We start from the raw sequence: 54,652 nt of genomic DNA, 5'->3' as shown, positions 1-54,652 counted from the left end.
CCGGCCCAAAGTCGCGCGGCGGCGGGCCACCCCGGTGGTTGTTTTGCGGGCCACGGTGATCGTCACTGCGATTGTCATGCTGGCCCTGCTCCGGGCCGCCGCGGTCGTGATCGTTGCGTTGATCATCACGCTGATCGGCGCTGGCCAGCAGCGGCGTCGCACTGATCATCAGGACGCCCAGACTGGCAATCAGACGTTTCGGCATTTTCATCGAGTCTTTCCTCACTGCACTGACAGCAAAAAGGGATTCAGAACGTGGTTCTGAATCCCTCGGTCTTGCTGGATTAGTCTGTGCCGCGAGGGGCTAATTCCTCTGTATCAGGAACTTTACCTTCAGCTGACGCGGGCCTTACGCACGCCTTCGGACAATGCCGAACACAGGCTCAGCACGCCGTCGATGGCTTGCGCCGGAGTGGTCGCGTTGGCGATGTGATCGATCAGCGCCGAACCCACCACCACGCCGTCCGCCAGCCGCGCGATTGCCGCTGCTTGCTCCGGCGTGCGGATGCCGAAACCGATGCTGATCGGCAGATCGGTATGCCGACGCAGACGCGCCACGGCTTCTTCGACATGTTCCAGAGTCGCGGCACCGGCGCCAGTCACGCCGGCCACCGACACGTAATATACAAACCCGGAACTGCCGTTGAGCACGCGCGGCAAACGCGCATCATCGGTGGTCGGTGTGGTCAGGCGGATGAAGTCGATGCCCGCGGCCTGGGCCGGGTCGCACAGTTCTTCGTTATGTTCCGGCGGCATGTCGACCACGATCAGACCGTCGACGCCGGCTTCTTTCGCGTCGGCGATGAAACGCGGCACGCCGTACATGTGAATCGGGTTGAAGTAGCCCATCAGCACCAGCGGGGTTTCGCTGTTTTCCTGACGGAACTCGCGCACCATTTGCAGGGTTTTGAGCAGATTCTGCTTGGCGCCCAAGGCGCGGATGTTCGCCAGTTGGATCGCCGGTCCGTCGGCCATCGGATCGGTGAACGGCATGCCCAACTCGATCACATCGGCGCCGGCCTTCGGCAGGCCCTTGAGGATCGCCAGCGAAGTGTCGTAGTCCGGGTCACCGGCCGTGACGAAGGTCACCAGTGCGGCGCGATTTTGTTGTTTGAGTTCGGCAAAACGGGTTTGCAGGCGGCTCATCAGTGTTTCTCCTGCTTAGCGGTTTCCATATGGTGCATGACGGTCTGCATGTCTTTGTCGCCGCGACCGGACAGGTTGACCACCATCAGGTGATCCTTCGGCAGCTTCGGTGCGCGTTTGAACACTTCAGCCAACGCATGAGCGCTTTCCAGTGCAGGGATGATCCCTTCGAGACGGCAGCATTTGTGGAACGCATCCAGCGCTTCGTCGTCAGTCACCGAGGTGTACTGGACGCGGCCGATGTCATGCAACCATGCGTGCTCAGGGCCGATGCCGGGATAGTCGAGACCGGCAGAAATCGAATGCGCGTCGATGATCTGGCCATCGTCGTCCTGCAGCAGGAACGTGCGGTTGCCGTGCAACACACCCGGTACGCCGCCGTTGAGGCTGGCCGCGTGCTTGCCGGTTTCGATGCCATAACCGGCGGCTTCGACGCCGATGATTTCAACGCTCTTGTCGTCGAGGAACGGGTGGAACAGCCCCATCGCGTTGGAACCGCCACCGATGCACGCCACCAGACTGTCCGGCAAACGACCTTCCTGAGCCTGCAACTGATCGCGGGTTTCCTTGCCGATCACGGCCTGGAAGTCGCGAACCATTGCAGGATAAGGATGCGGGCCAGCCACGGTGCCGATCAGGTAGAAAGTGCTGTCGACGTTGGTCACCCAGTCGCGCAGCGCTTCGTTCATCGCATCTTTCAGAGTGCCGGTGCCGGCGACCACCGGGATCACTTCGGCACCCAGCAGCTTCATGCGAAATACGTTGGCCTGCTGGCGCTCGATGTCGGTGGTGCCCATGTAGATCACGCAATCCAGACCGAAACGCGCAGCCACAGTCGCAGTTGCCACACCGTGCATGCCGGCGCCGGTCTCGGCGATGATGCGTTTCTTGCCCATACGCCGCGCCAAGAGGATCTGGCCGATGCAGTTGTTGATCTTGTGCGCGCCAGTGTGATTAAGCTCTTCGCGCTTGAGGTAGATCTTGGCGCCGCCGCAGAACTCGGTAAGACGCTCGGCGTAATACAGCGGGCTAGGACGTCCGACGTAATCGCGCTGGAAGTAGGCCAATTCCTCTTTGAACGCAGAATCTTCCTTGGCCACTTCGTACTCACGGGCGAGGTCGAGGATCAACGGCATCAGGGTTTCAGCTACGTAGCGGCCACCGAACGCGCCAAACAGGCCGTTGGCGTCAGGGCCGTTACGCAGATCGGAAGTGTTCGAAGTCTGGGTCATGGGTCGCTCCAGCTGATTTTCAAAAGAAGGCAATGGCGCCCACTCTACCCCTGACCTTCCAGACTGAAAACCGATAAGATCGCCGCAACCTGTCAGGAAAACTCACAGATCCCATGAGCCACGACCTTCCCCCGCTGAACGCCCTGCGCGCCTTCGAAGCCACCGCCCGTCTGAATAGCGTCAGTCAGGCTGCTGAACAGCTGCACGTTACCCACGGTGCGGTCAGTCGCCAGCTCAAGGTGCTTGAAGAACACCTCGGCGTCAGTCTGTTCATCAAAGATGGCCGCGGCCTGAAACTCACAGATGCCGGCATTCGCCTGCGTGACGCCAGCGGCGAGGCTTTCGAGCGTTTGCGCAGTGTTTGCGCAGAGCTGACCCAAAGCACCGCGGATGCGCCGTTCGTGCTCGGCTGCTCCGGTAGCCTGTTGGCGCGCTGGTTCATTCCACGTTTGGGACGCTTGAATGCTGATCTGCCGGATTTGCGCCTGCACCTGTCGGCCGGCGAAGGCGATCTCGATCCACGCCGTCCCGGATTAGACGCGTTGCTGCTGTTCGCCGAACCGCCATGGCCAGCGGACATGCAGGTCTATGAACTGGCCAGCGAACGCATCGGCCCGGTCATGAGCCCGCTGTTCAGCGGCTATCAACAGTTAACAGACGCCCCCGCCAGCGCATTGCTCGGCGAACCGTTGCTGCACACCACTTCGCGCCCGCAAGCCTGGCCAAGCTGGGCACAGCAAAGCGGCCTCGACGCGAAGGCGTTGAAGCTCGGGCAAGGGTTTGAGCATTTGTATTATTTGCTGGAAGCCGCTGTCGCAGGCCTCGGGGTGGCGATTGCACCAGAGCCACTGGTGGCGGAAGACTTGAAGGCCGGTCGCCTGGTTGCGCCGTGGGGCTTCTGTGAAACCCCGGCGCAACTGGCGTTGTGGCTACCCAAGCGCGCCGCGGACGGGCGCGCTCGGCAACTGGCGCAATGGCTCAAACATGAGCTGCGCCAGACGGATCACTCGCCGCGTTTGAACAGCAAGTAAGCAGCGACCAGACCCAGGGCGCCGACGGCTACACCGGCGGTGGTCCATGGATGTTCCTGAGCGTAATCACGGGTGGCGATCCCGGTTTCGCGGGTTTTCACTTTGACTTCTTCGTAGGCATCGCTGAGCAAGCTGCGCGAATGCTTCAGCGCGCTTTCAGCATTGCCTTTGAGCGCCTTGAGGGTCTTGCGCGACTCGTCCGAAGCGTCATCTTTGAGGCTTTCCAACGACTTGAGCAGACTCTCGATCTCCGCTTCCATGCTTTGCAATGAGGCTTTACGTAGAGAAGTGTTGGCCATGGTGGCTCTCCTGCATTGGTGATGAGTGGCGTGTGTTGATTGGGACTTCAGCGGTTCGAGAAAGTGCAGAAAATCTGAACTTCCCTTCGCCGGAGCCACCGAAATCAACACGGCAAATCGCTGCTAGGCTGTATTTCACACTTCAAGGAGAACACCATGAGTGACCATCACACGTACAAGAAAGTCGAGCTGGTCGGGTCGTCCGAGAACAGCATCGAAGAGGCAATCAACAACGCGTTGGCCGAAGCCAACAAGAGCATCAAACATCTGGAATGGTTTGAAGTGACCGAGACCCGTGGCCACATCAAGGATGGCAAGGCTGCGCACTTTCAGGTGACCCTGAAAGTCGGGTTCCGGATCGCCAGCAGCTGAGTTTGGTCAGTCTTCTGAACTTGCGCGCTGGCGGAGTGCCATAGGAATGGCAAAGCGCTACAGGGTGGCCGCGTCGGGTGAACAACCCGATGCCCGCCTCTTTTAATCCGACCAGGGGTGCGACCGATGAAGAAGTTTATGTTGGCTGTAGGTTTGTTGAGCCTTGCGGGTGGTGCGTTTGCTGCCGGCAAGCCTTGTGAAGAGCTGAAAGCCGAGATCGCGGCGAAGCTGGATGCCAAGGGTGTTTCCGGTTATTCGCTGGAGGTTGTGGACAAGGGCGCAGCGGCTGACGGCAAAGTCGTCGGCACCTGCGAGGGCGGTGCCAAGGAAATCGTTTACAAACGATAAGTCCAGATCACCTCTGTGGCGAGGGAGCTTGCTCCCGCTGGACTGCGAAGCAGGCCCCTGTTTTGGGGTCGCTGCGCAACCCCGCGGGAGCAAGCTCCCTCGCCACAATTCATTCAGAGGCCGCGCAAACATCAGCCCTTCATGACTTGCGCCAACAGCTCATAAGAACGCAGCCGATCCCCATGCTCATACAGATCGCTGGTAAAAATCAGCTCATCAGCCTGAGTCTGCTCAACCAGCACTTCCAGCTTCGCGCGGATTTTTTGCGGGCCACCGACCATCGCCAAGCCAAGGAAATCCCCCACCGCCTCGCGTTCATGCGGCAACCACAAGCCATCCATCGTTTTCACCGGCGGACGCTGCACCAGACTCTGCCCACGCATCAGCGCCAGAATCCGCTGGTACACCGAAGTCGCCAGGTAATCGGCCTGCTCATCGGTATCGGCCGCCACCAGCGGAACACCGAGCATCACGTACGGTTTATCCAGCACCGCCGACGGCTTGAAGTGATTGCGATACACGCGAATCGCCTCATGCATGAAGCGCGGTGCGAAGTGTGAGGCAAAGGCGTAGGGCAAACCGCGTTCACCGGCCAGTTGCGCACTGAACAGACTCGAACCGAGCAGCCAGATCGGCACGTTAGTGCCGGTGCCGGGCATGGCGATCACACGTTGATCCGGAGTGCGCGGGCCGAGGAAGCGTGCCAGTTCGGCAACGTCTTCGGGAAAGTCATCCGAGCTGCCGGAACGCTCGCGGCGCAAGGCACGGGCGGTCATCTGATCGGAACCCGGCGCGCGACCCAGACCGAGATCGATGCGTCCCGGATACAGGCTTTCGAGAGTGCCGAACTGCTCGGCGATCACCAGCGGCGCATGATTGGGCAACATCACCCCGCCGGAGCCGACGCGGATGGTCGAGGTGCCGCCGGCCAGATAACCGAGCAGCACCGAGGTGGCGGAACTGGCGATGCCGTCCATGTTGTGGTGCTCGGCGACCCAGAACCGCGTGTAGCCGAATTTCTCGACATGCTGCGCCAGATCCAGCGAATTGCGCAGCGCCTGCGCCGGGCTGCCGTTCTCGCGCACGGGCACCAGATCAAGAGTGGAAAACTTTACGTCGGACAGTTGCTTCATGAACCTGCTTCTCCGAATGAGGACGCAGGTTTGTTCTTGCCGAACAAAAACCTGCCGAATGCAATAAGCGTGTTCTATGGAATGAGGGCATATACCCGAGTTTCAATAGCCGACCGGAAATTTCCTACTAAAAAAGTCAACGATTCACCTGAGCTGAACTTTGACCCCGGGTCTATCCTCAGAACCCTTGCAAGCAAAAACCGCAATGGCGCGGCATTTCGCGCCTTATTCGAGGAGGCAACATGGCTATCGTGAAGAAGGCATCCGCACATTGGGAAGGTGACCTGAAAACCGGCATCGGCTCGATCTCCACTGAAACCGGCGTCCTGCGAGAAGCGCCGTACGGCTTCAAGGCGCGCTTCGAAGGCGGCAAAGGCACCAACCCGGAAGAATTGATCGGCGCGGCGCACGCCGGCTGTTTCTCCATGGCATTTTCGATGATCCTCGGCGATGCCGGCCTCAAGGCTGACAGCATCGACACCCAGGCTGAAGTCACTCTGGATCAAGTCGAGGGCGGTTTCGCGATCTCTGCGGTGAAGCTGATCCTCAAAGCGAAAATCCCGGGCGCCACTCAAGCGCAGTTTGAAGAGCTGAGCAACAAAGCCAAAGAAGGTTGCCCGGTCTCCAAGGTATTGAACGCCAAGATCAGCCTCGACGCTTCTTTGGTCAGCTGATGGCTTGAGCCGGATCAGAACCCGCCGGGCAAAAATGTGGTCGAATAGACGACAGCAGCTATCGCGCAACTTCGCGCGCGCTGTTCCAAGGAGCTTCAACCATGAAACGTTTTGCTTTGGCGGTTATCTGTGGCGTGCTGGCGACCTCAGCCTTCGCTGCGCCCAAGGATTGCGAAGAACTCCGGAAGGAGATCGAGGTAAAGATTCAAGCCAGAGCCGTGCCCTCCTACACTCTGGAAATAGTCTCGAGAGAAGAGGCCGCAAAACACGATATCGCCATGGTCGTCGGAACCTGCGATTACGGACGGAAGAAAATCATCTACCAAAGAAACGACAGCTGAGTCGCACTACGGCACGCAGTTGATTCGCCGTTCTTCGGCTACGATTCGACCTTCACGGTTGATCAGCCGGGCACTGGGGGTGAACGCCAGCGATCGTGCTTCGAGCCGGTAACGCTGGCCCGCTTGGAAATGTTCGTAAGGAATCGTCATGTAGCACAGACGTTCCTGCGGATCGGTGTCCATGCCTTGGCCACCGCCGAAAATCTCGAAATCGAAACGCACCGTCAGCTCATGAGCGCCGGGCGCGACTTGAAAAAAGCGCCCGTCACGCAGGCGCTGATTGTCCAGTCGCTCGGCCATCAGCACCTTGCCGCCGGGCGTAGGCATGGCGAAATCGACCCAGGCCATGCCTGGGTCGGCGGGTGGCAACGGTGTCTGGCAGCCGGCGATTACGCCAGCGGTCAACAACAGCATCAACTTGCGCATGATGGATGTCCGTGAGTCTGGGCATCCAGCATAACGCCGATCAGGTGCGCTGACAGCCAGCGGGTATGCCTTGGCCGACCACGTTGCGCTGCTCATCGTAGAGCCTGGCCCATGGGCGGAAACCGATGCTGCCGGCCTGCAACTGATAACGCTGGCCTGCGTTGAAATCCTTGAATTTCACGTTCAACTGGCAATCGCGCCACAGCGGCTCGGCATCGGGACCGATGTTGGTCGCCGCCACCGGGAATTGATAACGCACCGTCAGCTCATGGCTGCCGGGCTGTACCTCGAAATAGCGTTGGTCTTGATTAGCCTGGTTGTCGACTTCCAGCGCTTGCAGCGCGGTGTCCTGCTGCCGGGGATTCAGATCGATCCAGGCTTGCGTGGGGTCGGGGACGGGCATGCCGAACCCGGCACAACCGGCCAGCGTCAGCACGCCTCCTGTGAGTATCAACATGCGCATAGCGAAGCTCCAATGGGCGGGATAGTCTTGCGGGCAGACTTTCCGAAGGATTTCTTATTTTGAGCAGGCCGCTTCCAAGCCATGGGTTACTTGATCGCGTTTTGCCGATTTTGTTTCCGGCTATGTTGTTTTTGTTGCTCAACGGTTGTGCCAGCGTCAGCTACTACGGCCAGTTGGCCAGCGGTCAGCTGCAACTGCTGCGGGCGCGCGAGCCGGTGGAAAAGGTGATTGCCGATCCGGCCCGCGACGCGAAACTGCGCAGCCATCTGGCCCAGTCGCAGAAGGCCCGAACCTTCGCCAGCAAGCATCTGCACCTGCCCGACAACCAGAGTTATCGCCTGTACGCCGACATCGGTCGGCCGTTTGTGGTGTGGAATGTGTTCGCCACAGCGGAGTTTTCCCTGAGTCCGCAGAATCATTGCTTCCCGATCGCCGGGTGCGTGGCCTATCGCGGCTACTACAGTCAGAGCGCAGCACGCGGTGAAGCGGCGCTGCAGCAGTTGCGAGGCATGGACGTGTCGATTGGCGGGGTCGAGGCTTACTCGACGCTGGGCTGGTTCAACGATCCGATCCTCAACTCGATGATGGGCTGGGGCGATGAACGGCTGGCCACGCTGATCTTTCATGAATTGGCGCACCAACGTTTCTACGTGCAGGACGACACTGAATTCAATGAGTCCTTTGCCACGTTTGTCGAGCAGGAAGGCACCCGGCAATGGCGGGCGTTTCGCGGATTGCCGGCGGAAAACGATTCACGGCTGAAGCAGCGTGATCAGTTCATCCAGCTGATTCTCGACACCCGCGCAAGACTGGAAAAGCTATACGCCCAGCCACTGCCCGCCGGGCAGATGCGCGAGCGCAAAGCAGCGGAGTTTGAACAATTTCGTCGGGATTATCGGGTGGTGCGTGATAGCCAGTGGGCCGGGGACAAGCGTTATGACGCTTGGGTGAATGCGCCGTTGAATAACGCGCGGCTGCTGCCGTTTGGGCTGTATGACCAGTGGGTGCCGGCGTTTGCGGCGTTGTTCAGGCAGGTTGGGGGGGATTGGGTGAGGTTTTATGCTGAAGTCGAGAAGCTAGGCGACTTGCCAACTGTGCAGAGAAAAGCGGCTCTGAAAAAATTGGCCGGCTCATAGATGTATATCGACTGACTTGGCCTCATCGCTGGCAAGCCAGCTCCCACAGGGTTTGTGTCGGACACAACGTTTGTGTTCACCAACAATCCTGTGGGAGCTGGCTTGCCAGCGATTCTGATCAGCGCTGCAAAAATGCCTGATGCAACTCGGCGAGTGTTTCAAAGTGATAAGCCGGCGCCTCGGCACTCAGCTCTTCACGACTGCCAAACCCATACCCTACCGCCGCCGCATCCAGACCATTGCTGCGCGCCCCGATCAGATCATGCTTGCGATCACCAATCATCAGCGTGTTCGCCGGGTTCAGCCTCTCTTCAGCAATCAGATGCGCAATCAACTCGACCTTGTTGGTTCGGGTGCCATCCAGCTCACTGCCGTAAATCACTTTGAAGTGCCTGGCGAAATCGAAATGCCGAGCGATCTCGCGCGCAAATACCCAAGGCTTGGACGTCGCGATATACAGCTGCCGTCCCTGGCTACTCAAGGTTTCCAATAACGGCGTGACGCCATCGAACACGCGGTTCTCGTACAGCCCGGTGACCTTGAAACGCTCACGATAGAAATTCACCGCTTCCCACGCCTTGGCTTCGTCGAAGTCATAGAACTGCATGAACGCCTGCAACAGCGGCGGGCCGATGAAGTGTTCGAGCTTGGTCAGGTCTGGTTCGTCGATGCCGAGCTTGGCCAACGCAAACTGAATGGAGCGGGTAATGCCCTCACGCGGGTCGGTCAGGGTGCCATCGAGGTCGAACAGTACGGTCTGGTAATGCATGAAAATTCCTGGGTAATCGAGAGAACGGTCAGATCTGGTCGTAGCCTTCGGCCAGATGCAGATCCTTGAGCTTCACGTAGTTCGCCGCGCTGTAGGTGAAAAAGGCGTTTTCCTTGTCGGACAGCGGCCGAATCTGTTTCACCGGACTGCCCACGTAGAGGAAACCGCTCTGCAGACGCTTGCCCGGTGGCACCAGGCTGCCGGCGCCGATGATCACATCGTCCTCGACCACCGCACCGTCCATGACAATGCTACCCATGCCGATCAGCACGCGGCTGCCGACGGTGCAGCCATGCAACATGACCTTGTGGGCGATGGTCACGTCATCGCCGATCAGCAGCGGAAAGCCATCCGGGTTGAACGGGCCGGCGTGGGTGATGTGCAACACGCAGCCGTCCTGCACGCTGGTGCGCGCGCCGATGCGGATGCGGTGCATGTCGCCGCGGATCACGGTCAGTGGCCAGACGGAGCTCTCTTCGCCGATTTCGACGTCGCCGATCACCACCGCCGAGCCGTCGACAAATGCACCTTTGCTCAAGTGCGGGGTGTGATTCTGGTACTTGCGAAGGGACACGATTAGTTCTCTCTCTGTCGCCGATAGCTGCGGTGGATGTCGATTGTAATTAAGATGGGCGCATGTTTCTTCCAGCCAAGGTGCCATCCGTGAGCGTGAACAATCCTCTTTTGCAGTCCTACGACCTGCCGCCGTTCTCGACGATCCGCGCCGAACACGTGCTGCCGGCCATTGAAACCATCCTGGCTGACAACCGCGCCGCCATTGCCGAAATCCTCAAGACCCAGCGCCAGAACCCTACCTGGGCCGGGCTCGTGCTGGCGATGGACGAACTCAACGATCGCCTCGGCGCCGCCTGGAGCCCGGTCAGCCACCTCAACGCCGTGTGCAACAGCGCAGAACTGCGTGAAGCCTACGAGTCGTGCCTGCCAGCCCTGAGCGCCTACTCCACCGAGATGGGCCAGAACCGCGAGCTGTTCCAGGCTTATGAAGCCTTGGCCAACAGCCCGGAAGCCGCCGGGTTCGACGTGGCGCAAAAAACCATTCTGGAACACGCCCTGCGCGATTTCCGTCTGTCGGGTATCGACCTGCCGCAAGCCGAACAGCAGCGCTACGCCGAAGTGCAAAGCAAACTGTCCGAGCTGGGCAGCCGCTTCTCCAATCAGTTGCTCGATGCCACGCAAGCCTGGACCAAACACGTCACCGACGAAACCACCCTCGCCGGCCTGACCGATTCGGCCAAGGCGCAAATGGCTGCGGCCGCGCAAGCCAAAGAACTCGACGGCTGGCTGATCACCCTGGAATTCCCGAGCTACTACGCGGTGATGACCTATGCGCAAGACCGCGCACTGCGCGAAGAAGTCTACGCCGCCTACTGCACCCGTGCGTCGGATCAAGGCCCGAACGCCGGGCAGAACGACAACGGCCCGGTGATGGGCGAGATTCTCGATCTGCGTCAGGAGCTGGCCAAGCTGTTGGGTTTCTGCAGTTTCTCGGAGCTGAGCCTGGCAACGAAAATGGCCGAATCCAGCGATCAAGTGCTGAGCTTCCTGCGCGATCTGGCCAAGCGCAGCAAGCCGTTCGCCGCGCAGGATCTGCAGCAGCTCAAAGCGTATGCCGCTGAGCAAGGTTGTGCCGATCTGCAGAGCTGGGACGTGGGTTTCTACGGTGAAAAACTCCGAGAACAACGCTACAGCGTCGCTCAGGAAACCCTGCGCGCGTACTTCCCGATTGATAAAGTCTTGGGCGGCCTGTTCGCCATCGTTCAGCGTCTGTACGGCATCGAAATCGCCGAACTGAAAGGCTTCGACACTTGGCACCCGGACGTTCGCCTGTTCGAGATCAAGGAAAACGGCCAGCACGTCGGCCGCTTCTTCTTCGACCTGTACGCCCGAGCCAACAAGCGTGGCGGCGCGTGGATGGACGGCGCCCGCGATCGTCGCCGCACCCTCGACGGCGTGCTGCAAAGCCCGGTGGCCAATCTGGTGTGTAACTTCACCCCGGCCGACAGCGGCAAGCCCGCGCTGCTGACCCACGATGAAGTCACCACGCTGTTCCACGAATTCGGCCACGGCCTGCATCACCTGCTGACCCGCGTCGAACATGCCGGCGTGTCCGGGATCAACGGCGTGGCGTGGGATGCGGTCGAGTTGCCGAGCCAGTTCATGGAAAACTGGTGCTGGGAGCCGGAAGGTCTGGCGCTGATTTCCGGCCACTACGAGACTGGCGAGGCATTGCCGCAGGATCTGCTGGAGAAAATGCTCGCCGCGAAAAACTTCCAGTCCGGACTGATGATGGTGCGTCAGCTGGAATTCTCGCTGTTCGACTTCGAATTGCACGCGACCCACGGTGACGGCCGCAGCCCGCTAAAAGTGCTTGAAGGCGTGCGCGACGAGGTTTCGGTGATGCGTCCGCCGGCCTACAACCGTTTCCCAAACAGCTTCGCGCACATCTTCGCTGGCGGTTACGCGGCGGGTTACTACAGCTACAAGTGGGCTGAAGTGCTGTCGGCCGATGCCTTCTCGAAGTTCGAAGAAGACGGCGTGCTCAACGCTGAAACCGGTCGCGCGTTCCGCGAAGCAATTCTGGCGCGTGGCGGCTCGCAGGCGCCGATGGTGCTGTTCGTCGACTTCCGTGGCCGCGAGCCTTCGATTGACGCACTCTTGCGTCACAGCGGCCTGAGTGAGGACGCGGCAGCATGAGTGAGGCACCTGTGATTACCAAGAAGCGCTTTATCGCCGGGGCCGTGTGCCCGGCGTGCAGCGAGCCGGACAAGCTGATGATGTGGAACGAAGATACCGTTCCACATCGTGAGTGCGTGGCCTGCGGGTATTCCGACACGCTCAACGAACAGGGCTTGTCGGTTCCCAAGGAATTGGGCACGCGGGTCAACGTCAGCGCCATCAAGCCTGCGCCGGATAAGAAAGTGCAGGCTGTACAGTTTTTCCCAAACCCCAAGCTCGCGAAAAAGCCCGACGCGTAACGCTAAGTCAAAACTAGCTTGCACCGCTCATCGGTGCAGGGTGGTATCCGAGTAACACCTTCAACCTGCACTTGCTTCGTAGGCTGGCCGTTTCGCCATGCCTCGAAGGAAGCTGCCATGCCTGACCCAAATCCCCTCCTGCAACACTGGACGCTGCCGCCGTGGTCGGCGATCCGCGCCGAACATCTGCTGCCCGCGATCAACAGCATCATTGCCGATAACCGACGGATCATTGCCGAGGTCATTGCCAGCCAGGCCGACCTTCCCTCTTGGGATGATCTGGTGCTGACCGTCAACGAAACCGATGCGCGTCTCAGCGAGGTGAACTCCATCCTCGAAACCTTCTCGATGGTCAAATCCGACGATGCGCAATGGCTGGTAGAAAGCGCCAAAGGCCAGCTCGCCATCGCACAGTACCGAACCGAGAAAGCCAGCAATCGCTCGCTGTACCGGATTTTCCAACGCTTGGCGCACAGCCCGATCGCGGCCAATTTCGATGGGCCGCGCAAAGCGGCGCTGGCGCGAATCCTGAGCAAGTTTGAAGCGTCGGGCATTCAACTGCCCACTGCACAGCAGCAGGAGCTGGCACGACTGAATCGCGAGATCAGCGGATTGGAGCAGGTATTTTTGCACCACCTCGAGGGCTGGACGCAGACGTGGAGCAAGCGCATCGACAACGTCGCTCTGCTCGCGGGCGTATCGCCGGCGATGCGCGAGCGTCTGGCGCTTGCGGCCGGCCAGGCCGGACATGAGGGCTGGCTGATTCAGCTCGACCAGAATACCTTCCAGCACATTCTCAAATACGCCGAGAACCGCGCGTTGCGCCAAGAGTGCTTCATCGCCTACTCGACCCGGGCTTCCGACCAAGGACCGCTGGCCGGCCAGTTCGATAACGGTTCGGTACTGTCATCACTGCTCGCGCGGCGCCAGCAGAAAGCCCGATTGCTCGGCTATCAAAGCTTCGCGCAGATGCGCCTGGCCACGGAAATGGCCGATGACACCGGTACCGTCAGTGCTTTTCTGCAACGCCAGGTTGCGCTGCTGGCGCCGACACTTGAGCGCGATGCACAGACTCTGAAAACCTTCGCGCTGGAACGCGGGATCAGCCAGATCGAGGCGTGGGATCAGGATTTCCTCGCCGAACAATGGCGGCAACAGCACTTCCCCGGAGCGCTGGAAAACCTGCGTGAGTTTTTTGCACTGGACGCCACTCTGCGCCGGCTCTGCCTGTTCTGCGAGCGCATGTTCGGCATCCGCATCGTTGAGCAGACCGGCTTCGAGCGTTGGCATGACGGTGTGCGGTTGCTGGAAATCAGCGAACACGAGCAGGTCATCGGCTATATCTACTTTGATCCCTACCATCAGGAAAACGCGGCGGATTACGCCGGAACCGCGACCTTGCGCAATCGTCGGATCAGCGCCGAAGGCCGGCCGGCGCTGCCGATTGCTCTGCTCTACAGCAACTTCACCGCGCCAACCGACGCTCATCCGTGCTTGCTGGAGCATCTGGATCTGCGGGTGCTGTTGCATGAATTTGGCCATTGCCTGCAACAGGTGCTGACACGTTCGCCGCATCACAATCTGTCGGGCATTCTGCAGCTGGGGCATGACGCCGCGGAATTTTCCGGGCAGTTATTCGAGCAGTGGTGTCAGTCGCGAGAGTTTCTGCTTTGGCTCGGCGCGCATTTTCAGACTGGTGAGCTGCTGAGCGAATCACGCGTCGACGCAGCGCTGGCTGCTATTCAGGCTCATTCCAGCCGCCCCAGCTCAATGCTGCTGATGGGTGCAATGCTCGACTTCGAGCTGCACCGATCCCATGGCGATGGACGCACCGTCCAGCAGGTCTGCGCCGATGTGCAGCGCGCATTTCCACACCTGCAACTGCCCGAACCGAGCAGATTCGCCAACAGTTTCGACTACATGGTGACCAATTACGACGCCAGGGTTTACGCCTACGCCTGGTCGGGGGTGCTGGCCAGCGAGGCGTTCCAGCGCTTCACGGCGGACTGGGTGTTCAATGCGCAGACCGGTCGGGATTTTCGCGAAACGTTCTTCTCTCCCGGCGCGGCGCGCCCACTGCAGGAAGCCGTCGCAGCGTTCCTTGGCCGGCCAGTCAGCCTGCAACCAACAGCTACTTCAGATTGACCGTCTGAAACCAACTCTTCAGCGAACAGGTGGCGAAAGCGCTGGTGCTGCAATCACCATTGGCCAGCGCCGTGCGCAGCTTGTCGACATCAGCCTGCATCACGTAGCGAACATCATCCCGGAAATGGCCACTCTCGCCGAAACCGCCCTGGGTCATTTCACTCAGCGCGTCTTCCTTGCTCCAGCCCTGAATCACCACGCGATACATGGCCGCCATCAGGCCAGTGCGGTCGGAGCCGTGCTTGCAGTGCATCAACACCGGGCCGGTGGCTTCTGCAGCCTGAATCGCGCGCAGGGTCTTGAGTACGTCGCTGTCGTCGACGTGATTGGTGCGATAGGGCAACTGCACCTGGTTGATGCCGGGGGTCTGCAGCCAGTTCGAATCGGATTCGGGCAGAAAGTTGATGACCGTCGCGACCTTGAGATTTTTCAGCAACGGCACGGCGCCGCTGTCAGGTAGCGCACTGCGGTAGAGGGTGGGTGACATCTGGAACAGGTTGTATTGCACCTCGACCGGTTGCGCCCATTCAGTCGGCCGCACGGGCGCGGCCTCATCGGCCTGAACTGGAACGAGATGCAAAACTGCAAACAGCGAAAAACACACAGCGAAGACAGGACGCATGCTCGGTGGACCGTATAGGGATTGATCAATGGAGGCCTGAAGCTTGGGCCTGCGCCGGTCAAATCTCCGTGAGGCACTCGTCAAAGAATCGTGAATCACCGTCGTCCGGTTCGACTTTCATCGCAAATACCGGCTTTTTTCCGCTGAATCGGTTCATCGAGAAGCTTAGCCTGCTACCATTTGTCACACGATGTTGCAGAAGCCTGCCTTGTTCTCTGGACATTACGGCCACGTCGCAACCAAAAATTCTGAAGCCGTTCGCAGAAACGGCTGACAAACACCAATGCCTGATGAGGTGCACCCCATGTCTGATGCAGATCGAGACAACCCGCGGCGTGAGTTTTTGCGCAAATCCCTGACCCTGATTCCGGTAGTCACCCTTGCGGGCACCGGACTGGGCAGCAGCATGTTGCAAGCGGCGCCTGAAGCCGCACCTGCACCACACCCGGCACCAGCCAAAGCCCGCAGCGGCAAGTACGAGCCGAACTACTTCACAGCCGAAGAGTGGGCCTTCATCAACGCCGCCGTGGCGCAGTTGATCCCCAGCGATGCGCAAGGCCCAGGTGCCCTTGAGGCTGGCGTGCCGGAATACATCGACCGTCAGATGAACACGCCGTACGCCGCCGGTGCTCTGTGGTACATGCAAGGCCCGTTCAATGCCGACGCCGCGCCGGAAATGGGCTGGCAGAGCAAACTGGTGCCCAAAGACATCTATCGCCTCGGCATCGCCGCCACGGATCAGTGGACCAAAGCGCTCAACGGTAAAACATTTGCCGAGCAAGACAGCGCTACCCGAGACGATCTGCTCAAGCAACTCGAAGCCGGTAAACCGCAGTTCGACAGCGTTCCAGCGAAGATTTTCTTCAATCTGCTGCTGCAAAACACCAAGGAAGGGTTTTTCTGCGATCCGATCCACGGCGGCAATAAAGGCATGGTCGGCTGGACCATGATCGGCTTCCCCGGCGCCCGCGCCGATTTCATGGACTGGGTAGAACGCAACGAGCAGTACCCCTTCCCGGCAGTTTCGATTCGCGGCGAGAGGGCGTGAGCATGGCAACCGTAATGAAGAAGGTCGACGCAGTGATCGTCGGTTTCGGCTGGACTGGCGCGATCATGGCCAAAGAGCTGACCGAGGCCGGCCTGAATGTGTTGGCGCTGGAGCGCGGGCCGATGCAGGACACCTACCCCGACGGCAACTATCCGCAGGTGATCGACGAACTCACCTACAGCGTGCGGAAAAAACTCTTCCAGGACATTTCCAAAGAGACCGTCACCATCCGCCACAGCGTCAACGACATCGCCCTGCCGAACCGCCAGTTGGGCGCGTTCCTGCCGGGCAACGGCGTCGGCGGCGCCGGGCTGCACTGGTCGGGCGTGCATTTTCGGGTCGATCCGATCGAACTGCGTATGCGCAGTCACTACGAAGAACGCTACGGCAAAAGCTTCATCCCCAAGGACATGACCATCCAGGACTTCGGCGTCAGCTATGAAGAGCTGGAACCATTCTTCGACTTTGCCGAAAAAGTCTTCGGCACTTCGGGCCAGGCGTGGACGGTCAAAGGCCAACTGGTCGGCCAAGGCAAGGGCGGCAACCCTTACGCGGCGGATCGCTCCAACCCGTTCCCGCTCGAAGCGCAGAAAAACACCGTTTCCGCACAGCTGTTCGGCAAAGCGGCTACCGAAGTCGGTTACAAACCCTACAACCTGCCTTCGGCGAATACCTCGGGGCCGTACACCAATCCCTACGGTGCACAGATGGGTCCGTGCAACTTCTGCGGTTTTTGCAGCGGCTATGTTTGCTACATGTACTCCAAGGCTTCGCCGAACGTGAACATTCTGCCGGCGCTGAAGCCGTTGCCGAATTTCGAGCTGCGCGCCAACGCCCACGTGCTGCGGATCAACCTCGACAGCAGCAAGAGCAAAGCTACCGGCGTTACTTACATCGACGCTCAGGGTCGCGAGATCGAGCAACCGGCGGATCTGGTGATCCTCGGCGCCTTCCAGTTGCACAACGTGCGACTGATGTTGCTCTCGGGCATCGGTAAGCCCTACGACCCGGTCAGCGGCGAAGGTGTGGTCGGGCGTAATTTCGCCTACCAGAACATGGCGACGATCAAGGCGTTCTTCGACAAGGACACCCACACCAACAACTTCATCGGTGCCGGCGGCAACGGCGTGGCGCTGGATGACTTCAACGCCGACAACTTCGACCACGGGCCGCACGGCTTCGTCGGTGGCTCACCAATGTGGGTCAACCAGGCTGGCAGCCGGCCGATTGCCGGTACCTCCAATCCACCCGGCACTCCGGCTTGGGGCAGCGATTGGAAACGCGCGACCGCCGATTACTACACCCACCAGGTGTCGATGGACGCTCACGGCGCGCATCAGTCCTACCGTGGCAACTACCTCGATCTCGACCCGGTATACCGCGATGCCTATGGCTTGCCGCTGCTGCGGATGACGTTCGACTGGCAGGAAAACGACATCAAGATGAACCGCTTCATGGTCGAGAAAATGGGCAAGGTCGCCGAGGCCATGGGCCCGAAAGCCATCGCCGTGATCGGCAAGAAAGTCGGAGACCACTTCAACACCGCCTCCTACCAGACCACTCACCTCAACGGTGGCGCGATCATGGGCACTGATCCGAAAACCAGCGCGCTGAATCGCTACTTGCAGAGCTGGGACGTGCACAACGTCTTCGTTCCCGGCGCTTCCGCTTTCCCACAAGGCCTGGGTTACAACCCTACAGGGCTGGTCGCTGCGTTGACCTACTGGTCGGCGAAAGCGATCCGCGAGCAATACCTGAAAAACCCCGGCCCGCTGGTTCAGGCTTAAGGAGCGATGACCATGAAAAATTTCGTTATCGCAGCTTTGGCCTTGCTCGGCAGCGCTTCGATTCACGCTACCGAAGTTGATCAAGCGTTGATCAAACAAGGCGAATACCTAGCCCGTGCTGGCGACTGCGTAGCCTGCCACACCGCGAAGAATGGCAAACCGTTCGCCGGTGGCCTGCCGATGGAAACCCCGATCGGTACGATTTACTCGACCAACATCACCCCGGATAAAACCGGGGTCGGCGATTACAGCTTTGAAGACTTCGACCAGGCCGTGCGCCATGGCGTCGCGAAAAACGGTAGTACTTTGTACCCGGCGATGCCGTATCCGTCCTACGCGCGCGTCAGCGAAACCGACATGCAGGCGCTGTACGCCTACTTCATGCACGGCGTACAACCGGTGGCGCAGGACAACAAGGCCAGCGACATCCCGTGGCCATTGAGCATGCGCTGGCCGCTGATGGGCTGGCGCTGGATGTTTGCGCCGAAGGTCGAGGATTACAAAGCCGTGTCGGACGATGCCGTGATCAGCCGTGGGGCGTATCTGGTGGAAGGCCTCGGACATTGCGGCGCCTGCCATACGCCGCGTGCCCTGACCATGCAGGAAAAATCCCTGAGTGCAGCCGATGGCAGCAGTTTTCTGTCAGGCAGTGCACCACTGGAAGGCTGGATCGCCAAGAGTCTGCGCGGCGATCACAAGGATGGACTCGGCAGCTGGACCGAAGAGCAACTGGTGCAATTCCTCAAGACCGGCCGCAGTGACCGCAGCGCGGTATTCGGCGGCATGAGCGATGTGGTCACCCACAGCATGCAGTACATGACCGACGCCGACCTGACGGCGATTGCCCGCTACCTCAAATCGCTGCCAGCCAACGACCCGGCCGACCAGCCGCATCAATACGATGAGAAAGTCGCCAAAGCATTGTGGAACGGCGACGACAGCCAACGTGGCGCATCGGTGTATATCGATAACTGCGCGGCCTGTCACCGCACCGATGGCCGTGGCTACACGCGGGTATTCCCTGCGCTGGCGGGTAATCCGGTGCTGCAATCGGAAGATCCGACCTCGCTGATTCACATCGTGCTCAAGGGCGGCACCCTGCCGGCGACTCACACCGCGCCATCGACCTTCACCATGCCCGGTTTTGCCTGGCGTTTGTCGGATCAGGAAGTGGCGGATGTAGTGAGTTTTATTCGTGGCAGTTGGGGTAACAAGTCTTCAGCTGTAACCGCAAAGGAAGTTTCCAAGTTGCGCAGCGACGATATGACCACAACATCATCCGATGACCTTGGACAAGTGACTGATCACAACTAAGCACAATAACCCCTGCATGGAAAAACATGCAGGGGTTATGGTTTTTATCGAACAGGCTTAATCAAGGATTGATAATGCTGGCGTAAGCCTTTGCCAGTGCAGCCAATTTGGCTCGATCTTGCTCGCCCACTTCGCCGTCACGATCAACATCGTGCTCAAGACGACCGATGCTGAAGGTGTGCCCACCGTCTTTGGAGGTCGCGGTGACGAAAATCGGGTCGACTAGCATTTCAGTTTGCACGCCGGCCTCGGCATCCCAACCAAGTTCTTTGCGAGCAAGTTGCATGGACACCAGAGTATTGGGCTCCGATGGGCCAGGCTGCATAAGTTGCAGAAAAATACCGCGCGAATTAAAAAACGACATCATCAAATCCTTTTGTCTTTAATCTAATTAATTGTTGTGAAGCGAGGTGGATACTACGAACTTGATAGACATACGACCAGCCAACTTATGTTTCTTTAATTTACGCCGCTTTCAAACTTTCTATTTAAATAATTCATTTAACTAACTTGGTATTTTTGACCAATGGCCGAACGGTAGTGGATCACTCGGGGCTTTGCGGATACTGTATGGATGTACAGACCAAAGGATCCCCTGATGTCCAGTCTTTTGCCCCCGCGCGGTCGTGGCACCGCTACCAACCCGCACAATCGCTTCGCGCCGAACCGTTCGGTGGCCGAGGACGATGGCTGGTATCAGGAAGTGCCGCAAACCCAGGGCACCGAGGTGCGCATCGAAACCGCGAAATCCATCATCACCCGCAACACTTCGCCGGACCTGCCCTTTGATCGTTCGATCAATCCCTATCGCGGCTGCGAGCACGGCTGCATCTATTGCTACGCGCGGCCCAGTCACGCTTATTGGGACATGTCGCCGGGGCTGGATTTCGAGACCAAGCTGATTGCCAAGACCAACGCCGCGCAAGTTCTGGAAGAGCAGTTGGGCAAAAAAGGCTATCAGTGCGCGCCAATCAATCTGGGTTCCAACACTGATCCGTACCAGCCGATCGAACGCGAACACCAGATCACCCGCCAGACCCTCGAAGTGCTGCTGCGTTACCGCCATCCGGTGACCATCATCACCAAAGGCTCGCTGATCCTGCGCGACCTCGACCTGCTCACCGAACTGGCGCAACAGCGGCTGGTGGCGGTGATGATCAGCCTGACCACGCTCGATGACGAACTCAAACGCATCCTTGAACCGCGCGCTGCTGCGCCCAAGGCCAGGTTGCGCGCGATTCGGGTCATGCGTGAAGCCGGTATTCCGGTGGGCGTTTTGTGTTCGCCGATGATTCCGATGATCAACGACAGCGAAATCGAAAGCCTGCTCGCCGAGGCGCACGCAGCCGGTGCGCAAAGTGCGGCCTATATGATGCTGCGCCTGCCACTGGAGGTGGCGCCGCTGTTCGAGGAATGGCTGCAGGCGCACTACCCGCAACGCGCCGCCCATGTGTTGAGCCTGATCCGCCAGAGCCGTGGCGGCGAGCTATATGACAGTCGTTTTGGCACTCGCATGCGTGGCGAAGGGCCGTTTGCCGATCTGCTGGCCCAGCGCTTCGCCAAGGCGCTGAAACGACTGGGTCTGGATCGACGCGAAGGCTTCAATCTCGATTGCACTGCCTTCTGTCCGCCGGGTCGCCAGATGGCGCTGATTTAGAGACAATTGGCCTATGGTTGAGTGGAGGGATGTACTTGCCCGGTTAACGCCGGTCACGTTTTTTGTGACCTGGAACACACGTTCTAGAGCGCTTGATTCAGTTTGAGTTAAGTTTCGGCGGTTACCTTGTTCATCGAGTGACTGACGGGTCGGGATGACCCGGATGTTGAAAACAGCCACTGGCTTCATATCGGACTACAGGGGAAGAATCCCCGAATCCGCCAAAGAGGATGAATCATGAGTGACAAGGATAAACAGCCGTTGGCTGCGTCGGCGCAATCGCTCCCTGTGGCGGAAACCGCTGATGCAGCATTGAAGAATATCGTCGACGGCTTTTTGCATTTTCATCATGAGGTCTTTCCACAGCAGGAAGAACTCTTCAAAAAACTCGCCACGGCGCAACAGCCGCGCGCGATGTTCATCACCTGCGCTGACTCGCGCATCGTCCCCGAGCTGATCACCCAAAGCTCCCCCGGCGACCTGTTCGTGACGCGTAACGTCGGCAACGTTGTTCCGCCCTACGGTCAGATGAACGGCGGCGTTTCCACCGCGATCGAATACGCGGTACTGGCACTCGGCGTGCATCACATCATCATCTGCGGCCACTCCGATTGCGGCGCCATGCGTGCGGTGCTCAACCCGGACAGCCTGGAAAAGATGCCGACGGTCAAAGCCTGGTTGCGCCACGCCGAAGTGGCGAAAACCATGGTCCAGGAAAACTGTAACTGCGCCGACGAAAAAGAAAGCATGCCGATCCTCACCGAGGAAAACGTCATCGCCCAATTGCAGCACTTGCGTACCCATCCTTCGGTAGCCTCACGCATGGCGAACGGTCAACTGTTCATCCACGGCTGGGTCTACAACATCGAAACCAGCCAAATCAAAGCTTACGACGCGGATCAGGGTTGTTTCCTGCCGCTCGATGGCAGCCATCCGATCCCGGTGGCGACGCCCAAAGCGCGCTTCTAAATCCTCCTAAAAATCTGTGTGGTTTGACGCCGGCCGCTGTTTCAGCGGCCCGGCCTCGCCATGCCTGAAGAAAGCTTCGGGAGAATCACCATGCGTGCTGCTCAATTGAAAGCTGTACTGCCACGGGAGCTGCTGGCCTCGGTGGTTGTGTTCCTGGTGGCCCTGCCGTTGTGCATGGGCATCGCCATTGCTTCCGGGCTGCCGCCGGCCAAAGGTCTGATCACCGGGATCATCGGTGGTCTGGTGGTCGGTTGGCTGGCGGGTTCACCGTTGCAAGTCAGCGGGCCGGCGGCCGGGCTGGCGGTGCTGGTGTTCGAACTGGTGCGCCAGCACGGCATCGAGATGCTCGGGCCGATTCTGCTGCTCGCCGGTTTTCTGCAACTGGTGGCCGGGCGGCTGAAGCTCGGTTGCTGGTTCCGGGTCACGGCGCCAGCGGTGGTCTATGGGATGTTGGCGGGGATTGGCGTGCTCATCGTGCTGTCACAGGTGCATGTGATGCTCGATGCTTCGCCCAAGCCTTCCGGGCTGGATAACCTCACGGCATTCCCCGCTGCGGTGGCGCAGGCGTTGCCGTCACTGGGCTGGCAGGCTGGTTTGCTTGGCCTTTCGACGATTGCGGTGATGTGGCTGTGGGAGAAATTCCGTCCGCACTCGCTACGCTTCATTCCGGGTGCGTTGCTTGGCGTGGGTCTGGCGACCGGCGCGAGTTTGCTGCTGGCGTTGCAGGTCAAACGCGTTGAGGTGCCGGAGAATCTGGCCGAAGCCATCGACTGGCTGAAACCGGCTGACTTGCTCAGTCTCGCCGACCCGACGCTGCTGATCGCCGCATTCGCCGTTGCGTTCATCGCCAGCGCCGAAACCCTGCTGTCCGCCGCTGCGGTGGATCGCATGCACAACGGTGTACGTTCGGACTTCGACCGTGAGCTGTCGGCGCAAGGTGTCGGCAACATGCTCTGCGGCCTGGTCGGCGCGCTGCCGATGACCGGGGTGATCGTGCGCAGTTCGGCCAACGTTCAGGCTGGCGCGACCACGCGTTACTCGACGATTTTCCACGGTCTGTGGCTGCTCGGTTTCGTCTTGCTGTTGTCGAGCGTGCTGCAAAGCATTCCGGTGGCGAGTCTGGCCGGTGTGCTGGTCTACACCGGATTCAAACTGGTCGACCTCAAAGCCTTTCGTGGTCTGGGCCGTTATGGGCGGATGCCGATGTTCACCTATGCCGCGACGGCACTGGCGATCATCTTCACTGACCTGCTGACCGGTGTGTTGATCGGTTTTGGCCTGACGCTGGTGAAGCTGGCGTTCAAGGCTTCACGCCTGAAGATCAGCCTGATCGATCTGCCGCAGGACGGCGAAATGGAGCTGCGTCTGATCGGCGCGGGGACGTTCCTGAAAGTGCCGGCGCTGACTCAAGTACTGAGCACCATTCCAGCGGGCACGACGGTGCATGTGCCGCTCAACAATCTGAGCTACATCGACCATTCGTGTCTGGAGTTGCTCGAAGAGTGGGGCCGGGCGAATGCGGCCAAGGGTTCAAAACTGATGATCGAGTCGCGCGGGTTGAAGCGCAGGCTTGAGGGGCGGATTCGCACCACTACCGGGATTGGTTCGGCCGCTTGAAAAACCAGTGTGGCAAAAATGGCAAAAAACCCTGTGGGAGCTGGCTTGCCAGCGATGGCGGAGTGTCAGTCACCAAAGATGTCGACTGATCCGACGCTATCGCTGGCAAGCCAGCTCCCACAGGTGTTGAGGTGGTTCCGGATTACGCAGCAGGCTGATCCAGCTCCAGGCCCACGCCCAAACGGCGGCTCATGCACGGCCAGCGCTTCCACGCAGCGCCGGTATCCGGGCTGCTGAGTTTTTCGCGGTAGGCTTCCACCGACTCCTGCGAAAAGCTCTCGTCGTTGAGCATGCTGTCCACCGCGTGATGCACCACTTCATCCAGTTCATTGGCAAATTTCTCACCGAGCAACTGGTGAGCAATCAGGTTGGCGACCGTCATGTCCAAAGGGATCAGTGGCTGGCCGAAATGCTTGATGTACAGATCGTTGACCTCTTCGACAAAACGGTGCGCCAGGTAGGCTTCGTCCAGCAGTCGATCCAGACCGACCGGCGGCTGGAGAAAGTATTGTTCGGCGATTTTCAGCACCGGTTTGATCTGTGATTCGATTCCCGCTTCCTTGGCGACTGCATTGGCTGCTTCCAGCATGTCAGGTACTTCGTCGATGTAGGTTTCGACAAAACGCGTCAGTACAGCCTTGGCGCCTGTCTCAGGCAATTGGATCGACGGGTGCAGATGTGGCAGTTGTTCTTCCAGCTGACGTGTCAGCCGTCCGGTTTCGTTTTCGTGTTGTCGGGCTATTTGGATCTGCTCGCGCAATGCGGCGGTGTTCATGAAAACTCCAGGAAACAAGGCAATGAAATAGGGAAGACATAAGTTAGCTGGCTTACGAAAAATGCTAAGACGCATTTGTCATAATTATTTCATCCTTGAGACACCTGCGTTATATCGGTTTGCCACCACTCGTCTGCATCCTTCTCCATTCGTGCCCTTCAACGCAAGCTCCGGCTGTATCGATCATTTGCCTGCGCACATTGCAATTCCCAGCCGCTGTCTATACTCGCCAATGAATGGAGTTAGCTGATGACGCCCGACTGCCCACGCAGCAAGGCCCGGCGATTCAAGTTCGTAGTCTGATGCAGCCGCTCCCTTGCCGCAGGTGAAAGCCGGCGGGATAACAAGAACGATAAGGGGAACCCGCAATGATGCGACATCCACATGTCTGGATGGGCCTCCTGTTGTGGTCGATTTTCAGCCAGGCACAAGCGGCCTGGACTGTGAATATGGCGCCTGGAGCGACTGAAATCAGTCACGCAGTATTCGACCTGCACATGATCATTTTCTGGATCTGTGTGGTGATCGGGGTCATCGTCTTCGGCGCCATGTTCTGGTCGATGATGGTGCACCGCCGTTCTACCGGGCAGGTCGCCGCGAAATTCCACGAAAGCACCACCGTCGAGATTCTCTGGACCGTCGTCCCGCTGCTGATTCTGGTGGTGATGGCGGTACCGGCGACCGCCACCCTGATCAAGATGTACGACTCCAGTGAGCCGGATATTGATATCCAGATCACCGGTTATCAATGGAAGTGGCATTACAAATACCTGGGCCAGGATGTCGAATTCTTCAGCAACCTGACCACTCCCGCCGAGCAGATCCACAACAAGGAAGCCAAGGGCGAGCACTATTTGCTCGAAGTCGACAAGCCGTTGGTACTGCCGATCGGGGCCAAGGTGCGTTTTCTCGTGACCTCGGCCGACGTGATTCATTCGTGGTGGGTGCCGGCCTTCGCGGTCAAGCGCGATGCGATCCCCGGGTTCGTCAACGAAGCCTGGACCCGAGTCGACAAGCCCGGCATCTACCGTGGCCAGTGCGCCGAACTCTGTGGCAAGGACCACGGCTTCATGCCGATCGTGGTCGAGGTCAAGGAACAGGCCGACTACGAGAAATGGCTTGGCGAGCGCAAAGCCGAAGCCGCGCAACTCAAAGAGCTGACCAGCAAGGAATGGACCCTCGACGAACTCAAGGAGCGCGGCGACAAGGTCTATCACACCGCTTGCGTCGCCTGTCACCAGGCTGAAGGCCAAGGCTTGCCGCCAATGTTCCCGGCGCTCAAGGGCTCGAAAATTGCCACTGGCCCGATCAAGGATCACTTGGGCATCGTCTTCCACGGCAAGCCCGGCACCGCCATGGCGGCATTCGGCAAACAGCTCTCGGAAGTCGATATCGCAGCGGTCGTGACCTATGAACGGAACGCCTGGGGCAACAACAAGGGCGACATGGTCACGCCAAAAGAAGTGCTGGAGTTGAAACAGGCGGAAAGCCAATGAGCCGGTCTATCGCGTATTTCGTGAACCGGTCGGGGCCACGCGCCTCGACCAGCCCAGTCCACTCACGTAAAGGAGACCGGCCATGAGCGCTGTAATCGATGACCACGGTCATGCCGACCACGCCCACGGCCCGGCCAAAGGCCTGATGCGCTGGGTGCTGACCACCAACCACAAGGACATCGGTACGCTGTACCTGTGGTTTGCGTTCTGCATGTTCCTCCTCGGTGGCTCGTTCGCCATGGTGATTCGCGCCGAGTTGTTTCAGCCCGGACTGCAAATCGTCGAGCCGGCGTTCTTCAACCAGATGACCACCATGCACGGTCTGGTGATGGTGTTCGGCGCGGTGATGCCGGCGTTCGTCGGCCTCGCCAACTGGATGATCCCATTGATGGTCGGCGCGCCAGACATGGCTCTGCCGCGCATGAACAACTTCAGTTTCTGGCTACTACCGGCGGCATTCCTGATACTGGTTTCAACGCTGTTCATGCCCGGTGGCGGGCCCAATTTCGGCTGGACCTTCTACGCGCCGCTGTCGACGACCTACGCGCCGGAAAGCGTCACCTACTTCATCTTCGCCATCCACCTGATGGGCATCAGCTCGATCATGGGCGCGATCAACGTGATCGCCACCATCCTCAACCTGCGCGCCCCCGGCATGACCTTGATGAAAATGCCGCTGTTCGTCTGGACCTGGCTGATCACTGCGTTCCTGTTGATCGCGGTGATGCCGGTGCTGGCCGGGTGCGTGACGATGATGCTGATGGACATCCACTTCGGCACCAGTTTCTTCAGCGCTGCCGGTGGCGGTGACCCGGTGTTGTTCCAGCATGTGTTCTGGTTCTTCGGCCACCCCGAGGTGTACATCATGATCCTGCCGGCCTTCGGCGCCGTCAGCCAGATCATCCCGGCCTTCGCGCGCAAACCGCTGTTCGGCTACACCTCGATGGTCTACGCCACGGCGAGCATCGCGTTCCTGTCGTTCATCGTCTGGGCGCACCACATGTTCGTGGTTGGCATTCCGCTGGTGGGCGAGCTGTTCTTCATGTACGCGACCATGCTCATCGCGGTGCCGACCGGGGTGAAAGTGTTCAACTGGGCCAGCACCATGTGGCAAGGCTCGATGACCTTCGAGACGCCGATGCTGTTCGCAGTGGCGTTCGTGATCCTGTTTTCGATTGGCGGTTTCTCCGGACTGATGCTGGCTATCGCTCCGGCCGACTTCCAGTATCAGGACACCTACTTCGTGGTCGCGCATTTCCACTACGTGCTGGTGCCGGGAGCGATTTTCGGGATCTTTGCTTCGGCCTATTACTGGCTGCCGAAGTGGACCGGGCACATGTACGACGAAACCCTCGGCAAGCTGCACTTCTGGCTGTCATTCGTCGGCATGAACCTGACCTTCTTTCCGATGCACTTTGTCGGTCTTGCGGGGATGCCGCGACGGATTCCGGACTACAACCTGCAGTTCGCCGACTTCAACATGGTCTCGTCGATCGGCGCATTCATGTTCGGCGCCACGCAGATTTTCTTCCTGTTCATCGTGATCAAGACCATTCGCGGCGGCGTGCCGGCACCGGCCAAACCGTGGGATGGCGCCGAAGGTCTGGAATGGAGCGTGCCGTCGCCGGCGCCGTATCACACCTTCACCACACCGCCGGAAGTGAAATGAACAACCACCTCCCGGCTGACGCAATCCCTGTGGGAGCTGGCTTGCCAGCGATGGCTGCCTGTCTGACACACCGCACTGGCCCCATCGCTGGCAAGCCAGCTCCCACAGGGTTCTCCGTAGAAGGCAAAGATCATGGCTGATTCGATCTCGCTAAAAAAACTCGTCACGCGGCTGCTGGCTGTGGTGCTGGCGATGTTTGTTTTCGGGTTTGCCCTGGTGCCGATCTACGACGTGATGTGCAAGGCGTTCGGCATCAATGGCAAGACCGGTGGGCAGTACGCGGGCGAGCAGACCGTCGACACTTCGCGCCAGGTGCGCGTGCAGTTCCTGTCCACCAATACGGCCGACATGCCATGGGAGTTCTATCCCAAACATGACGAGCTGACAGCCAATCCCGGTGCGGTCAACGAGATGATTTTCATCGCGCACAACCCCACCGACAAACCGATGAGTGCGCAAGCTGTGCCAAGCATCGCGCCGAGCAATGCCGCCGCGTATTTCCACAAGACCGAATGCTTTTGCTTCACCCAGCAAGTGCTGCAACCGGGCCAGCGCATCGAGATGCCGGTGCGGTTCATCGTGGACCGCGACATGCCCAAGGAAGTGAAGCATCTGACGCTGTCCTACACGCTGTTCGATATCACCGCCCGACATCCACCGGTGGCTGTACACACTGGCGGTTAAGCGTGCCCGATAAGGAGAACAATAAATGGCAAGTCATGAGCACTATTACGTTCCGGCCCAGAGCAAGTGGCCGATTATTGCCACGGTCGGCATGGCGGTCACCGTGTACGGCCTGGCCGTCTGGTTCAATGATCTGAAGGCAGCGCGCCCGGAGTCTCACGGCCCGCTGATCTTTTTCATCGGCGGCCTGTTGGTGGCGTACATGTTGTTCGGCTGGTTCGGCACGGTGATCAAGGAAAGCCGCGCGGGGTTGTACAGCGCGCAGCTGGATCGTTCGTTCCGCTGGGGCATGAGCTGGTTCATCTTTTCCGAAGTGATGTTCTTCGTCGCGTTCTTCGGGGCGCTGTTTTACGTGCGGCACATCTCCGGCCCGGCGCTCGGCGGTGAAGGCCCGAAAGGCGTCGCACACATGCTCTGGCCGAACTTCCAGTTCACCTGGCCGCTGCTGCACACTCCGGATCCGAAACTGTTCCCGCCGCCCAAGGACGTCATCAGCCCGTGGGGCCTGCCGCTGATCAACACGATTCTGCTGGTCAGCTCCAGCGTGACCATCACCATCGCCCACCACGCGCTGAAGAAAGGTCATCGCGGCGCGCTGAAAATCTGGCTGGCGATCACCGTGCTGCTGGGCTGCGCGTTCCTCGGCTTTCAGGCTGAAGAATATATCCACGCTTATAAGGAGCTGGGCCTGACCCTCGGTTCCGGCATCTACGGCGCAACGTTCTTCATGCTCACCGGTTTCCACGGCGCCCACGTGACCATCGGCACGATCATTCTGTTTGTGATGCTGATGCGCATCATGAAGGGCCATTTCGACAACGAGCATCAGTTCGGCTTCGAAGCGGCTAGCTGGTATTGGCACTTTGTCGATGTGGTGTGGATCGGTCTGTTTATCTTCGTCTACGTGCTCTGAGGCTTACTTACCAAGGCGCATGCGACACCAGTTGGCCGCTGTAGAAACCCCAGGCGATCAGGCCGACGGTGATCGCAGCGCAGGCCACCCGAACACTCAGGGCGAGCACCAGCCGATTCGAGCTGCTGTCGTCCTTGACCAGGAAAAACAGGCCGCTGAACAGGCTGATCACCGTGGCAATCAGCATCAGGACGATGGCTGCTTTGAGCATGGCAAGACTCCGGGGGACGGGCGATGCATTGGAGTATAGCGAGCGTGATGCCTGACTTTGTGGCGATGCCATGAAGCGCTTCCGCCCGGGCGTCGTGCCAACGCTGGTAGTGGCTTTGTTGCTGCCGCTGCTGGTCTCGCTGGGCTTCTGGCAACTGGGGCGTGGCGCCGAGAAAACGGCGCTGCTCGCCAGTTACGCCGAGCGCCGCGCCGCCGCGCCGGTGGCCAGCAGCGAATTGCTGCACAACGCCGATCCGGCCTATCGCCGGGTGCATCTGCACGGCCAGTTCGATGGCGCCCACAGCTTGCTACTGGACAACCGGCAGCGTGACGGCAAGGTCGGCGTCGAGTTGCTGCAACCGTTTCACGATCAGGCCAGCGGGCTGTGGCTGCTGGTCAATCGCGGCTGGCTGCCGTGGCCGGATCGGCGCGTGCCGCCGCAATTCAGCACGCCGGGCGATGCGGTAAGTGTCGATGCGTGGGTCTACGTCGCCCCCGGCACAACCTTCCAGTTGCACGCCGACCCGGCCAGCCAGAGCTGGCCGCAAACCATCACCGCCGTCGAACCGGCCAAGCTCTGGCAAACCCTCGACCGCGACGGCTTTGCCTACGAATTACGCGCGGAACCCGGCCCCGCCAGCTATCAGGCCGACTGGCCGGTGGTCGCAATGGGCCCGGAAAAACACCTCGGTTACGCCGTGCAATGGTTCGCCATGAGCATCGCTTTGCTCGGCCTCTACCTCTATCTCGGCTGGCACAACGCCAAGGAGCACCACCATGGGAACGGCCATGAATCCACCCAGCATGTCTGACGCCAAGGCACCGACCAGTCGCCGTCGCGGACGCATTCAATTGCTGCTGATCGTGCTTGGCGTGGTCGGGCCGATGATCCTCGCCACCGGCATGTACAAGTTGCAGTTCTGGGTGCCGGAGGGTCGCAGTTATCACGGTGAACTGATCGGTAATGGCCAGACCCGGGCCGACCTCGGCGTGAACGCTGACGAGCAACGCTGGCAGATGCTGGTCACTGCGCCGAAAGATTGCGCGGTCGATTGCCAGCAGTTGGTGTATCTGGCGCGGCAGATTCAGGTCGGTCTGGGCCGCGAAGCCGGGCGCGCCAGCCACGCCTTGGCCGCCGCGCAACCGCTATCCCCCGACTACCAAGCCAAACTGACCCGAGAGTATCCGCAGTTGCAGCGTTATCCGCTGGACGCCGCGACCTTCAGCAAGACTGCCGGCGACAAAACCACGCCACAGCTGTGGATCATCGACCCGCACGGCAATCTGGTGCTGCGCTACGAGCCGAACGTCAAAGGCAAGGATCTGCTCAACGACCTGCGCCATCTGCTGAAACTGTCGAACATCGGATAAGGGCATTGTCATGGCCAAACCTGGATTTCGCCTCGCGCTGTTTGCCACCCTGCTGGCGCTGATTGTGGTGCTGCTCGGCGCCTACACGCGCCTGACCCACGCCGGCCTCGGCTGCCCGGACTGGCCGGGTTGCTACGGGTTTATCAGCGTGCCCAAAAGCGAAGCCCAACTGGCGCATGCCGAACTGCATTTTCCCGACACGCCGGTCGAAGCGCACAAAGGCTGGAACGAGATGATCCACCGCTACTTCGCCGGCACTCTTGGCCTGTTGATCTCGGTGTTGGCCGGACGTGCGTGGGTCAACCGTCGTCATCCGGGGCTGCCACTGAAACTGCCGTTGTTCTTGCTGGCCGTGGTGATCGCACAAGCGGCGTTCGGCATGTGGACGGTGACGCTCAAGCTCTGGCCGCAAGTGGTGACCGGGCATTTGCTCGGCGGCTTTGCGACTTTGAGCCTGTTGTTTCTACTGACGCTAAGGCTGTCCGGCGTGCTGCCGGCCCTGACCGTGCCCAAGCGGTTGCAGCACTGGGCGACGGCGGGATTGTTAATGGTGATCGGCCAGATTGCTCTGGGCGGTTGGGTCAGTTCCAACTACGCGGCAGTGGCCTGCATCGACTTTCCACCCTGCCATGGTCAATGGCTGCCGCCCGCCGATTTCGCCAACGGCTTTCACCTGACGCAACACATCGGCCCGAATTACCTCGGCGGGCAACTCGACAGCGATGCACGCACGGCGATTCATCTGACTCACCGCATCGGTGCGCTGCTGGTGACGCTGGTGCTGCTCGGTCTGGCCTGGCAATTGAAAGTGGTCGGCATGACGCGACTGGCCGGGCTGGTGCTGATCGCCCTCGCCGCACAAATCACCTTGGGCATCAGCAACGTGGTGTTTCATCTGCCACTGCCGGTCGCGGTAGCGCATAACGCCGGTGGCGCGGCGTTGTTGCTGAGCATGGTGCTGGTCAACTATCACGCGCGCACCAGCCTGGTTCGGGTCAGGCAGCCGCTGATCGCGCGCTGGCGTCTGAGCCGGCGTAAACATTCGGCGGCGCGAATCACTATAAAAGGAGAGACGCCATGGCGATTCTGATCGGCGAACGTCCCGCGCAGGCGCTGTGGCGAGATTATCTGGAACTGACCAAGCCGAAAGTGGTGGTGCTGATGCTCATCACCTCGCTGGTCGGCATGTTTCTCGCGACCCGCGCTGGAGTGCCGTGGACGGTGCTGGTGTTTGGCAATCTGGGCATCGCTTTGTGTGCCGGCGGCGCGGCGGCGGTCAATCATGTGGTGGATCGGCGCATCGATGCGCTGATGGCGCGTACGCATAAACGGCCGCTGGCTGAGGGTCGCGTGTCGCCGGCCGCTGCGCTGACCTTTGCGCTGGTATTGGCGCTGCTCGGTCAGGCGTTGCTGCTGACCTTCACCAATCCGCTGACTGCATGGCTGACACTGGCGTCATTGCTCGGCTATGCGGTGGTCTACACCGGTTTCCTCAAACGCGCGACGCCGCAGAACATCGTCATCGGCGGCCTCGCCGGGGCCGCACCGCCGCTGCTCGGCTGGACCGCCGCCACCGGCCACGTCAGCGCCGAACCGTTGCTGCTGGTGCTGATCATCTTCGCCTGGACCCCGCCGCACTTCTGGGCGCTGGCGATCCATCGCAAAGAGGAATACGCCAAGGCTGACATCCCGATGCTGCCCGTCACCCACGGCGAGCACTACACCAAAGTGCACATTCTGCTGTACGCCTTTGCGCTGCTTGCGGTCAGTCTGCTGCCGTATGTGATTCACATGAGCGGCGTGTTGTACCTGATTTGCGCGCTCGGTCTGGGCGCGCGGTTTCTGCAATGGGCCGTGGTGCTGTACCGTGGCACTCGGCCGCACGCGGCGATCAATACGTTCAAGTACTCTATTTATTACTTGTTCCTGCTGTTCATCGCCCTGCTCGTAGACCACTACTTATTGTTGAACCTATGACTCGAACTCAGAAAACCGTCTTCGTCCTCGTCGCCGTGATCGCACTGATTCTCGGCCTTACCGTCAATAAAGTGCTGAGCGGCAAAAGCCAGGGCGACCCGACTGCGCTGATCGACGCCGGCATTATCCTGCTGCCGCAGAGCCGCAATCTGCCGGACGTGACGATGACCGATCAGGACGGCAAGCCCGTCGCGATCAATGAGCTCAAGGGTAAGTGGAGCCTGCTGTTTTTCGGTTACACCTTCTGCCCGGACATCTGCCCGACCACCCTTGCCCAATTGCGCCAAATCAAAAGCGAGCTGCCGAAAGACGCTGTGGACAAGTTGCAGATTGTGCTGGTCAGCGTTGACCCGAATCGTGATAACCCCAAGCAGCTCAAGCAGTACCTGGGCTACTTCGACCCGCAGTTCATCGGCCTGACGCCGACCTCTATTGAAGAGCTGCAGAAGGTCGCGAATGCGGTGAGCATTCCGTTTATTCCGGCGGATACCAGCAAGCCGAATTACACGGTTGATCACAGTGGGAATCTGGCGGTAATCGGCCCGGACGGGACGCAGCGCGGGTTTATTCGGGCGCCGTTGAATAATGCGAAGTTGGTGGCGCAGTTGCCGGTGATGCTGAACCGCAAGTAAAGCTAAGAGCTGGATGCAAAAAAGCCCCTCACCCTAGCCCTCTCCCGGAGGGAGAGGGGACTGACCAAGTTTTCTTACGCTAGACATCGACCTGAAATATCCAGTCGAACTCAGGTTTTGAACGGCACGAATTTCGGCTCCCTCTCCCTCGGGAGAGGGCTGGGGTGAGGGGCGAATCCAACGCAGTCCCCCCAAGCCGAACAATTCACAACAACCTTAATCAGAACGCTGGCAACACAGCACCCTTGTACTTCTCGGTAATGAACTTCTTCACTTCCGGGCTATGCAGGGCAGCCGCCAGTTTCTTCATCGCGTCGCTGTCCTTGTTGTCCGCGCGGGACACGAGGATGTTCACGTATGGCGAGTCGTTGCCTTCAATCACCAGCGCATCCTTGGACGGATCAAGCTTGGCTTCCAGCGCGTAGTTGGTGTTGATCAGCGCCAGGTCGACCTGGGTCAGCACGCGTGGAATGGTCGCGGCTTCCAGTTCACGGAATTTCAGGTCTTTCGGGTTCTGCGCGATGTCTTTGATGCTCGACAGGATATTGGTCGGATCCTTCAAGGTGATCACGCCAGCCTTGGCCAGCAGCAACAGCGCACGGCCGCCGTTGGTGGCGTCGTTCGGGATGACCACGTTGGCGCCGCCTGGCAGTTCTTCGATTTTCTTGATCTTGCTCGAGTACGCGCCCAGCGGCTCCAGGTGCACGCCGGTCACGGCCACCAGGCTGGTGCCTTTGGCCTTGTTGAACTCATCGAGGTACGGCTGGTGCTGGAAGAAGTTCGCGTCCAGACGCTTCTCGGCAACCTGCACGTTCGGCTGAACGTAGTCAGTGAAGACTTTGACCTTCAGATCCACGCCTTCTTTGGCCAGTGCCGGCTTCACGAACTCGAGGATTTCCGCGTGCGGTACCGGGCTCGCAGCCACGGTCAGGGTTTCGTCGGCGTGGGCCGAGAACGCTGCAACGGCAGCGAGGGCAACGATCAGTTTTTTCATTCAGCTAACTCCTTTTTGCGGCGCCCGTCTGGCACCTGCCAGCGAATGGCCGGCTCATGTCATTACAAAACCGGTTTACTTGCGCGAGAAGTGCACGACCAGTCGGTCGCCCACCATTTGCAACACTTGCACCAGGATCAACAGCAATACCACGGTCACGATCATCACGTCAGTCTGGAAACGCTGGTAGCCGAAACGGATCGCCAGGTCACCCAGACCACCGGCACCGACCACACCGGCCATCGCCGTGTAGGAAACCAGTGTAATTGCCGTCACCGTAATCGCTGCAAAGATGCCCGGACGCGCTTCTGGCAGCAAGGCGTTGACGATGATCTGCCGCGTGGTCGCGCCCATCGACTGGGTCGCTTCGATGATGCCGCGATCGACTTCACGCAGGGCCGTTTCCACCAGCCGCCCGAAGAACGGCGTGGCGCCCACCACCAGTGGCGGGATCGCACCGGCCACGCCCAGCGACGTGCCGGTGATCAGCACGGTGAACGGGATCATCACGATCAACAGAATAATGAACGGCAGCGAACGCAGGATGTTCACCACCAGCGACAGGATCGCGTAGACACCGCGGTTTTCCAGCAACTGACGCGGGCTGCACAGGAACAGCAACACACCCAGCGGCAAGCCGAGCAGCACGGTGAACAACAACGAACCGCCGAGCATCAGCATGGTGTCGCCAGTGGCCAGCCAGATTTCGTACCAGTCGATATTGGCGAAGAAACTCATCAAGGCTTCCATTAACGCAGGACCTCCATGTGAACGTCAGCGGCGGTGAAGCGGGCGAATGCCGCTTCCATGTCGCCACCGGTGACGGCGAGGGTCAATTGCCCGTAAGGAATGTCTTTGATGCGGTCGATGCGACCGGCGAGGATGCTGTAGTCGACGCCGGTTTCCCGAGCGACGGTTCCGAGCAGCGGCGCGTAGGTCGCTTCGCCCTGGAACGTCAGACGCACGATGCGGCCCGGTACGTGCGCGAAGTCATCGCGCTGCTCGTTCTCATCGACCTGCTCGCTTTCCTGCACGAAACGCTTGGTGGTCGGATGCTGCGGATGCAGAAACACATCGGCCACCGAACCGTGCTCGACGATCACGCCAGCGTCCATCACGCCGACCTGATCGCACACGCGGCGGATCACGTCCATCTCGTGGGTGATCAGGACGATGGTCAGTTTCAGCTCGCGGTTGATCTCGGCCAGCAGTTGCAGGACCGAGGCCGTAGTCTGCGGATCAAGGGCGCTGGTGGCTTCGTCGCACAGCAGAATTTTCGGCTTGGTCGCCAGGGCGCGGGCAATGCCGACGCGCTGCTTCTGGCCACCGGACAACTGCGCGGGGAATTTCTTCGCGTGGTCGGACAGACCCACGCGCTTGAGCAACTCGGCCACACGCTGGTCGATCTCGGCTCGGGACAGTTCACCGGCGAGGGTCAGCGGCAGCGCGACGTTGTCGGCCACGGTCTTCGATGCCAGCAAGTTGAAGTGCTGGAAAATCATCCCGACCTGCTGACGGAAACGGCGCAGGCCGTTGGCGTCGAGCGCGGTGACTTCTTCGCCGTCGACGAAAATCTTGCCGCCACTGGATTGCTCCAGGCGATTGATCAGACGCAGCAGCGTACTTTTTCCCGCACCGGAATGGCCAATCAGGCCGTACACCTGACCGTTCTCAATCGTCAGACTGGTCGGGTGCAGGGCGGGGATGTCCTTACCGGCGACGCGGTAAGTCTTGTGGACGTTTTGAAACTCGATCACGTAGCGAACCTTGTGGGGCGCGTTGAAATGGGATCAGCGTTTAGCCGGGCGCGCATTTTAGCCTGTCCGTATAGAGGTTATTAGCATTTATTCCGCATGCAACCTTTGATTTGGCAATAACGCGATCAAAGGTCATAAAAAAGGAACGGCTGTTCTCTCTCATCGGTCATTACTTAAGCGACTTGAAACCCCGGGTGCCGTGCCCGGGAACCACTCAAGAGTCCTCGGCATGCCCCGGGGTCAAACGAGGAGTTTACGTCTGATGAGTACCAAGAAACCCGCTACCGACAAGAGCCAAATGGCCGGAACCGATGCCCCGGATCGCGCCAACACCAATACCAAGCTCGACAGCCTCGAGACATTCCGCTCCGATGCCACCGGCCAGGCCCTGCGCACCAATCAGGGCGTGAAGATTGCCGACAACCAGAACAGCCTCAAGGTCGGCGCGCGCGGGCCGTCGCTGCTCGAAGACTTCATCATGCGTGAAAAGATCACGCACTTTGACCATGAACGCATCCCGGAGCGCATCGTCCACGCCCGTGGCACCGGCGCGCATGGTTTTTTTCAGACCTACGAGAACCATTCGGCACTGACCAAGGCCGGTTTCCTACAGGATCCGGGCAAAAAGACGCCGGTATTTGTGCGTTTTTCCACCGTACAAGGGCCACGCGGCTCCGGCGACACCGTGCGTGACGTGCGCGGGTTTGCCGTGAAGTTTTTCACCGACGAAGGCAACTTCGATCTGGTCGGCAACAACATGCCGGTGTTCTTCATTCAAGACGCGATCAAGTTTCCCGACTTCGTTCACGCGGTGAAGCCCGAGCCGCACAACGAAATCCCGACCGGCGGTTCGGCCCATGACACGTTCTGGGACTTCGTTTCGCTGGTGCCGGAATCGGCGCACATGGTGATTTGGGCAATGTCCGACCGGGCGATCCCGAAAAGCCTGCGCAGCATGCAGGGCTTCGGCGTGCATACCTTCCGGCTGGTCAGCGCCGACGGCAAATCGCGCTTCGTCAAATTCCACTGGCGGCCTACTGCCGGTACTTGCTCGCTGGTGTGGGACGAGGCGCAGAAGCTTGCCGGTAAGGACACCGACTATCACCGTCGCGACCTGTGGGAAGCCATCGAGATGGGCGACTACCCGGAATGGGAACTCGGCGTACAGGTCATCGAAGAGGAAAACGAGCACGACTTCGATTTCGACATTCTCGATCCGACCAAACTGATTCCCGAAGAGATCGTACCGATCGTGCCGCTGGGCAAAATGACCCTCAACCGCAACCCGGACAACTTCTTCGCCGAGACCGAGCAAGTCGCGTTCTGCCCAGGCCACATCGTGCCGGGGATCGACTTCTCCAACGATCCGCTGCTGCAAGGTCGGCTGTTTTCCTACACCGATACGCAAATCAGCCGACTCGGCGGGCCGAACTTTCATGAGCTGCCGATCAACCGCCCGGTCGCGCCGTTCCACAACGGCCAACGCGATGCGCAGCACCGCACCACCATCGACAAGGGTCGCGCGTCCTACGAGCCGAACTCGATTGATGGCGGCTGGCCGAAAGAAACCCCACCGGCCGCGCAGGATGGCGGTTTCGAAACCTACCCGGAACGCATCGACGCGGCGAAGATCCGTCAGCGCAGCGAGTCGTTCGGCGATCACTTCTCCCAGGCGCGGTTGTTCTTTAACAGCATGAGTGCGCACGAGAAAGAGCACATCATCTCGGCTTACAGCTTCGAACTGGGCAAGGTTGAACGCGAGTTCATCCGTGCGCGGGAAGTGAACGAGATTCTCGCCAACATCGATCTGGAACTGGCCAAGCGTGTGGCCGAGAACCTTGGGTTGCCGGCGCCAACCAAGGGCACGGTCGAGGTGCGCAAGACGTCGCTGGAGAACTCGCCTGCGCTAAGCCAGGCCAATCTGCTGCCGGAAAACATCAAAACCCGCAAAGTCGCGATTCTGGCGGCGAACGGCGTCGATGGTGCAGCGATTGATGCAATGAAGAAGGCTTTGGCCGCAGAAGGCGCGCACGCGAAACTGCTCGGGCCAACGTCGGCGCCAGTGAAGACTGCCGATGGCAAAAGCCTGCCGGTGGATGCATCGATGGAAGGCATGCCTTCGGTGATTTTCGATGCGGTGTTCGTGCCGGGTGGCGCGGCGTCGATCAAGGCATTGAGCGGTGACGGCGTGGCGCTGCACTACGTGCTCGAGGCTTACAAGCATCTGAAGGCGATTGCCTTGCAGGGTGAAGCCAAACAGCTGCTGGATGTGCTGAAGCTGGAGGCGGATGCCGGGTTGCTTGAGGGCAAGGATGTCGGCGCGTTAACCAAGCCGTTCTTTGCTGCGATTGGACAGCATCGGGTCTGGGCGCGGGAGCCTAAAGCCAAAGCGATTCCGGCCTAGAAAGTAAAAGATCGCAGCCCAAGGGCTGCGATCTTTTTTTACGGTTTACGCGGACTCAAAACCATCTGCGCCGGCACTGTGCGCAAAATCTGTTTCTCGATCTTCAGATCGAAATCCGGATTCAATTTCTTTACACGCTTGCTGATCAAGTTCGCCAGCCACGGGTAATCGTTGGTACGCGGCGCCTGAATGGTCACAGCGCACTCATAATTCACCACATCGGCGGCAATCGCATCCAGTTGTCGGCGAAGTTTGTGGCTATCGGTGATGTTCAACGCAACCGTGGTGCTTTCAGCAGTAGGATCAATCACTCGCGCTTTCGGCTTGGCTTCAGCTGCGAGCAGCGCCGCTTCGGCTCTTTCCAGCTCAGCCTTGCGTGCTTCGGTGATCGCACCATTCACGCCGCCAGTCAGCGCCGGCGCTTTGGGCATCAGCGCACGAGCACGGCTCAACGCGGTAGCAGCAGCATTCACATCACCCTTCTGCAGGACGATCTGGCTACGGCGCAAATAGGCTTCGGCCAACTGCCGCTGGTATTGCTCAAGGGATTGATCGTTTGGTGTTGCGGTCTGCAACGTCGCCAATTGGGCTTCGGCGGTGGCCAGTTCGCTGCTGGCCAGGCTTTTCTCCAGCTGTGCGATGGCCGTGGCCCGCGCATCGGGGGCTTCAACCACCGGCGGCGTGCTTTGGCAGGCACCCAGCAGCAAGAATGCGACAAGGAGCAGATAACGGGAGGCGAACGGCTTCATTCCTGCGACTCTCTATTTGCGCAAAAAACGAGCAAGTCTACACCCCTCGACGGGGCAGAACAAAACTCAGCAGAAACAGTGCGGCCGCCGTCACAACGATTGACGGCCCGGCCGGGGTGTCCTTGAACCACGACAACGCCAGCCCGCCACACACCGCGAGTATGCCCAGCAGGCTCGCGCCCAGTGCCATCTGTTCCGGCGAGCGGGCGTGACGCTGTGCCGCAGCCGCCGGGATGATCAGCAGCGAAGTAATCAGCAATACCCCGACGATTTTCATCGCCACCGCGATCACTACCGCAATCAACAGCATCAACGCCATGCGCAGACCGGCCACCGGCAGGCCTTCAACTTTGGCCAGTTCCTCGTGCACGGTGATCGCCAGCAACGGCCGCCACAGCGCCAGCAATGTCACCAGCACCGCCGCGCTGCCACCGAGGATCCATGCCAGATCGGTCGGGCTGATCGCCAGCAGGTCGCCGAACAGGTAGGCCATCAGGTCGATCCGCACTTCATGCATGAAGCTTAGTACGACCAGACCGAGGGAGAGCGTGCTCGGTGCGAGAATTCCCAAAAGCGTGTCGGACGCCAGCGGTTGGCGTTGCTGCAAAGTCACCAACAATACCGCCAGCAGCAGACAGCCAACGGTCACCGCGACGGTCGGGCTGACATCCAGCAAAAAGCCCAGCGCCACGCCGAGCAACGCGGCGTGGGACAAGGTGTCGCCGAAATACGCCATGCGCCGCCAGACCACGAATGAACCCAACGGCCCGGCCACTATCGCCAGTGCCAGACCTGCAAGCAGGGCGTAAAGCAGAAAATCAGCCATGCTTGCAGCCATCTCCGTGAACGTGAGGTTGACCCGCTACCGGGCCTTTGACCACCGAACCGTGCAGGTCGTGGGCGTGGTCGTGATGGTGGTGATAGATCGCCAGGCTCTGCGCGTTCTTGCCGAACAGCTCGACAAACGCCGGATCGCCGCTGACTTGCTCGGGATGTCCGGAGCAGCAGACGTGGCGATTCAGACACACCACCTGGTCGGTGGTGCTCATCACCAGATGCAGATCGTGGGAAACCATCAGCACGCCGCAGCCGTGACGGTCGCGCAGACGGGTGATCAGGCTATACAGCTCGGCTTGTCCGGCAACGTCGACACCTTGCACCGGCTCGTCGAGCACCAGCAATTGCGGCTCGCGCAGCAACGCACGGGCGAGCAAAACCCGCTGCATTTCACCGCCGGAAACGCTCTGCACCGGGCTGTCGATCACGTGCTCGGCGCCGACTTCCTTGAGCGCCGCCAACGCGCGCGGACGATCCACACCCGGCACCAGCCGCAAAAAGCGCAGGACTGACAGTGGCAGGGTTGGATCGACGTGGAGTTTTTGCGGCATGTAGCCGACGCGCAGTTTCGGCTTGCGCCAGACGCTGCCACTGTCCGGCGTCAACAACCCGAGCACGGCGCGCACCAGCGTGGTTTTGCCGGCGCCATTAGGGCCGATCAGGGTGACGATCTGCCCCGGCTCGACGCTCAGGTGAATGTTGTCCAGCACGTTCTGCCCGGCGAACCGCACAGACACCTGCTCCAGACGGATCAACGTGTCGCTCATCAAGCCCCCCGGCAACCGGAGCACAAGCCGACCACTTCAACGGTCTGCGCTTCAACGATAAAACCGACGTCCTTGGCACTGTTGATGATCGCGTCGCTGATGGATTTTTGCTCAAGCTCGATCGCAGCATGGCATTCGCGGCAGATCAGGAACTGGCCCTGATGCGCGTGCTCCGGATGCACACAGCCGACGAAGGCGTTGAGCGAGGAGATGCGGTGCACCAGGCCGTTTTCCAGCAGAAAATCCAGCGCGCGGTACACGGTTGGCGGCGCGGCGCGGCGGCCGTCCTGCTCGCTGAGTACCGCGAGGATGTCGTAGGCGCCCAGCGGCTTGTGGCTTTGCCACACCAGTTCGAGCACCCGCCGGCGCAGGGCAGTCAGGCGCAGGCCTTTCTGAGCGCACAAGGTATCGGCCTCGGACAGAGCGCTGTGCACGCAATGTGAGTGGTCGTGGGGACGGCTGGCAATCGGTGTAATAGGCATGGGCGGCGACGAGTTTTGATAGAGACGTTATTATGTTACCCGTTCTCGCCTACTTGAGTGGTCACCGTGTCCCGACTTTTTTCTGTTTTTGTCGCATTCGTCACCGGTTTTCTGTTGATCGGTTCAGCTCAGGCCGAGGTAAAAGTCCTCACCAGCATCAAGCCGTTGCAGCTGATTGCCGCAGCAGTGCAGGACGGCGTGGCGATTCCCGAAGTGCTGCTGCCGCCGGGTGCTTCGCCGCATAACTACGCGCTGCGCCCGTCCGACGTACGGAAGGTGCAGTCGGTGGATCTGCTCTACTGGATCGGCCCGAGCATGGAAGGTTTCCTGCCGCGCGTGCTCAACGGTCGTACGCTGCCGAGCATCGCGGTGCAGGATCTGCCGGGGATGAAACTGCGGCACTTCGCCGAAGACAACCACTCGCATGCTGAAGAGGCTGATGAGCACGATCATGACCATCGTCCCGGCAGTCTCGATGCGCATTTGTGGCTATCACCGGTTAACGCACGGGTTATTGCCGACAAAATGGCCGCTGACCTAAGTGCTGCCGATCCAGCGAATGCCGAGCGCTATCAAAGCAACGCCAAGGCCTTCGACGAGCGTCTTGATGCACTGGATCTGCGATTGAAGAAGCGTCTGGCCAGCGTTGAAGGCAAGCCGTACTTCGTGTTCCACGAGGCTTTTGATTATTTCGAAGACGCCTACGGCCTGAAACATACCGGCGTGTTCAGCGTTGCGGCAGAAGTGCAGCCGGGCGCACAGCATGTGGCGGCGATGCGCACGTGGTTGCAGGAAGTGGGCAAGACTTGCGTATTCAGCGAACCGCCACTGCGGCCGCGTCTGGCAGAAACCCTGGTGGCGGGTTTGCCGGTGAAACTCGCGGAGCTGGATGCACTAGGCGGCTACACCCCGGCGACTGCTCAGGGTTATGAGCAGGTGCTGGAAAAACTGGGCAACGATCTGGCGGGTTGCCTGGAGTCTTTGTAATCCCATAAAAAGCTCGCAGCCTGCGGCAGCTCCTACACAGGTCTTTACTCACCCGCGATGGCGAGGCGAACCCGTGTAGGAGCTGCCGCAGGCTGCGATCTTTTGACCTTAAAGGGCGAACGGCAAATGAATGCTCACAGCCTGCCGCTGCGCCAACCGATGCTCAAACTCCAGCGGATCGTGAATCAACACGTCCTGCCCGGCAAACGTCTCCGCCGCGATCAAGCGCGATAGCCAGAACCGTACGCACGCCACGCGCAGCATGGTCGGCCACAACTCGGCCTCAGCCGCAGTAAAAGGTCGCAGCGCCGCATAGGCACCGAGAAACGCTCGGGCACGCGGGCCATCGATCAAACCATCCTCGTCCGAGCACCAATCGTTCAACGCAATCGCCACGTCGTAGAGCATCGGCCCCGAGCAGGCGTTGTAGAAGTCGATCAACCCGGTCAGGTGCGTGCCTTCAAACATCGCGTTGTCGCGAAACAGGTCAGCGTGGATGTTCGCCCGTGGCAGCGCGAGAATCTTGTCTTTCTGCTGGGTGATTTCATCCAGCGCCGTTTGCAGCAGCGCGCGCGGCTCGTCGCTCAGGTGCGAAAGAAACTGCGTGCCCTCCTCCAGCATCCAGTCCAGGCCACGATCAGTCTTGCGCTTGATCATGTTCGGGCCTTGGGTCGCCAGGTGCAGATGCGCCTGCAACTCGCCGACCTGCGCGCAATGCTGGGCATTGGCCTGCTTGATGTGCTTGCCGGCCAAGCGCGGTTGCAGCAGCGCCGGTTTGCCTTTGAGCTCACGCAACGCTTCACCATCTGTGGTGCGCAGCGCGTATGGCACCGGCAGATCGGCGTTATGCAGCACGTCGAGCAGGTCGATGAAGAACGGCATTTCCTGCACCGGGCCGCGCTCGACCAGAGTCAGGACGAACTCGCCCTGCTCCATGCTGATAAAGAAATTGGTGTTTTCACTGCCGGCGGCGATCCCCTGAAAATCCAGCAGACGGCCAAGCCCGTAAGGGGCGAGAAAAGTTTCCAGCTCGGGCCGAGCCAGCGGGGTGAACACAGACATGGTTAAAAACTGCTCAGTTCTGGCGCCGGGGTCGAACCGGCGCCGGTTGAATTTAAGAAACTACTTCCACTCGAAAATCTTCCACGAAGGAATCAGCATATCCGGCTGATCCGAGCGGATGAAATTTGCATCCGTACCGTCCGCGCGCACCAGAAAGTACGGCGGAAAACCCTTCTGGGTGACTTTGATCGCGTACAAAAAGCCATTCTGACGATATTCCTGAATGGTCTTGTCGCCTTCCGTGCGAATGGTTACCTCGGGTTCCCCGCCCGGCGCGTCATCTGCCGCCATTGCAGGCAATGGCGAGAGAGCAATCAAACTGACCAGCAGCAAGCGATTTAACGTACGCATGATAACCTTGTCCCTTTGTCGTCAACGGTCCCGCTATTCTAGCGCCGGACCCGCCGAAAAGGTTGATCCTGCTCATGAGCCAAGCCCCCCTCGTCCTGGTGGACGGTTCGTCTTACCTGTACCGCGCTTTCCACGCCCTGCCCCCGCTCACCACGTCCAAAGGCCTGCCGACCGGCGCGGTGAAGGGCGTGTTGAACATGCTCAAGAGCCTGCGCAAGCAGTATCCCGACAGCCCGTTCGCCGTGGTATTCGACGCCAAGGGTGGGACCTTTCGCGATGACATGTACGCCGAATACAAGGCCAACCGCCCAAGCATGCCGGATGACATGCGCGTGCAGATCGAGCCGCTGCATCAGAGCGTGAAAGCGTTGGGCTTCCCGCTGCTGTGCGTCGAAGGCGTCGAGGCCGATGACGTGATCGGCACCCTGGCGCGCAGCAGCGCGGCGGCGGATCGCCCGGTGATCATCTCCACCGGCGACAAGGACATGGCGCAGTTGGTCGACGGTCACATTACCTTGGTCAACACCATGTCCGGCAGCTCGATGGACGTGGAAGGCGTGAAAGAGAAATTCGGTGTCGCTCCTGAGCAGATCATCGATTATCTGGCGCTGATGGGCGATTCTTCCGACAACATCCCGGGCGTTCCCGGCATTGGCCCGAAGACCGCTTCCGGCCTGCTGGTGGGCGTCAACGGTGGCCTGACCGAGCTTTATGCACAGCTCGACATCGTGCCGACACTGCCGATTCGCGGCGCCAAGACCCTGGCCGCCAAGCTCGAAGAGCACAAGGAGATGGCGTTCCTCTCCTATCAATTGGCAACGATCAAGATCGACGTGCCGCTGGACGTCGAACTTGACGACTTGCAGATGGGCAAGGAAGACACGGCCAAGCTCTACGAGCTGTACACGCTGCTGGAATTCAAAAGCTGGATCAACGATCTGGATCGCGACGCCAAACGCCAGGAACTGAGCAGCGCAGCGGCGCCTGAGCCGGCCGGCGATCTGTTCAGCGCGCCGGAAGCCGAAGCGCCGGCCGCCGCCGCTGAAGCCGCTTATGAAATCATCCTCGATCAGGCGCGTTTCGATGTCTGGCTGGAAAAACTCAAGCAAGCCAAGCTGTTCGCTTTCGTCACCAAAACCACTGGCATTGACGCGCAACAGGCGCAACTGGTCGGCTTGTCGTTCGCTGTGCAGCCCAACGAAGCCGCCTACATACCGCTGACTCACTCCTACATCGGCGTGCCGGATCAGCTGGATCGCGACAGCGTTTTGCGTGCGCTCAAACCGATTCTGGAAGACCCGAACAAGCTCAAGGTCGGCCAGCACACCAAGTTCGATATGAACATTCTGGCCAACTGCGCCATCGGCGGGGACCAGAACGAAGGCATCACCGTACGCGGCATTGCCTTCGACACGATGCTTGAGTCCTACGTCCTTAATTCCACCGCCACTCGCCATGACATGCCCAGCCTCGCGCAAAAATACCTGGATCACGCCACCGTGAATTTTCAGGATATCGCCGGCAAGGGCGCCAAGCAGTTGACCTTCGACCAGATCGCTCTGGAACAAGCCGGGCCTTACGCCGCCGCAGACGCCGATGTCACCCTGCGCCTGCATCAGACGCTAATCGAAAAGCTCGACGCCATCCCGAGTCTGGCCAGGGTGCTGACCGACATCGAAATGCCGCTGGTGCCGGTGCTGGCGCGTATCGAACGTCAGGGCGCGTTTGTCGATGCCGAGCTGCTCGGTATTCAAAGCATCGAGCTGGGCAACAAGATGGTCGCACTGGAGCGCGAAGCGTTCGAGATCGCCGGTGAAGAATTCAACCTCGGCTCGCCCAAGCAACTCGGCGTGATTCTCTACGAAAAGCTCGGTCTGCCGGTGTTGAAGAAAACCGCCAAGGGCCAGCCGTCCACCGCCGAAGAGGTGCTGGCAAAACTCGCCGAAGACGATCACCGCCTGCCGAAAGTGCTGATGGAACACCGTTCCATGAGCAAGCTGAAAAGCACTTACACCGATCGCCTGCCGGAGCAGATCAACCCGCGCACCGGGCGCATCCACACCTCGTATCAGCAGGCTGTGGCATCTACCGGGCGCCTATCGTCCAGCGATCCAAACCTGCAAAACATTCCGGTGCGCACCGCTGAAGGCCGGCGCATCCGCCAGGCGTTCGTCGCGCAGAAAGGCTACAAACTGCTGGCGGCCGACTATTCGCAGATCGAGCTGCGGATCATGGCTCACCTGTCCAAGGACGAAGGCCTGATGAACGCCTTCCGCAACAATCTGGATGTGCACACCGCCACCGCCGCCGAAGTGTTCAAGGCCGAACTGCACGAAGTGACCTCCGATCAGCGCCGTGGCGCCAAGGCGATCAACTTCGGCCTGATCTACGGCATGGGCGCGCAGAAACTTGGCAAGGACATCGGCGTCGACACCAAGACTGCCAAGGCTTACATCGACACTTACTTCGCTCGCTATCCGGGGGTTCGTGAATACATGGATCGCACCCGCGCACAGGCTGCGGATCAGGGCTACGTGGAAACCTTCTTCGGCCGTCGCCTGTACTTGCCGGAGATCAACTCCAACAAGCCCCAGGAACGCGCAGCCGCTGAACGCACGGCGATCAACGCGCCGATGCAAGGCACGGCGGCAGACATCATCAAGAAAGCCATGGTTGCAGTGGATAACTGGTTGAGCACTTCCGGGCTGGACGCCAAAGTCATCCTGCAAGTGCACGATGAACTGGTGCTGGAAGTTCGCGAGGACCTGGTCGATCAGATCAGCAAGGAAATTCGCGTGCACATGAGCGAAGCGGCGAAGCTGGACGTGCCGCTGCTGGTGGAAGTCGGGGTTGGCAACAACTGGGACGAGGCGCACTAAGCCTCGCTGGTGCGCGGTTCTGCTGTGACATGCAGTCGCAGCAGAACCGTTGAAGGGTGCTTAGTCCGGATCGCTCTGGGGCTTATTCCAAAGCTATTTGAAAAAAATCTGAACTAATCTTGCGCTGAGCCACTCAGAGTTACTGAATGGCTGGTGAAGCCCTTCAATGCTCCTATGTTGTGTTAAGTGTTGGCAGATATCTGAACCCCGCCCTAGCGGTTCGGAACTTAAACCCCGGAACTTCTCCCTCCCCAATTGAAGTCCGGGGCTTTTTTTGCCTGCGATTTACTCAGCAGGCAGCTCTGTGCCCTTATCCGCCAGCTCCATCCAGCCCGCCAATACAGTGTAGGCGTCTTCCAGGCCCATACGCTTGGGCGCGGAAAACAGCTGGATGGTGACGTGATCACCCCAACCCTTACGAATTTCCGTCTGCACTTTGAGCAGCGTGTTCTTGGCTGCGCCGTAAGTCAGCTTGTCGGCTTTGGTCAGCAGGATGTGCATCGGCATGCCGGCCGCAACGGCCCAATCGAGCATCAGCAGGTCGAAATCGGTCATTGGATGACGAATGTCCATCATCAGAATCAGACCTTTCAAACTCTCGCGGCCGCCCAGATAGGCTTCCAGGTGACGCTGCCAGTGCATCTTCAGCGGGATCGGTACTTTTGCATAACCGTAGCCCGGCAGGTCGACCAGACGGCGTTCATCGTCTAGCTTGAAGAAGTTCAAGAGTTGCGTGCGACCTGGAGTTTTCGAGGTGCGCGCCAGGCTGGCGTGAGTCAGGGTGTTCAGCGCGCTGGATTTACCGGCGTTGGAACGACCGGCAAACGCCACTTCGAAGCCTTCGTCGTCAGGGCATTGATCGACTTTGGCGGCACTGAGCATGAACGTGGACTGTTGGCACAGGCCGAGGATGGGATTTTTGAGCTGCATGGGATTTCCGATGTGGGCGGCGCCGGGATTGGGCGCGGAACGCGGTGTCGCTTCCGTTTCAGTGACGCCAGTATATAATGCCGCAGATTTTGTGTGTGCTTTGTCCCAGCGTAGGATGAAGTCCACGGGAGCGACAGACCTTGATTGCGCATTAGAACGCAGAACGCTCTCAACCCTGAAAAGGTCGTTTTATGACGAAATGGCTGCTGGCAGCCGGAGTCTTGATGCCGCTTTACAGCGCGCAGGCTACACAAGATCCGGAAGCAGTGTACAACCGTGTTTGTGGTGCCTGTCATTCCGGCCAACTACCCATGGCGCCCGCAAGAGGCGATCAGGCAGCTTGGACGCCGAGGTTGGCGAAAGGTATGGAGACGCTGGTGCAACACGTGACCCAGGGTTTCAAGGCGATGCCGCCGCGTGGTTTGTGCATGGACTGCAGTGCCGAGGATTACCAAGCCATCATCCTTTGGATGAGCGAGTAAGCCCGGTCCATAACTCTTAACCCTTAGCCGTAGTTGGATTAGCTGATGAACAAATTGATCGTGAGTCTGCTGTTGACCGTGGGAATCACCGGCATGGCCCATGCCGCAGGCGATGCAACCGCAGGCCAGGCGAAAGCCGCCGTGTGCGGCGCCTGTCATGGCCCGGATGGCAACAGCATGGCGCCAAACTTTCCAAAACTGGCGGGCCAGGGTGAACGCTACCTGACCAAGCAGTTGCACGACATCAAGTCGGGCAAGCGTGTCGTGCTGGAAATGACCGGCCTGCTGACCAACCTGAGCGATCAGGATCTGGCCGACATGGCCGCCTGGTTTGCCAGCCAGAAAGGCAGCGTCGGCGCCGCCGATCCAAAGCTCGTCGCTCGCGGTGAAGCGCTGTTCCGTGGCGGCAACCTCGCCAAAGGCCTGCCAGCCTGCACCGGCTGCCACTCGCCGAACGGCACCGGCAACGCCGCCGCCGGTTTCCCGCACCTGGGCGGCCAACACGCTCAATACATCACCAAGCAACTGACCGATTTCCGTAAGGAAGAAGGCGGCCGTACCAACGACGGCGACACCATGACCATGCAGACCATCGCCAAACGCCTGAGCGACGAAGACATCGCCGCGGTGTCGAGCTACATTCAGGGCCTGCACTAAGGGCGTCTCCTGCGGCGGACATCTCGCGTTACGTTAACGCTCGATTAATCCGTCGCGGCAAGTATAAAAAGGGTGGCTTTGGCTGCCCTTTTTTGTGGCCGCTGCCGTTACACTACAGAACTCATGCCCGCCAGGATCTGTCTGAAAACAGGTCGCGCGAGGCGACCAAAATTGTCCAGGAGTAAAGCATGCGTAATCTGATCATCAGCGCCGCCCTCGTCGCTGCCAGCCTGTTCGGCGTGACCGCTCAAGCTGCCGAAGCCCCTGCCGCTCCATTCGTCGAACTGAGCAATCCGGTACCGGTTGCCGTGCCGGGCAAGATCGAAGTGGTAGAGCTGTTCTGGTATGGCTGCCCGCACTGCTACGCGTTTGAGCCGGTGATCAATCCGTGGGTCGAGAAACTGCCGTCCGACGTCAACTTCGTGCGCATTCCTGCCATGTTCGGCGGCCCGTGGGACGCTCACGGCCAGATGTTCCTGACCCTCGAAGCCATGGGCGTCGAGCACAAGGTGCACAACGCCGTGTTCGAAGCGATCCAGAAAGAACACAAGAAGCTCACCGACAAGAACGACATGGCCGACTTCCTCGCCACTCAAGGCGTAGACAAGGACAAGTTCCTCGCGACCTTCGACTCGTTCGCCATCAAAGGGCAGATCGTCAAAGCTCGCGAACTGGCGAAGAAGTATCAAGTCACCGGTGTTCCGACCATGGTCGTCAATGGCAAATACCGTTTCGACATCGGCTCGGCCGGCGGTGCTGAACAAGCGCTGAAACTGGCTGACCAACTGGTCGCCAAAGAGCGAGCGACCAACAAGGCAGCTGCCAACTAAGCGCGGCAATCGCCATGCGCCGCTGGGGAACTGAACGTCTCGTTGGCCTGCACGATCCGCAGGTCAACGAGCATCACCTGGAATCCACGGGCCTGCCCGCAGACAGTCGTCTGCGCTTGCTCAGTTTCAACATCCAGGTCGGCATCAGCACCGAGCGTTATCGGCACTACCTGACCCGCAGCTGGCAGCATTTGCTGCCGCACACCGGGCGCTCCAACAATCTGCAAAAGATCGGCAATCTGCTCGGCGACTTCGATCTGGTCGCCTTGCAGGAAGCCGATGGCGGCAGCCTGCGTTCAGGCTACGTCAATCAGGTCGAGCACCTGGCGCACCTTGGTGCGTTTCCCTATTGGTATCAACAACTCAATCGCAACCTCGGTCGACTCGGCCAGCACAGCAATGGCGTGCTCAGTCGTCTGAAGCCGTGGGCGATTGAAGATCACCCGCTGCCGGGGCCGAAAGGTCGCGGTGCGATTCTGGTGCGTTTCGGCGAAGGTCCGGAAGCGCTGGTGGTAGTGATGATGCATCTGGCCCTCGGCGCCCGTGTGCGCAGCATGCAACTGGCGTACATTCGCGAGCTGATCGGCGGCTACAAGCACCAGATCCTGATGGGTGACATGAACACCCACGCCAGCGACCTGCTGCAAAATTCGCCACTGCGCGACCTTGGCCTCCTCGCCCCGCAACTCGAAGCGACGTTCCCCAGCTGGCGCCCGCAGCGCTGTCTGGATCATATTCTGCTGAGTCCGACCCTGACCCTCGAAAAGGTCGAAGTGCTGGCTCAGCCTATTTCCGATCACCTGCCGGTCGCGGTAGAGATTCGTCTGCCGGGTTCGCTCACGGCTGATGCATTGCCCGCGTTGAGTCCTGCCCCTCGCGGAACCCCTGAATGAGCGACGAAGCCCAGCGCTGGAAAGAGAAGTACCTCAAAAGCATCGAACAACAGGAAAAGCTCGAACGTCGATGGGACGCCCGGCTCGACCTGCTGCGCCGTGGCCTGGTGCGCAGCACACTGGCAGCCGAGGGCACCGACCGCGTGGTTGACCAGTGCATGAAAGAGATGCGCGATGTGGTGCGCACCGACGAGATGGATGCCGGCCTCGCCGCTTTGCTGCCACGTCTGGAAAAAGCCGTGCTCGACTCCGAGCAACGCCGGGAAACCCGCATCGATCAGATGAGTACCGCGCTGACTTCGCTGGTCACGCAGTTGCAAGCCTTGCCGTTGCCGCGCGAAGTCGCGCAGCCGCTGAAGAAGTTCGCCAAACAGCTCGACGGTCGAGTCGGCCAGGCGCGCGAGATGCCGCTGCTGCTGGGTGAGCTCAGCGGTCTGCAGGGCAAGGCGTTGAGCCTGTTGGAGACACCGGCCGAGCCGGGGCGTCCAGGATTGTTGCAGCGGCTGTTTGGTGGTCGGGATAACGAGCAAGCGCCGGCGTCCGAGGCGCACGCTCCAGCTGTGACGCCTGTGGCACAACAGCAACAAACGCCCGCAGCCGAAGAGCTTGTCGCGCCGCCAGCAGCCACTGCCGCAGTCGCCGAGCCGGTAATGGTCGTTGCAGCCAAGGAAGCTCCAGCCGTAGTGCCCGTCGACGTCCACGCACCAACGCCCGCGCCGCGTCCAGCGCTGGAGCCAGAGCCGGAGGTTGTCGCGTTCGAACCTCCAGCGATCACCCCTGAATTCGTCAGTAAACCGGTCGAACCCGAGCCAGAACTCTCCACAGCTCCGGTAACCGCCACAGCTTTCAACCCCGACGAACTGATCCACCCCGGGGATGCCCCGCCGCCATTGATCCTCGACAGCCTGCCCCTGCCCGAACCCATCGCTCAGGCCTTGGCTGCCATCGATCCGGAGCAGTCCGAGCAAGACATCCTCTATGCGCTGCCGGATTCCCCCGAGCCGTCCTACAGCTCGGTGGCCAAGCACATCGAAGATACCTTGCTCGGTCTGCTCGATGACCTGACCTTGCCGGAGCGTCATCGCCCACAAGCCGAAGCCATGCGTGATCGACTGAAAAACGGCCTTAACTGGTACGAACTGCTGCCGATCCTCGACGATCTGGCAACTCTGATGCTGGCGATCACCGACAGCGGCCAGCACGAATTCGAAGCCTACTTGCAGCAACTCAACGAGCGCCTCGAAGCGTTCCAGAGCAATCTGCAAGCCGCCAGCGACGGGCACGCTGACAACAGCTCCGCCGCGCGGGAGATGGAGTCGCAGATCCGTGAGCAAGTCGACGGCCTGCAAACCAGCGTGCAGGACGCGGCCGATCTGGAAGACCTCAAGCAAGTGCTGGAGAACCATCTGGAAGGCCTGCTCGGTACCATGGATCAGCATCAGAAGCAGCGCGACGCCCGCGAGCAGGAAGTCGCCGGTCGCCTGAAAAGCCTGGCCGAACGCGTCGCACACATGGAACAGGAAGCCCTCGGCTACCGCGAACACCTTGAAGAACAACGTCAGAAAGCCATGATCGACCCGCTGACCGGGCTGCCCAACCGTGCAGCGTGGAGCGAACGCCTCGAACATGAAATCAGCCAGTGGCAGCAGCACGGCAACACCCTGAGCCTGGCGATGCTCGACCTTGATCACTTCAAACGCATCAACGACAACTATGGCCATCTGGCCGGCGACAAAGTGTTGAAGATCATCGCCACAGTGCTGCGCAAACGTCTGCGCGGCAGTGACTTCATCGCGCGCTTCGGTGGCGAAGAGTTTGTTCTGCTGCTACCGGCAACGCCGCCAACTATCGGCGCCAAATTGCTGGAAACCCTGCGCGCGGCGATCGAAGCCTGCCCGTTTCACTTTAAAGGTGAACGGGTGACCATCACTATCTCGATGGGACTTGCCTCGTTCAAACCGGGAGAACACAGCGATCTGGTACTGAAAAGAGCCGATCAGGCGCTATACCGCGCGAAAAACGCCGGACGCAACCGGGTCGAGCTGGGCTGAGGGCAATTGTTCCATATTGTTTAATTCAGCCCGCAAGCCTTTGAAGCTCAGGGCAGTACGTTACACTGTTGCATTATTGTCTTGTGCGTACTGCCCTTTATCATGAAATTTTTAGCCCTCATTGCTTCTCTTCTGGTACTCGCCGGTTGTGCCAGCGGCCCGCGTTTCGACACCAGCCATCCTTCGGTCAATCACGACAGCCGCGTGCAGTTCGTGATCGTGCATTACACCTCTGCGTCCCTTGAGCGCTCCCTGCAATTGCTGACTCATGGCGAGGTGAGCAGCCATTACCTGATCGGCGACGACAAAACTGCCACCACCTACAAGCTGATGGATGAAAATCAGCGCGCCTGGCATGCCGGTGAAAGTGAGTGGGATGGCCGTACATGGCTCAACTCGAGTTCGATCGGCATCGAGATCGTCAATCCCGGATTCAAGGACACCCCGACCGGGCGCGTCTGGTATCCATACAGCGAAGCGCAGATCCAGAGCCTGATCGTCCTGCTCAAGGACATCAGCCAACGTCAGGGCATCAGCCCGCGCCATATCATCGGCCACAGCGACATCGCACCGCTGCGCAAGCTCGATCCGGGGCCGCTGTTCCCGTGGAAGCGCCTGGCCGCTGAAGGTCTGGGCCTGTGGCCGAATGAACAAGCCGTGGCGCGCCAGCAAGTGCAGTTCAATAACGAACTGCCGAGCATCGGCTGGTTTCAGTCGCAGCTCGCACGCGTGGGCTACGCGACGCCACAGACCGGCGAACTGGATGTCGCCACCCGCCATGTGCTCGCAGCCTTCCAGATGCACTACCGCCCTACCCGCTTCGACGGTACGCCGGATGCGCAAACCGCAGCGCTGCTACTGGTTTTGAATCAGACAAAATAATGACACCCGCCCGACGGTCAGGGCGAAACGGCAAACAGCAGCTATAACTCATTGGTAATTCTTCGGAAATCCATGATGGTAGCTACCCGAGAAACGCTGCGTAGCTGGTTTTATCGCCCTTGGTTTTTGGCGATGATCGCGGCTGTTCTCAGTGCGAGCCTGTTGATCACTGGCGGGCTGTTCGTCGCCATGCGCCAGGTCGAACAAAGCGAAAGTCGGGAAATGAATGCTCAGGGCGAGCGCTTCCTCGCCCGCCTCGAACAATTGTTCGGGCAATTACGTGAAAGCCTCGACGATCTCGAGGCCCAGCCTCTGCGCAGCTGTGACGACGATATGATCGCCACCTTGCAGCAAGTCACCTTCAATTACCGCTTCGTGTATGAAGCGGCCTACATGGACGCTGCGCGAATCTGCTCCAACCGTCCGCGCCAGGAAGGCCTGACGGTGGTTCGCGCGCCGGATATCAAAGGCCCGACTTACAGCTATTGGCTGAACACCACCACTGAACCGGATGAAAACCGCGCCGCCCTGATGCTCGGCCGGGGCAATTTTCGCGTGGCCACCTCGCGCGGGCATCTGACCGACATGGTCGATCTGTCGCCCGGCAGCAGCCTGCTGGTGGTACTCGATCACGGCACGCGCGCAATTCCGGTGCTGGGCACGCCGCACGCCTGGCCACCCACCGAACCATGGCCACCCATAAACCCTGAAGCACTGCAAATTACCCAGGCCAATCTGATTTACCGCATGCCGACCAATAATCCGGAATATCAGCTAGTGCTGATCACGCCGCGTACCGGCATGCACATTCCGGAAGTGTGGTGGTGGATGGTGCCGTTCTGCCTGATGCTCGGTGCCTTTGTTGGAGCATCGGTGTTCTGGCTGGTACGCCAGCGCCAGTCGCTGGATGCCGAACTGCATGGAGCGATCCGCCGTGGCGAGTTGCAAGTGCTGTATCAACCGATCTTCGATCTCGACAGCCGCAACTGCGTGGGTGCCGAGGCGCTGCTGCGCTGGCGTCGGCCGGACGGCACGCTGACCAGTCCCGACCTGTTCATTCCGATGGCGGAAAACACCGGGCAGATCCGGCAGATGACCGACTTCGTCCTGCAGCGTCTGCTCGAACAATTGGGCCAACTCCTGCGCGCCAATCCGCAGCTGTATATCTCGGTGAACCTGGCGGCGTGTGACGTGATGGTGCCGCGTATCGGCCAGGTAATGGCGCGGCTGCTGACTCTGCACCGGGTCGCGGCGCGGCAGATTGCTTTCGAGGTAACCGAACGCGGTTTGATTGACGTGGTGGTAGCCCGGGAAAACCTGCAAGCCTTGCGCGATGTCGGGCATCAGGTGCTGATCGACGACTTCGGCACCGGCTATTGCAGCCTCGCGTACCTGCAAACCCTGCC

Annotated in this window: 57 protein-coding genes (2 of these 57 cut by a window edge); 34 read left to right on the top strand and 23 right to left on the bottom strand. The window is 59.9% G+C overall.

Going from position 1 to position 54,652, the window contains the following annotated elements:
• The 3 genes from ACP7BN_RS10150 to trpB all read right to left on the bottom strand — a co-directional run.
• Positions 1 to 211: the start of an anti-virulence regulator CigR family protein gene (locus tag ACP7BN_RS10150; RefSeq protein WP_426203733.1), read on the bottom strand. The gene continues 245 nt to the left of window position 1, outside the view; 211 of the gene's 456 nt are visible here — the first part of the coding sequence; its start codon is at positions 209 to 211; its stop codon lies off the left edge, out of view.
• Between the two features lie 122 nt (positions 212 to 333).
• The gene (gene trpA, locus ACP7BN_RS10145) at positions 334 to 1,146 is read right to left on the bottom strand and encodes a tryptophan synthase subunit alpha (protein WP_426203731.1); all 813 of its coding nucleotides are present in this window, start codon (positions 1,144 to 1,146) and stop codon (positions 334 to 336) included.
• Positions 1,146 to 2,378, bottom strand: coding sequence for a tryptophan synthase subunit beta (gene trpB, locus ACP7BN_RS10140; RefSeq protein ID WP_426203730.1), 1,233 nt, complete (start codon positions 2,376 to 2,378; stop codon positions 1,146 to 1,148). Before trpB ends, trpA begins: the two co-directional genes overlap by 1 nt.
• A 113-nt stretch (positions 2,379 to 2,491) precedes the next feature.
• Between trpB and ACP7BN_RS10135 the strand changes: the two genes are divergently transcribed.
• Complete coding sequence (locus tag ACP7BN_RS10135; RefSeq protein WP_426203728.1) at positions 2,492 to 3,409, top strand: LysR family transcriptional regulator; 918 nt, start codon at positions 2,492 to 2,494, stop codon at positions 3,407 to 3,409.
• Here the strand turns inward: ACP7BN_RS10135 and ACP7BN_RS10130 are convergent.
• On the bottom strand, positions 3,382 to 3,708 hold the full coding sequence (locus ACP7BN_RS10130; RefSeq protein WP_420649975.1) for a DUF883 family protein: 327 nt from the start codon (positions 3,706 to 3,708) through the stop codon (positions 3,382 to 3,384). The two genes, ACP7BN_RS10135 and ACP7BN_RS10130, sit on opposite strands and share 28 nt — an antisense overlap.
• 156 nt (positions 3,709 to 3,864) lie before the next feature.
• Between ACP7BN_RS10130 and ACP7BN_RS10125 the strand changes: the two genes are divergently transcribed.
• A complete protein-coding gene (locus tag ACP7BN_RS10125) occupies positions 3,865 to 4,080 on the top strand; it encodes a dodecin (protein WP_420649976.1) in 216 nt (71 codons plus the stop codon).
• 126 nt (positions 4,081 to 4,206) lie between these two features.
• The gene (locus tag ACP7BN_RS10120) at positions 4,207 to 4,428 is read left to right on the top strand and encodes a DUF1161 domain-containing protein (protein ID WP_426203726.1); all 222 of its coding nucleotides are present in this window, start codon (positions 4,207 to 4,209) and stop codon (positions 4,426 to 4,428) included.
• A gap of 131 nt (positions 4,429 to 4,559) precedes the next feature.
• On the opposite strand, the gene ACP7BN_RS10115 is transcribed toward ACP7BN_RS10120, so the two are convergent.
• Positions 4,560 to 5,561 (bottom strand): LLM class flavin-dependent oxidoreductase, encoded by a 1,002-nt coding sequence (locus ACP7BN_RS10115; RefSeq protein WP_426203724.1) that lies wholly within the window; start codon positions 5,559 to 5,561, stop codon positions 4,560 to 4,562.
• 242 nt (positions 5,562 to 5,803) lie between these two features.
• Here ACP7BN_RS10115 and ACP7BN_RS10110 point away from each other — a divergent pair, with 242 nt between their 5' ends.
• Positions 5,804 to 6,235: an OsmC family protein gene (locus ACP7BN_RS10110; RefSeq protein ID WP_420649979.1), complete on the top strand. Its 432-nt coding sequence runs from the start codon at positions 5,804 to 5,806 to the stop codon at positions 6,233 to 6,235.
• 101 nt (positions 6,236 to 6,336) lie between these two features.
• Positions 6,337 to 6,576, top strand: a complete 240-nt coding sequence (locus ACP7BN_RS10105; RefSeq protein WP_426203722.1) for a DUF1161 domain-containing protein — start codon at positions 6,337 to 6,339, stop codon at positions 6,574 to 6,576.
• Between the two features lie 6 nt (positions 6,577 to 6,582).
• Here ACP7BN_RS10105 and ACP7BN_RS10100 read toward each other — a convergent pair whose 3' ends face one another.
• The gene (locus ACP7BN_RS10100) at positions 6,583 to 7,002 is read right to left on the bottom strand and encodes a hypothetical protein (protein ID WP_426203720.1); all 420 of its coding nucleotides are present in this window, start codon (positions 7,000 to 7,002) and stop codon (positions 6,583 to 6,585) included.
• Between the two features lie 40 nt (positions 7,003 to 7,042).
• Positions 7,043 to 7,465, bottom strand: a complete 423-nt coding sequence (locus ACP7BN_RS10095) for a hypothetical protein (protein WP_426203717.1) — start codon at positions 7,463 to 7,465, stop codon at positions 7,043 to 7,045.
• 59 nt (positions 7,466 to 7,524) lie between these two features.
• Between ACP7BN_RS10095 and ACP7BN_RS10090 the strand changes: the two genes are divergently transcribed.
• Positions 7,525 to 8,601, top strand: a complete 1,077-nt coding sequence (locus ACP7BN_RS10090) for an aminopeptidase (protein ID WP_426203714.1) — start codon at positions 7,525 to 7,527, stop codon at positions 8,599 to 8,601.
• 118 nt (positions 8,602 to 8,719) lie between these two features.
• Here the strand turns inward: ACP7BN_RS10090 and ACP7BN_RS10085 are convergent, their stop codons facing one another.
• Together ACP7BN_RS10085 and ACP7BN_RS10080 are read right to left on the bottom strand one after the other, a co-directional pair.
• Positions 8,720 to 9,370 carry an HAD family hydrolase gene (locus ACP7BN_RS10085; RefSeq protein ID WP_426203711.1) on the bottom strand — a complete coding sequence of 217 codons (651 nt, stop codon included), beginning with the start codon at positions 9,368 to 9,370 and terminating at the stop codon, positions 8,720 to 8,722.
• A gap of 28 nt (positions 9,371 to 9,398) precedes the next feature.
• Complete coding sequence (locus ACP7BN_RS10080; RefSeq protein WP_426203708.1) at positions 9,399 to 9,944, bottom strand: gamma carbonic anhydrase family protein; 546 nt, start codon at positions 9,942 to 9,944, stop codon at positions 9,399 to 9,401.
• 62 nt (positions 9,945 to 10,006) lie between these two features.
• Between ACP7BN_RS10080 and prlC the strand changes: the two genes are divergently transcribed.
• The 3 genes from prlC to ACP7BN_RS10065 all read left to right on the top strand — a co-directional run bounded on the left by prlC (position 10,007) and on the right by ACP7BN_RS10065 (position 14,511).
• Complete coding sequence (prlC, locus tag ACP7BN_RS10075; RefSeq protein WP_426203706.1) at positions 10,007 to 12,085, top strand: oligopeptidase A; 2,079 nt, start codon at positions 10,007 to 10,009, stop codon at positions 12,083 to 12,085.
• Positions 12,082 to 12,366 (top strand): YheV family putative zinc ribbon protein, encoded by a 285-nt coding sequence (locus tag ACP7BN_RS10070; RefSeq protein ID WP_420649987.1) that lies wholly within the window; start codon positions 12,082 to 12,084, stop codon positions 12,364 to 12,366. The genes prlC and ACP7BN_RS10070 overlap by 4 nt, the downstream gene beginning before the upstream one ends.
• Positions 12,367 to 12,483: 117 nt before the next feature.
• Complete coding sequence (locus ACP7BN_RS10065) at positions 12,484 to 14,511, top strand: M3 family metallopeptidase (protein WP_426203702.1); 2,028 nt, start codon at positions 12,484 to 12,486, stop codon at positions 14,509 to 14,511.
• Here ACP7BN_RS10065 and ACP7BN_RS10060 read toward each other — a convergent pair.
• Positions 14,498 to 15,133, bottom strand: coding sequence for a dual specificity protein phosphatase family protein (locus ACP7BN_RS10060; protein WP_426203699.1), 636 nt, complete (start codon positions 15,131 to 15,133; stop codon positions 14,498 to 14,500). The genes ACP7BN_RS10065 and ACP7BN_RS10060 overlap by 14 nt on opposite strands.
• 304 nt (positions 15,134 to 15,437) lie before the next feature.
• Here ACP7BN_RS10060 and ACP7BN_RS10055 point away from each other — a divergent pair, with 304 nt between their 5' ends.
• From ACP7BN_RS10055 to ACP7BN_RS10045, 3 genes are read left to right on the top strand one after another with little or no spacing between them, the layout of a single operon-like run.
• On the top strand, positions 15,438 to 16,181 hold the full coding sequence (locus ACP7BN_RS10055; RefSeq protein WP_426203697.1) for a gluconate 2-dehydrogenase subunit 3 family protein: 744 nt from the start codon (positions 15,438 to 15,440) through the stop codon (positions 16,179 to 16,181).
• 2 nt (positions 16,182 to 16,183) lie between these two features.
• Positions 16,184 to 17,968, top strand: coding sequence for a GMC family oxidoreductase (locus ACP7BN_RS10050; protein ID WP_426203694.1), 1,785 nt, complete (start codon positions 16,184 to 16,186; stop codon positions 17,966 to 17,968).
• Between the two features lie 12 nt (positions 17,969 to 17,980).
• Positions 17,981 to 19,282 carry a c-type cytochrome gene (locus ACP7BN_RS10045; RefSeq protein WP_426203692.1) on the top strand — a complete coding sequence of 434 codons (1,302 nt, stop codon included), beginning with the start codon at positions 17,981 to 17,983 and terminating at the stop codon, positions 19,280 to 19,282.
• Positions 19,283 to 19,343: 61 nt separating this feature from the next.
• On the opposite strand, the gene ACP7BN_RS10040 is transcribed toward ACP7BN_RS10045, so the two are convergent.
• The gene (locus tag ACP7BN_RS10040; RefSeq protein WP_420649993.1) at positions 19,344 to 19,646 is read right to left on the bottom strand and encodes a hypothetical protein; all 303 of its coding nucleotides are present in this window, start codon (positions 19,644 to 19,646) and stop codon (positions 19,344 to 19,346) included.
• Positions 19,647 to 19,880: 234 nt separating this feature from the next.
• On the opposite strand from ACP7BN_RS10040, the gene ACP7BN_RS10035 reads away from it, so the two are divergent.
• The 3 genes from ACP7BN_RS10035 to ACP7BN_RS10025 all read left to right on the top strand — a co-directional run bounded on the left by ACP7BN_RS10035 (position 19,881) and on the right by ACP7BN_RS10025 (position 23,525).
• Entirely contained in the window at positions 19,881 to 20,939 is a 1,059-nt protein-coding gene (locus ACP7BN_RS10035; RefSeq protein WP_426203690.1) for a PA0069 family radical SAM protein, read from the top strand.
• 237 nt (positions 20,940 to 21,176) lie between these two features.
• Positions 21,177 to 21,908, top strand: a complete 732-nt coding sequence (locus ACP7BN_RS10030) for a carbonic anhydrase (protein WP_420649995.1) — start codon at positions 21,177 to 21,179, stop codon at positions 21,906 to 21,908.
• Positions 21,909 to 21,998: 90 nt separating this feature from the next.
• Positions 21,999 to 23,525, top strand: a complete 1,527-nt coding sequence (locus ACP7BN_RS10025; RefSeq protein ID WP_426203687.1) for a SulP family inorganic anion transporter — start codon at positions 21,999 to 22,001, stop codon at positions 23,523 to 23,525.
• A gap of 142 nt (positions 23,526 to 23,667) precedes the next feature.
• Here the strand turns inward: ACP7BN_RS10025 and ACP7BN_RS10020 are convergent, their stop codons facing one another.
• A complete protein-coding gene (locus ACP7BN_RS10020) occupies positions 23,668 to 24,300 on the bottom strand; it encodes a hypothetical protein (protein ID WP_420649997.1) in 633 nt (210 codons plus the stop codon).
• 368 nt (positions 24,301 to 24,668) lie between these two features.
• On the opposite strand from ACP7BN_RS10020, the gene coxB reads away from it, so the two are divergent.
• From coxB to ACP7BN_RS10000, 4 genes are all read left to right on the top strand, one after another.
• Positions 24,669 to 25,796 (top strand): cytochrome c oxidase subunit II, encoded by a 1,128-nt coding sequence (gene coxB / locus ACP7BN_RS10015; RefSeq protein WP_420649998.1) that lies wholly within the window; start codon positions 24,669 to 24,671, stop codon positions 25,794 to 25,796.
• 82 nt (positions 25,797 to 25,878) lie between these two features.
• Entirely contained in the window at positions 25,879 to 27,465 is a 1,587-nt protein-coding gene (ctaD, locus tag ACP7BN_RS10010) for a cytochrome c oxidase subunit I (protein ID WP_426203683.1), read from the top strand.
• A gap of 132 nt (positions 27,466 to 27,597) precedes the next feature.
• Positions 27,598 to 28,149 (top strand): cytochrome c oxidase assembly protein, encoded by a 552-nt coding sequence (locus tag ACP7BN_RS10005; RefSeq protein ID WP_426203681.1) that lies wholly within the window; start codon positions 27,598 to 27,600, stop codon positions 28,147 to 28,149.
• Positions 28,150 to 28,174: 25 nt separating this feature from the next.
• Positions 28,175 to 29,062 carry a cytochrome c oxidase subunit 3 gene (locus tag ACP7BN_RS10000; protein WP_426203679.1) on the top strand — a complete coding sequence of 296 codons (888 nt, stop codon included), beginning with the start codon at positions 28,175 to 28,177 and terminating at the stop codon, positions 29,060 to 29,062.
• 7 nt (positions 29,063 to 29,069) lie between these two features.
• Here ACP7BN_RS10000 and ACP7BN_RS09995 read toward each other — a convergent pair whose 3' ends face one another.
• Positions 29,070 to 29,273, bottom strand: coding sequence for a twin transmembrane helix small protein (locus tag ACP7BN_RS09995; RefSeq protein ID WP_420650002.1), 204 nt, complete (start codon positions 29,271 to 29,273; stop codon positions 29,070 to 29,072).
• A gap of 70 nt (positions 29,274 to 29,343) precedes the next feature.
• Between ACP7BN_RS09995 and ACP7BN_RS09990 the strand changes: the two genes are divergently transcribed.
• The 5 genes from ACP7BN_RS09990 to ACP7BN_RS09970 are packed head-to-tail and all read left to right on the top strand — an operon-like array spanning position 29,344 to position 33,252.
• On the top strand, positions 29,344 to 30,084 hold the full coding sequence (locus ACP7BN_RS09990) for an SURF1 family protein (protein WP_426203676.1): 741 nt from the start codon (positions 29,344 to 29,346) through the stop codon (positions 30,082 to 30,084).
• Positions 30,050 to 30,643, top strand: a complete 594-nt coding sequence (locus ACP7BN_RS09985) for a hypothetical protein (RefSeq protein ID WP_426203671.1) — start codon at positions 30,050 to 30,052, stop codon at positions 30,641 to 30,643. Before ACP7BN_RS09990 ends, ACP7BN_RS09985 begins: the two co-directional genes overlap by 35 nt.
• Before the next feature lie 10 nt (positions 30,644 to 30,653).
• Positions 30,654 to 31,733, top strand: a complete 1,080-nt coding sequence (locus tag ACP7BN_RS09980) for a COX15/CtaA family protein (RefSeq protein ID WP_426203668.1) — start codon at positions 30,654 to 30,656, stop codon at positions 31,731 to 31,733.
• Entirely contained in the window at positions 31,721 to 32,620 is a 900-nt protein-coding gene (cyoE, locus tag ACP7BN_RS09975; protein WP_426203666.1) for a heme o synthase, read from the top strand. Before ACP7BN_RS09980 ends, cyoE begins: the two co-directional genes overlap by 13 nt.
• Positions 32,617 to 33,252 carry an SCO family protein gene (locus ACP7BN_RS09970; protein ID WP_420650007.1) on the top strand — a complete coding sequence of 212 codons (636 nt, stop codon included), beginning with the start codon at positions 32,617 to 32,619 and terminating at the stop codon, positions 33,250 to 33,252. Before cyoE ends, ACP7BN_RS09970 begins: the two co-directional genes overlap by 4 nt.
• A gap of 220 nt (positions 33,253 to 33,472) precedes the next feature.
• On the opposite strand, the gene ACP7BN_RS09965 is transcribed toward ACP7BN_RS09970, so the two are convergent.
• From ACP7BN_RS09965 to ACP7BN_RS09955, 3 genes are all read right to left on the bottom strand, one after another.
• Positions 33,473 to 34,246, bottom strand: a complete 774-nt coding sequence (locus tag ACP7BN_RS09965) for a MetQ/NlpA family ABC transporter substrate-binding protein (protein WP_426203663.1) — start codon at positions 34,244 to 34,246, stop codon at positions 33,473 to 33,475.
• A gap of 75 nt (positions 34,247 to 34,321) precedes the next feature.
• Positions 34,322 to 34,996: a methionine ABC transporter permease gene (locus ACP7BN_RS09960; RefSeq protein WP_426203661.1), complete on the bottom strand. Its 675-nt coding sequence runs from the start codon at positions 34,994 to 34,996 to the stop codon at positions 34,322 to 34,324.
• Positions 34,996 to 36,003 (bottom strand): methionine ABC transporter ATP-binding protein, encoded by a 1,008-nt coding sequence (locus ACP7BN_RS09955; protein WP_426203659.1) that lies wholly within the window; start codon positions 36,001 to 36,003, stop codon positions 34,996 to 34,998. Before ACP7BN_RS09955 ends, ACP7BN_RS09960 begins: the two co-directional genes overlap by 1 nt.
• Before the next feature lie 262 nt (positions 36,004 to 36,265).
• On the opposite strand from ACP7BN_RS09955, the gene katE reads away from it, so the two are divergent.
• Positions 36,266 to 38,407, top strand: a complete 2,142-nt coding sequence (gene katE / locus ACP7BN_RS09950; RefSeq protein ID WP_426203657.1) for a catalase HPII — start codon at positions 36,266 to 36,268, stop codon at positions 38,405 to 38,407.
• Between the two features lie 38 nt (positions 38,408 to 38,445).
• Here katE and ACP7BN_RS09945 read toward each other — a convergent pair whose 3' ends face one another.
• From ACP7BN_RS09945 to ACP7BN_RS09930, 4 genes are read right to left on the bottom strand one after another with little or no spacing between them, the layout of a single operon-like run.
• On the bottom strand, positions 38,446 to 39,156 hold the full coding sequence (locus tag ACP7BN_RS09945; RefSeq protein WP_426203655.1) for a PA5502 family lipoprotein: 711 nt from the start codon (positions 39,154 to 39,156) through the stop codon (positions 38,446 to 38,448).
• 37 nt (positions 39,157 to 39,193) lie between these two features.
• On the bottom strand, positions 39,194 to 39,982 hold the full coding sequence (gene znuB / locus ACP7BN_RS09940; protein WP_426203652.1) for a zinc ABC transporter permease subunit ZnuB: 789 nt from the start codon (positions 39,980 to 39,982) through the stop codon (positions 39,194 to 39,196).
• Positions 39,975 to 40,760, bottom strand: coding sequence for a zinc ABC transporter ATP-binding protein ZnuC (znuC, locus tag ACP7BN_RS09935; protein WP_420650014.1), 786 nt, complete (start codon positions 40,758 to 40,760; stop codon positions 39,975 to 39,977). The genes znuB and znuC overlap by 8 nt, the downstream gene beginning before the upstream one ends.
• Positions 40,760 to 41,242 carry a Fur family transcriptional regulator gene (locus ACP7BN_RS09930; protein WP_420650015.1) on the bottom strand — a complete coding sequence of 161 codons (483 nt, stop codon included), beginning with the start codon at positions 41,240 to 41,242 and terminating at the stop codon, positions 40,760 to 40,762. Before ACP7BN_RS09930 ends, znuC begins: the two co-directional genes overlap by 1 nt.
• A gap of 66 nt (positions 41,243 to 41,308) precedes the next feature.
• Between ACP7BN_RS09930 and ACP7BN_RS09925 the strand changes: the two genes are divergently transcribed.
• Positions 41,309 to 42,229 carry a zinc ABC transporter substrate-binding protein gene (locus tag ACP7BN_RS09925; protein ID WP_426203650.1) on the top strand — a complete coding sequence of 307 codons (921 nt, stop codon included), beginning with the start codon at positions 41,309 to 41,311 and terminating at the stop codon, positions 42,227 to 42,229.
• 108 nt (positions 42,230 to 42,337) lie between these two features.
• Here the strand turns inward: ACP7BN_RS09925 and ACP7BN_RS09920 are convergent, their stop codons facing one another.
• Together ACP7BN_RS09920 and ACP7BN_RS09915 are read right to left on the bottom strand one after the other, a co-directional pair.
• Positions 42,338 to 43,291 carry a homoserine kinase gene (locus tag ACP7BN_RS09920; RefSeq protein WP_426203647.1) on the bottom strand — a complete coding sequence of 318 codons (954 nt, stop codon included), beginning with the start codon at positions 43,289 to 43,291 and terminating at the stop codon, positions 42,338 to 42,340.
• Positions 43,292 to 43,351: 60 nt separating this feature from the next.
• Entirely contained in the window at positions 43,352 to 43,642 is a 291-nt protein-coding gene (locus ACP7BN_RS09915; RefSeq protein ID WP_420650018.1) for a DUF2782 domain-containing protein, read from the bottom strand.
• 74 nt (positions 43,643 to 43,716) lie between these two features.
• Between ACP7BN_RS09915 and polA the strand changes: the two genes are divergently transcribed.
• Entirely contained in the window at positions 43,717 to 46,521 is a 2,805-nt protein-coding gene (polA, locus tag ACP7BN_RS09910; protein ID WP_426203644.1) for a DNA polymerase I, read from the top strand.
• 285 nt (positions 46,522 to 46,806) lie between these two features.
• On the opposite strand, the gene yihA is transcribed toward polA, so the two are convergent.
• On the bottom strand, positions 46,807 to 47,451 hold the full coding sequence (yihA, locus tag ACP7BN_RS09905; protein ID WP_420650020.1) for a ribosome biogenesis GTP-binding protein YihA/YsxC: 645 nt from the start codon (positions 47,449 to 47,451) through the stop codon (positions 46,807 to 46,809).
• A 191-nt stretch (positions 47,452 to 47,642) separates the two neighbouring features.
• Here yihA and ACP7BN_RS09900 point away from each other — a divergent pair, with 191 nt between their 5' ends.
• The 7 genes from ACP7BN_RS09900 to ACP7BN_RS09870 form a co-directional block, all read left to right on the top strand.
• Positions 47,643 to 47,933, top strand: coding sequence for a c-type cytochrome (locus tag ACP7BN_RS09900; RefSeq protein WP_420650021.1), 291 nt, complete (start codon positions 47,643 to 47,645; stop codon positions 47,931 to 47,933).
• A 45-nt stretch (positions 47,934 to 47,978) separates the two neighbouring features.
• A complete protein-coding gene (locus ACP7BN_RS09895) occupies positions 47,979 to 48,590 on the top strand; it encodes a c-type cytochrome (RefSeq protein ID WP_420650022.1) in 612 nt (203 codons plus the stop codon).
• Between the two features lie 188 nt (positions 48,591 to 48,778).
• Complete coding sequence (locus ACP7BN_RS09890) at positions 48,779 to 49,420, top strand: thiol:disulfide interchange protein DsbA/DsbL (protein WP_426203640.1); 642 nt, start codon at positions 48,779 to 48,781, stop codon at positions 49,418 to 49,420.
• Positions 49,421 to 49,434: 14 nt separating this feature from the next.
• Positions 49,435 to 50,313: an endonuclease/exonuclease/phosphatase family protein gene (locus ACP7BN_RS09885; protein ID WP_420650024.1), complete on the top strand. Its 879-nt coding sequence runs from the start codon at positions 49,435 to 49,437 to the stop codon at positions 50,311 to 50,313.
• Positions 50,310 to 52,364: a diguanylate cyclase gene (locus ACP7BN_RS09880; RefSeq protein ID WP_426203635.1), complete on the top strand. Its 2,055-nt coding sequence runs from the start codon at positions 50,310 to 50,312 to the stop codon at positions 52,362 to 52,364. Before ACP7BN_RS09885 ends, ACP7BN_RS09880 begins: the two co-directional genes overlap by 4 nt.
• A gap of 102 nt (positions 52,365 to 52,466) precedes the next feature.
• Positions 52,467 to 53,246 carry an N-acetylmuramoyl-L-alanine amidase gene (locus ACP7BN_RS09875; protein ID WP_426203634.1) on the top strand — a complete coding sequence of 260 codons (780 nt, stop codon included), beginning with the start codon at positions 52,467 to 52,469 and terminating at the stop codon, positions 53,244 to 53,246.
• A 72-nt stretch (positions 53,247 to 53,318) separates the two neighbouring features.
• Positions 53,319 to 54,652 carry the 5' portion of an EAL domain-containing protein gene (locus tag ACP7BN_RS09870; protein ID WP_420650027.1) on the top strand. 283 nt of this gene lie beyond the right edge of the window, so the window shows 1,334 of its 1,617 coding nt (coding positions 1-1,334); its start codon is at positions 53,319 to 53,321; its stop codon lies beyond the right edge, outside the window.

Source organism: Pseudomonas sp. TWP3-1 (assembly GCF_049896625.1).
Classification (GTDB): Bacteria; Pseudomonadota; Gammaproteobacteria; order Pseudomonadales; family Pseudomonadaceae; genus Aquipseudomonas.
The sequence above is the reverse complement of the archived record's forward strand: the minus strand, read 5'-3'. Positions and strand labels throughout refer to the sequence as shown.

What these genes read in the sequence shown, in the direction of transcription:
- ACP7BN_RS09880 (WP_426203635.1), top strand. Translation starts at nt 50,310, where the DNA reads ATGAGCGACGAAGCCCAGCGCTGGAAAGAGAAGTACCTCAAAAGCATC.
- ACP7BN_RS10050 (WP_426203694.1), top strand. Translation starts at nt 16,184, where the DNA reads ATGGCAACCGTAATGAAGAAGGTCGACGCAGTGATCGTCGGTTTCGGC.
- ACP7BN_RS10030 (WP_420649995.1), top strand. Translation starts at nt 21,177, where the DNA reads ATGAGTGACAAGGATAAACAGCCGTTGGCTGCGTCGGCGCAATCGCTC.
- ACP7BN_RS09900 (WP_420650021.1), top strand. Translation starts at nt 47,643, where the DNA reads ATGACGAAATGGCTGCTGGCAGCCGGAGTCTTGATGCCGCTTTACAGC.
- ACP7BN_RS09960 (WP_426203661.1), bottom strand. Translation starts at nt 34,996, where the DNA reads ATGGAAGCCTTGATGAGTTTCTTCGCCAATATCGACTGGTACGAAATC.
- ACP7BN_RS10035 (WP_426203690.1), top strand. Translation starts at nt 19,881, where the DNA reads ATGTCCAGTCTTTTGCCCCCGCGCGGTCGTGGCACCGCTACCAACCCG.
- ACP7BN_RS10105 (WP_426203722.1), top strand. Translation starts at nt 6,337, where the DNA reads ATGAAACGTTTTGCTTTGGCGGTTATCTGTGGCGTGCTGGCGACCTCA.
- cyoE (WP_426203666.1), top strand. Translation starts at nt 31,721, where the DNA reads ATGGCGATTCTGATCGGCGAACGTCCCGCGCAGGCGCTGTGGCGAGAT.
- ACP7BN_RS09895 (WP_420650022.1), top strand. Translation starts at nt 47,979, where the DNA reads ATGAACAAATTGATCGTGAGTCTGCTGTTGACCGTGGGAATCACCGGC.
- ACP7BN_RS09915 (WP_420650018.1), bottom strand. Translation starts at nt 43,642, where the DNA reads ATGCGTACGTTAAATCGCTTGCTGCTGGTCAGTTTGATTGCTCTCTCG.
- ACP7BN_RS09980 (WP_426203668.1), top strand. Translation starts at nt 30,654, where the DNA reads ATGGCCAAACCTGGATTTCGCCTCGCGCTGTTTGCCACCCTGCTGGCG.
- ACP7BN_RS09985 (WP_426203671.1), top strand. Translation starts at nt 30,050, where the DNA reads ATGGGAACGGCCATGAATCCACCCAGCATGTCTGACGCCAAGGCACCG.
- ACP7BN_RS10000 (WP_426203679.1), top strand. Translation starts at nt 28,175, where the DNA reads ATGGCAAGTCATGAGCACTATTACGTTCCGGCCCAGAGCAAGTGGCCG.
- ACP7BN_RS10005 (WP_426203681.1), top strand. Translation starts at nt 27,598, where the DNA reads ATGGCTGATTCGATCTCGCTAAAAAAACTCGTCACGCGGCTGCTGGCT.
- znuC (WP_420650014.1), bottom strand. Translation starts at nt 40,760, where the DNA reads ATGAGCGACACGTTGATCCGTCTGGAGCAGGTGTCTGTGCGGTTCGCC.
- ACP7BN_RS10110 (WP_420649979.1), top strand. Translation starts at nt 5,804, where the DNA reads ATGGCTATCGTGAAGAAGGCATCCGCACATTGGGAAGGTGACCTGAAA.
- ACP7BN_RS10100 (WP_426203720.1), bottom strand. Translation starts at nt 7,002, where the DNA reads ATGCGCAAGTTGATGCTGTTGTTGACCGCTGGCGTAATCGCCGGCTGC.
- ACP7BN_RS09920 (WP_426203647.1), bottom strand. Translation starts at nt 43,291, where the DNA reads ATGTCTGTGTTCACCCCGCTGGCTCGGCCCGAGCTGGAAACTTTTCTC.
- ACP7BN_RS10135 (WP_426203728.1), top strand. Translation starts at nt 2,492, where the DNA reads ATGAGCCACGACCTTCCCCCGCTGAACGCCCTGCGCGCCTTCGAAGCC.
- polA (WP_426203644.1), top strand. Translation starts at nt 43,717, where the DNA reads ATGAGCCAAGCCCCCCTCGTCCTGGTGGACGGTTCGTCTTACCTGTAC.
- ACP7BN_RS09995 (WP_420650002.1), bottom strand. Translation starts at nt 29,273, where the DNA reads ATGCTCAAAGCAGCCATCGTCCTGATGCTGATTGCCACGGTGATCAGC.
- ACP7BN_RS09970 (WP_420650007.1), top strand. Translation starts at nt 32,617, where the DNA reads ATGACTCGAACTCAGAAAACCGTCTTCGTCCTCGTCGCCGTGATCGCA.
- coxB (WP_420649998.1), top strand. Translation starts at nt 24,669, where the DNA reads ATGATGCGACATCCACATGTCTGGATGGGCCTCCTGTTGTGGTCGATT.
- ACP7BN_RS10130 (WP_420649975.1), bottom strand. Translation starts at nt 3,708, where the DNA reads ATGGCCAACACTTCTCTACGTAAAGCCTCATTGCAAAGCATGGAAGCG.
- katE (WP_426203657.1), top strand. Translation starts at nt 36,266, where the DNA reads ATGAGTACCAAGAAACCCGCTACCGACAAGAGCCAAATGGCCGGAACC.
- ACP7BN_RS10020 (WP_420649997.1), bottom strand. Translation starts at nt 24,300, where the DNA reads ATGAACACCGCCGCATTGCGCGAGCAGATCCAAATAGCCCGACAACAC.
- ACP7BN_RS10125 (WP_420649976.1), top strand. Translation starts at nt 3,865, where the DNA reads ATGAGTGACCATCACACGTACAAGAAAGTCGAGCTGGTCGGGTCGTCC.
- ACP7BN_RS10065 (WP_426203702.1), top strand. Translation starts at nt 12,484, where the DNA reads ATGCCTGACCCAAATCCCCTCCTGCAACACTGGACGCTGCCGCCGTGG.
- ACP7BN_RS10070 (WP_420649987.1), top strand. Translation starts at nt 12,082, where the DNA reads ATGAGTGAGGCACCTGTGATTACCAAGAAGCGCTTTATCGCCGGGGCC.
- ACP7BN_RS10085 (WP_426203711.1), bottom strand. Translation starts at nt 9,370, where the DNA reads ATGCATTACCAGACCGTACTGTTCGACCTCGATGGCACCCTGACCGAC.
- ACP7BN_RS09945 (WP_426203655.1), bottom strand. Translation starts at nt 39,156, where the DNA reads ATGAAGCCGTTCGCCTCCCGTTATCTGCTCCTTGTCGCATTCTTGCTG.
- ACP7BN_RS10025 (WP_426203687.1), top strand. Translation starts at nt 21,999, where the DNA reads ATGCGTGCTGCTCAATTGAAAGCTGTACTGCCACGGGAGCTGCTGGCC.
- znuB (WP_426203652.1), bottom strand. Translation starts at nt 39,982, where the DNA reads ATGGCTGATTTTCTGCTTTACGCCCTGCTTGCAGGTCTGGCACTGGCG.
- trpA (WP_426203731.1), bottom strand. Translation starts at nt 1,146, where the DNA reads ATGAGCCGCCTGCAAACCCGTTTTGCCGAACTCAAACAACAAAATCGC.
- ACP7BN_RS10045 (WP_426203692.1), top strand. Translation starts at nt 17,981, where the DNA reads ATGAAAAATTTCGTTATCGCAGCTTTGGCCTTGCTCGGCAGCGCTTCG.
- trpB (WP_426203730.1), bottom strand. Translation starts at nt 2,378, where the DNA reads ATGACCCAGACTTCGAACACTTCCGATCTGCGTAACGGCCCTGACGCC.
- prlC (WP_426203706.1), top strand. Translation starts at nt 10,007, where the DNA reads ATGTTTCTTCCAGCCAAGGTGCCATCCGTGAGCGTGAACAATCCTCTT.
- ACP7BN_RS09990 (WP_426203676.1), top strand. Translation starts at nt 29,344, where the DNA reads ATGAAGCGCTTCCGCCCGGGCGTCGTGCCAACGCTGGTAGTGGCTTTG.
- ACP7BN_RS10060 (WP_426203699.1), bottom strand. Translation starts at nt 15,133, where the DNA reads ATGCGTCCTGTCTTCGCTGTGTGTTTTTCGCTGTTTGCAGTTTTGCAT.
- ACP7BN_RS10115 (WP_426203724.1), bottom strand. Translation starts at nt 5,561, where the DNA reads ATGAAGCAACTGTCCGACGTAAAGTTTTCCACTCTTGATCTGGTGCCC.
- ACP7BN_RS09930 (WP_420650015.1), bottom strand. Translation starts at nt 41,242, where the DNA reads ATGCCTATTACACCGATTGCCAGCCGTCCCCACGACCACTCACATTGC.
- ACP7BN_RS09890 (WP_426203640.1), top strand. Translation starts at nt 48,779, where the DNA reads ATGCGTAATCTGATCATCAGCGCCGCCCTCGTCGCTGCCAGCCTGTTC.
- ACP7BN_RS10040 (WP_420649993.1), bottom strand. Translation starts at nt 19,646, where the DNA reads ATGTCGTTTTTTAATTCGCGCGGTATTTTTCTGCAACTTATGCAGCCT.
- ACP7BN_RS09965 (WP_426203663.1), bottom strand. Translation starts at nt 34,246, where the DNA reads ATGAAAAAACTGATCGTTGCCCTCGCTGCCGTTGCAGCGTTCTCGGCC.
- ACP7BN_RS09875 (WP_426203634.1), top strand. Translation starts at nt 52,467, where the DNA reads ATGAAATTTTTAGCCCTCATTGCTTCTCTTCTGGTACTCGCCGGTTGT.
- ACP7BN_RS10095 (WP_426203717.1), bottom strand. Translation starts at nt 7,465, where the DNA reads ATGCGCATGTTGATACTCACAGGAGGCGTGCTGACGCTGGCCGGTTGT.
- yihA (WP_420650020.1), bottom strand. Translation starts at nt 47,451, where the DNA reads ATGCAGCTCAAAAATCCCATCCTCGGCCTGTGCCAACAGTCCACGTTC.
- ctaD (WP_426203683.1), top strand. Translation starts at nt 25,879, where the DNA reads ATGAGCGCTGTAATCGATGACCACGGTCATGCCGACCACGCCCACGGC.
- ACP7BN_RS09885 (WP_420650024.1), top strand. Translation starts at nt 49,435, where the DNA reads ATGCGCCGCTGGGGAACTGAACGTCTCGTTGGCCTGCACGATCCGCAG.
- ACP7BN_RS10120 (WP_426203726.1), top strand. Translation starts at nt 4,207, where the DNA reads ATGAAGAAGTTTATGTTGGCTGTAGGTTTGTTGAGCCTTGCGGGTGGT.
- ACP7BN_RS10055 (WP_426203697.1), top strand. Translation starts at nt 15,438, where the DNA reads ATGTCTGATGCAGATCGAGACAACCCGCGGCGTGAGTTTTTGCGCAAA.